This window comes from Agromyces sp. NPDC055520 (genome assembly GCF_053619715.1).
Genome location: NZ_JBSHJY010000003.1, coordinates 56,271 through 112,152, shown reverse-complemented (window position 1 = coordinate 112,152; position 55,882 = coordinate 56,271). Strand labels below are relative to the sequence as shown.

Genomic DNA, 55,882 nt, shown 5'->3' with positions numbered 1-55,882 from the left:
CCGGCGCGAAGAACCAGCGGTGGTCGTCGGAATTGTCGCGGATCTCGTAGCCCGACAGGTCGAGGTCGTGCGTGCCCGGGTTGATCAGCTCGATCCAGTCGGCCGGGCCCGAGTCGATCTCGTTGAGCAGCACGCTGCCCGGCTGCGCAGGCGCGGAGCACACATTGGCCGCGCCCAGCGTCACCTCGGTGGCGTGGGCCCACTCGCCGCCGTCGGCGCAGCGCGACCAGTCGCTGAGCGGTGCGGTCGCCTCGTACGCGAAACTGTCGACGAGTGTGCCGGCGGCGTCGAGGAGCGTCACCGCGTCGCCCTTGCCGAGTCCGAACGGGAACCCGAGCGGCGAGGCGTCCTTCGCGAGCACGAGGTATCCGCCCGGTGCGATCGTCGTGCCGCCGGGGATGGTGCCGGTCTCGGTGCGCTTGTCGTCTTGCACCTGCCAGCCCGAGACGTCGACGGATGCCGCGGACGCGTTGTAGAGCTCGATGGCGTCGGCGGGCGATCCGTCGTACCAGATCTCGTTGACGACGACGCCGGGCTCGGCGCCGAGGGCGATGGTGGGAGTCGCGGCGATCGCGATTCCAGAGGCGGCGACCGCGAGCGTCGCGAGGATCGCGGCGCTTCGGCGGGCGGGACGGGGCAACGACATTCGGGCGCTCCTGTCAGGCTGAACGGGGGTCGCTCGTATTCGACCGTTCGCCGGTGGCCGGAATGCGTCCACGTCATGAACGCACGGCGTCGTTCACACGGCCGGACATCGCGCGCCTTCGACCGCCTACCTGCCGCGCATCAACTCCTCGCCTTCGGATGAGACGCTCAGCGCGGCAACGGGTTCGGCCCGGTTGCGGTCACCAGCCGCTGCGGCACCCAGCCGTCGACATGGTGGATGCCATCGAACGCCCCGCCCTGCAATTCGATCACCTCGCGCAGCGAGCGGCGATGGAACTTCACGTGGGTGAAGTCCTCGAACAGGATGTAGTACGGCTCGTTCCACTCGTTCTGGAACTGCTGCCCGGTCAGCACCTCCCGATGCCGACGGGAGAACGCATCGACCTCCTCCCCGACGACCACCCCGATGTGCTCCATGCCCATCTTGTACACGCGCTGGTGCACGGGCGGAATGAGCTCGATGAGCGGGATCACCTTGCCGTCGAGCACGCGGAGCGGCTCAGCGAGCAGGATCATGGACATCGGCCGCCCGTTCCAGACACCCTCCACGTTCGCGACAGCGTGACGTTCGAGCAGCGTCCGCACGTGGACGTACTGCTCCCACTCCGGCACCCGGAAGGCGAGGTGGCCCAGCTCGTACGGTGCGATGTCGATCCCACGCGCGAGGAGGCGGTCGCGCTGCTGAGCAGCGAACGCCTGGTAGTTCCCGATGATGTCGGCGACCTGGTCGCGGTTCATCTTGTCAATACTGGCCCGGCGGCTCGGCCGCCGCCAGCGGCAGCGAAACGATCGCGAGCGGCATGGATGTCACGATCGACTCGCCGCCCGAAGCATCCACCTTCACGCGCTCGCCGTCAGTCCCAGTATCGCGGGTTCGAGAAGTCCCACCGATGTTCCGAGCGCGCCCCCTTCTCGGTCAGGAACCGGTGCTCGACCGTCGTGCCGCGCAGCACGACGTGCCCGAGGTTGTGCTCGCCGAGGTAGCCGGAGTTGTGCTCGTCGTTGATGCGCTGCCGGAACAGGCTGACGGGCCGCACCTCCTGCGGCGTCCGGACGACCTGAGCGACATGCCCGGGGTCGGTGTCGTCGAAGTCGATCAACACGAACAACCCGTCGCGATAACGCCCCGCCACCGTGGTGCCGTCCTCGGTCAGGATGGTAGCCGGTTGCGTGCGACTGAGCCAGGCCGGAATGCGGGTCCAGGCGCCGCCCGCATAGTTGTTGATCGCGCTGCTGCAGAGCTGCACGAACTGCGCGGTGGAGGTCGGACGGTACGAAGCTCCCGCCGAACTCGGGGTGGCGGGCAGGCCGCCGGTCGGCGTCGTTCGTGCACCTCTGGCCCGCGACCTGCCGGCGTCGAACTCGATGTACTTCACGGTCGAGGAGAACCCGTAGTGCACGTCGCCAGACAGCACCACGACGTTGCGCCCGGCGAGGCGGTGCAGGAACTCCGTGAAGTGGGCCTCGTTCGCAGCCCAGTTCTCGTAGTCGTACTTGTACGCGCCGACGAAGAACGTCAGAAATCCCTGCAGCGCCTCGACCCAGCGAAAGCCGAACACCGGTGCGGGCGAGACGAGCACCAGCGGGAGTGACGGTTCCTGGCTGCGAAGGCACGCCTGGAGGCGGCGCATGGTGGCATCCCACGACGCGACCCGCTTCAGGAACGCGGGCGCCCCCCGCTTCATCCCGCCGCGGTCGTCGTCCTCGGCGCCGCGCTGGGTGCGCGTGTCGAGAAAATAGACGAGCGGCTCGGTGGGCGTGGCGAACTCCCACCGGTCGAAGCGCCAGAAGCGCTCGTCGGCCTGCGCGGCGCGTCGGCCGCGCTGCTCGATCAGGTCGGCGAACTCTCGCACTCCGGCATCGTCGCCGAACGCGTCCGGATCGTTCCCGTACCCCTGGCAGAGCCAGTAGGCCATGAGCGCGTTCGCCACGATCCGCCGACCGAGTGAAGCCGAGTACACGCTCGTCATCCAGTCGAGGTCGAGATTCCAGTCGTCGGTCACGTCGTGGTCGTCGAACATCATGTACGTCGGGACGTTGGCAAGCAACCGGCGCGCGTTCCGCAGGGTGCGCGTGAAGTGGTCGAGTTCGCGATGCGGGGCGTACCAGGTGCGCGGGTTCCACATCAGTCCATACAGGGCGAGGTACTCGCACAACGTCGCGACATGTCGATCGAGATCGTCCGAGGTGAACTTGGCCTTCTTCTTGAGCACGGTCTCGCGGCCGCGCGGCATGAGCCCCGGGGCATCCGGAAGCTGCTCGGGCGGGGTGGTCTCGAGCCGCTGGGCGAGGATGGTGATCTCGTCGCGGACGATCTCGTGCACGTCATCCGCGTAGATCTGGTCACCGCCGAGGCAGAGCAGGGCCGGTCGATCGGCGGGCTTCAGCCAGGTCCTCGCAACGAGCGCGTCGCCATCGGCCATGGTGTCGCGTTCGCCGCCATCGGTGTCGTGGATCTTGCGGCACGAGCCGTAGAGCACCTGCAGCGTGGATCGCCGTCTCGGGAGCACGAACGTGGGCAGCGGCGCATCGCCGTAGGCGAGCCCGTCCTCACGAACGATGCGCTCGAACGGTCCGTAGTCCCATCCACCTGCCCCCTCGACCGCGATCCCGTACGCCAGCACCGCCCCGGTCGGCAGCGGCTGCTCCGGCCGGATCCTCGCGAAGTGGAACGTCAAGGTCGGCGTCACCTGCACCGTCAGCGGCTCGTCGTCATGCGCGAGCCAGTCGGTCGTGCCATGCCGACGCACGGAGAACCGCAGACCGACCGGACGGTAGGTCGCGAGGCAGACGACCACGAGGTCGGGTGCGGCCCGCCGGAGCAGCGGCCCGATGAAGATGTCGGCGGCGATCACACCTGGCGTCCGGTCTTCGGGTCGTACTGCACCTCCACAGGGACCACCTGATCCGTCGGCAGGATCTCCAGCCATTGGTCGAAGATCTCGTAGTTGCCGGTGACGTTCGCCCGGAATCCGCCCGCGAGCGGGAAGAAGCCGTGCTCGTAGACCCGGTCGATCGGGGTGGCGGTGACGACGTTCTCTGCATCGACCAGCTGGGGGTCGTCGACCTCGCTCGCCTTCGGGAAAGTGCCCTGTTCGACGCCCTGGCGGTGCTTGCGCTGGATCTTGCGGGCGAGGTCGAGGATGACGTCGATCATCTTCTGCCCGTCCAGAGGCTGCCCGTTGATGTCCTTCTCATCCGGATTGTCGGTCTGGTACAGGTCGGCGTCGGTGATGCCGTTGAAGCCCTCGACGCCCTTCAGCCAGTTGATCGCGGCCTCCTCCTTCCCCGGCCGGATCGGGATCACGGCCTTGACCCACGGTGCGTTGAGGAACGCGTTGCGCATGTTGTCGCCATCGAGCTCCAGGAGCCATCCCAGCGACGACCCGAACTTCGCGGGCTTCGAGTCCTCGGTGATGTAGTAGTTGTCGCGAGCGGGGTCATCGATGCCACCCCAACCGATCGTGCTCCCCGCGAGCTTGTCCGCCGTCGCGGTTGCCGTGACGCCGAAGAGCTTGGAGAGCACGCCCTTGCCGATGACGTCGAGGTTGGCGACGAGATGCGCGGGGCCGCTCCGCGACGGCTCGAGCTGCTGCCGGTGGTCGCGCAGGCGCGGCCGCCACCACTCGGGAGCGACGAAGTAGAGCATCTTGTCGACATCGAAGATCGAGTTGATGAGTTCGGCCACGATGTGCCGGGTGCGATCATCGGGCATCGGGACGCCGTTGGTGAGCAGGTCCTGGATCAGCTTGCGGTACACGACGATACGCTCCTCCTCGCGGAGGTCTTCGCTGGGGCGCGTCTCGATCTGGTGCATGAGCTTGACCCGTTGGCGGGCGTTCTCGACGAACGCCTTCTGGTACTCGGCCGCCTCGCGCGCCTTGAACTGAGCGACGTTCTCCTTGTTCTTCTGGATGGCCTCGTCGTTGGCACCGGCCGCAGGCGACCAGTGCAGGGTGAGCTGCACCTGCACGCTGTTCTGCCCCTGGAAGTCGGCGCTGTCGAGGTGCAGCGTGAACGTCGAGCGGTTGTCGGAGTTGGCGATCGCCCCGGAGCGCGAGGCCGAGACCGGCTTGCCCATGCCGTCGAACTCGACGTTCTGCAGCACGTAGTCGCCGCGCGGACAGACGCACTCGATCGGGAAGTCGGCCTGGATCTTCTCGAGGTTGCCGAGGAACTCGGAGTCGTCGACCTCGACGCCGTGTTGATACACCTCGTTCTCGTTGTCGGCGTCGGTGCCCTCGATCGAGATGAACGGGATGGTGACGACCTTCTGCTCGGCGAACGGCTGAAGGAGCGGGATCTCCTCGGGTGCGTGCAGGCCGTCGAGTTCGGCGGGCTTGGCGATGTGCATGAGCTTGGCGACGCCGAGCGACTCGCCGGGGTCGTCCACGTACGTCTGCCAGCAGAGATAGCTTCCGATGTCCTGCACCTGCACCGCGACCTGTCGCATCTTGCGGCGCATCTCGTAGTTGATGAGCTCCTGCGTCGAGTTGGCGAGCACGTAGCGCTTGCTCGAGCTGTCCATGGTCTCGGTGATGGTCTTGAAGGTGCTCTTGAAGTTCTTGCGGATCTCGGACGAGAGCTTCTCGGTCTGCTGCCGCATGCGCTTGTGGGTCTCCTCGCGTGACTGCTGCTGGCTCGTGTTGTAGTCGAACGACGAGTTGGCGACGATCGAGGCGTACGAGGCTGTGACGCTCGCACCGAACTTGACGTCCTGCTTGTTGTCCTCCTTCACGGCCTCGCTGATCTCCTCCTGCTCCGTGGTTTCGGACTCCGCCTTGAGCGTGGTCTCGAGGGTCTGCTCGAGGGTCTTCTCGACGATCGTTCGACGCGTCTGCACCTCGATGAGTTCGACCGTGGAACCCGGTGACAGCCAGACATGCCCCACCGGCGTGCCGAGGAACGAGTCGAGCTCGAAGAAGTACTGCCGGAACAGGTGCACGACGCTGATCGGCGACAGGGCGACGCGCTGCAGCTGATCGCGCTCGCGCGGGTTGAGGTGCTCCAGGTCGAGGTAGCCCTCGATGGGGTCGGGCGCTGCCAGGGCGGCGAGCACGATCTGCGCCTGCTCGGTGTTGTCCTTCGCACTGTAGAACACCTGACGCAGCGTGTCGTACTGCTTCGTCTCGGCGAGGTGCAGCAGGGCCCCGCCGAGTGCGGACTCGTACCGCAACTGCGACTCGAACGCAGTGCGGGCCGTCGCGCGGTTCAAGCGCCCGACGTCTGCGCGGGCGAGCATCGCCGGCATCCGGTTGAAGGAGTCGTCTTTCAGTTGGGTGCGCTGGAACTCGATGTAGCGGGGGCCGACGACCTGGTCGAAGAGCGTCTGGATCTCGCCTGGGTTGATGACTCCAAGCCAGTCGTCGTGCGTGACCTCCGCCGCGGTCGTCGGCAGTTTGCGCCCGAGTTCCTCGATGAGCACGCTGTCGGCGGGCTTCTGGGCTCGGGCGTCGAGCACCCCGGGCCGGATGCGGACGTCGCCGAGCACGTCGCCGTCGTACTGCAACTCGACGAGGCCCGAGAACTCCCGCTTGAGCCGGTCGATCAGCTGCCGCTTGTCCTTCTCGAATCCGCTGCCGAACCGCTCCTCCATCCGACGGGACTTCCAGCCCAGCAGCGGCTGGTAGATGCCGAACATCTCGCTGGCGTACGGCAGGATCGCGGTGTAGTCGATCAGGTCGGTCAGTCGCTTGGCAGCACTCATCGGAAGTTCCCCCCAACTCCTCCGATCAGAGGGTACGACCGCGTTCGCTTCGACGCTGCGCCGGAGTGCCGAATGTCCGCCCGGACGGAGGGGGAAACCAGTGATGGCCCGGATGCCGCCGGCCATCGACGTTCCTAGCATCACGACTGGCCCGACCTCTCAGCACGGAGGCTCTCATGAGCACGAACGATCCCGTTGATCCTTGGCGCCATCCGATCGCCGAATGCGATGTCGTCATGAAGGGCGGCATCACCTCTGGCGTGATCTATCCCCGAGCCCTCGCCGAGTTCGCGAAGACCTACCGGCTCCGCAGTCTCGGCGGAGCCTCGGCGGGTGCGATCGGCGCTGCGTTCGGCGCCGCCGCCGAACTCGGTCGTTCGAGCGGAGGGTTCGCCGCGCTCGACGCCATCCCCGCGACGCTGGCCGACGGCGGGCTCCTCGACCTGTTCCAGCCCACGCCGAAGACGAAGCCGCTCTTCCGGGCGCTCGTCGCCGCCTCGACGAAGCGCGTCGGGCCCGTGATCGGCGCACTTCTCCGAGGCTTCTGGCTTCCCGCGTCGATCGGCGGCGCACTCGGCATCGTGTTCATCGCGATCGGAGTCGCCCTCTGGTCGGCCGCCGGCTGGCTGCTCGTCGTCGCCGGGGCTCTGCTCGCGCTGATCGGAGTGATCGTCGGCGTGCTGGTCGGGGCGGTTCGTTCGCTCGCGGTCGACGTACCGGCGAATTCGCTCGGCCTCTGCACCGGCCTCAGCGAGCATCAAGACGGCTCGGCGTTCACCGAGTGGCTCGCCCGCCACCTCGATGAGCTCGCGGGGCGGCCGGCCACCGGTTCGCCGCTCACGTTCGGTGATCTCTGGGGCGGCGGCGCAGATCTTCCGGTCGCTTCGCGCCAGATCGACCTGCGAATGATCGGCACCTGCCTCAGCCGGTCGCGCCCCTACGAGCTGCCGTTCGAGACGCACAACCTCTTCTACTCGGATGCCGAGTGGGGCCGGCTCTTCCCGCGACGGGTGCTCGACCACCTGCATGCGGCATCGGATCGTGCCGCGGCATCCGCTGACCTGAACACGCGTCGAGAAGACGAGTGGGCGGCGGGGCACGAGCCGCGGCTGCGGCGGCTGCCGGATGGCGGCGAGCTGCCGGTGATCGTGGCCACGCGTCTCTCGCTGAGCTTTCCGCTGCTGATCTCGGCCGTGCCACTGTGGGCGGTCGATCGATCGGCCGGAGCAGCGCGCACCGCCATGGAATCGGACGAGCCCGAGGCTCACCCGCCGTTCCAGCGCCTGTGGTTCACCGACGGCGGCCTCTGCAGCAACTTCCCGCTGCACCTGTTCGACGCGCCGCTCCCGACGCGCCCGACGTTCGCCATCAACCTCGGACCGTTCCATCCGAAGGCGACGGTGCACACCGAGTTCGATGAGCAGTGGCGCAACGTCTGGTTCGCGAAGACCAACAAGGGCGGCCTGATGCCGGACTATCACGACATCCCGGGCCGCGGACTCCCAGCGCTCATGGGGTTCGCCAAAGCCGCGGTGCTGACGGCACGCACGTGGACCGACAGTTCCCACCTCGACGTGCTCGGGTATCGCGACCGAATCCTGCGCATCAATCACACGGGCGCGGAAGGCGGCCTCAATCTCGCGATGGACGGTCCGGCGATCGATCTGCTCGCGGAACGCGGCCGTGCGGGGGCGGAACGCATGGTCGACCAGTACACCCAGCTGCACTATCCCGAGAAGGGGCCGAAGACGGCCACGGGATGGGACAACCACCGCTGGGTTCGCTATCGCTCGCTGGTCGCCGCGCTGCCCGAGTTTCTCGAGGCATACAATCGCGGCCATGAGGCGCTGCGCCTCGAGGCATCCGAAGCACCGAGCTTCAGGCTGACGGGCGCGAGCCTCGCGCTCGCCGACGAGCTCATTCGCCAACTCGATGCCACCGCAGCGGTCGCGGCGGCGGCTGAGCCGAAACCGCTTCAGGCGCTCACGGACGAACCCAAGCGTCGCGGACGGATCCGCCGCGTTCCCCAGATGTGATGCACGCGAACGCCCGGCCCTCACAAGGAGGGCCGGGCGTTCGGAGTTCGACAGGTTACCGTCGCTGCTTCACACGGTTACGTGCGACGCGGCAAGGCGGTTACGCCGCCAGCGGCACCGTCACGGTCGCACGGGGCATGGATGTCACGACGAACTCGCCGCCCGAGGCATCCACCTTCACGCCCTCGCCGTCGCCGAGCGCACCGCTCACGAACAGGTCGCTGATGCGGTCGTCGATCTCGCGCTGGATGACGCGGCGCAGGGGCCGGGCACCGTACTCGGGCTCGTAGCCGCGTTCGGCCAGCAGCGCCACCGCGGCATCCGTCACCTCGAAGGCGACCTCGCGCGCGGCGAGCCGCGACGCGGTGGCGCCGAGCATGAGGCGCACGATCCGCGCGAGCTGCGGCTCGTCGAGCTTCTGGAACAGCACGATCTCGTCGATGCGGTTCAGGAACTCGGGGCGCATGGCCTCGCGCACCTTGCCCATGACGCGGTTGCGCACGTCATCCTGCGACGAGAAGCCCGAGCCATCCGTCGACGCGACGAAGCCGAGCGCTCCCGAACGCGACGCGAGGAACTCCGAACCGAGGTTCGAGGTCATCACGATCACCGTGTTGCGGAAGTCGACCGTGCGGCCCTGGCCGTCGGTCAGGCGTCCGTCGTCGAGCACCTGCAGCAGCAGGTTGAACACGTCGGGGTGCGCCTTCTCGATCTCGTCGAACAGCACGATCGAGTACGGGTTGCGCCGCACGCGCTCGGTGAGCTGCCCGGCCTCGTCGTACCCGACATAGCCGGGAGGGGCGCCGACGAGCCGCGACACGGTGTGCCGCTCGCCGAACTCGCTCATGTCGAAGCGCACGACGTTCTCGTTCCCTGAGCCCGTCGAAGGGAAGAGGCTCGCAGCGAGCGCCTTCGCCAGCTCGGTCTTGCCGACACCCGTCGGCCCGAGGAACAGGAACGACCCGACCGGGCGCTTGGAATCGCCCATGCCGGTGCGGCTGCGGCGCACGGCCTTGGCGACCGCGGTGACCGCGTCGTCTTGGCCGATGACGCGCGCGTGCAGCTCGCCCTCGAGGTCGCCGAGGCGCTCGCGCTCGCTCTCGGTGAGGCGGTTCACCGGAATGCCGGTGGCCCGCGAGATCACCGCGGCGATCTCGGCCTCGTCGATCACATTTCGGTGGTCGAGTAGGCCGCTCGCGGCCGTATCGAGACCAGGTGACGAGGTCTCGATACGCTCCTGCGTCGCTCCTCGACCAGCGGATGTCGCGGCATCCAGTCGAGCCTGCACCTTCGAGATCTCGTCGCGAATGCGCGAGGCCTCCTCATAGTGCTCGGCGCTCACGGCGGCGTTCTTGTCGGCCTCGAGGTCGGCGAGTCGCGCGATGAGCGCGGAGACATCCGTCTTCATGCCGAGCTTCAGGCGCAGACGCGCGCCTGCCTGGTCGATGAGGTCGATGGCCTTGTCGGGCAGCACGCGGTCGGTGAGATAGCGGGCGCTCAGCTCGACGGAGGCGCGCAGCGCGGCATCCGTGTACTGCACGCCGTGGTGCTCCTCGTAGGCGGGCTTCAGCCCGTGGAGGATCAGCACGGCGTCTTCGATCGAAGGCTCCCCCACGCGCACCGGCTGGAACCGGCGCTCGAGGGCGGGGTCCTTCTCGATGCTGCGGTACTCCTTGAGCGTCGTCGCACCCACGAGGTGCAGCTCGCCGCGCGCGAGGCGCGGCTTCAAGATGTTGCCCGCGTCGGTGCCACCATCGCCCGAGCCGCCGGCCCCGACCACGGTGTGGATCTCATCGATGAAGATGATGAGCTCGCCCTTGTTCGCGGCGATCTCCTCCATGGTCTTGGTGAGGCGCTCCTCGAAGTCGCCGCGGTATCGGGTGCCCGCGAGCATGCCGGGCAGGTCGAGCGAGATGACGCGCTTGTCGAGCAGGGCCTCGGGCACCGACTCCTCGACGATCGCGCGGGCGAGGCCCTCGACGATCGCGGTCTTGCCGACGCCGGCCTCGCCGATCAGCACCGGGTTGTTCTTGGTGCGACGGCTGAGGATCTCGATGGTCTGCTCGATCTCGTCGGCACGGCCGATCACGGGGTCGAGCTCGCCGTTCGCGGCCAGCTCGGTGAGGTCGGTGCCGAACTTGTCGAGCATCGGCGTTTCGGATGTCGCATCCGCTCCCTGAGCCTGTCGAAGGGAGTCCTCGTCGGCACCCGGCATGCCCGCTTCGACCGTCTCGCGCATGCCCTGCGTGAGGGCCTCGGCGGTGACGCCGGCGCGCGCGAGCACCTGCCCGGCAGGGGCATCCTGCCCCAGCACGAGCGCGAAGAAGAGGTGCTCGGGGTCGATGTAGGTCGAGCCGGCCGAGCGCGCCACCTGGTAGCTGTGGAACAGCGCGCGGGAGGCGCTCGGGGTGATGCTTGCTGCTCCCTGAGCCTGTCGAAGGGTGTCCTCATCGAGATCAATGGCAGCGGGCAGGCGCGCCTCGGTCGCGGTGATGAGCCGCTCGGGGGCGACCCCGATGCGGGCGATCGCCTGCTTGACGCTCTCGTCTTCGACGATCACGCGCAGGATGTGCAGGGCGTCGAGCTCGGTCTGGCCGCGCTCGAGCGCGAAGCGTCCTGCTTGACGCAGGATGCCTTGAGTACGGGCGGTCAGGAACCGGCTGAGGTCGATCGACCGAGCCTGACGCGCCTGCTCACCCGCGAGATAGCGGGCGAGAAACTCGTCGAACGAGCTCGCGCCGGCTTCGGGGTTGAAGTCTTCGGGCACCAATCCTCCTGGAAGTTGAGTGGGGTACGCTCAAGTTCAACGCTGAGAGGACGCGGGTATTCCCACGGCTTTGACTGTCTCGGCTACTACATGCGTCGATCTGTCTTCCCGCCAGCCTGGGTCCTCGGCGTTCAAGCGGTGCAGCGGTCACTCAGTTGACCGACCAGTCTCAATTCGGCGATCCTTATGGCTCCAGACGTGCTCGACGGAGCGCCCTCGATCGACGCATCAGGCTTTGTCGATGCGCGTCGCTCGGGTGAGCTGTCTGTGTCGCACACATTTGGCTGATCACATCCTCGAGGTGAATCACGGTCCGAACTGCGTTATTGACCCACTCTCGAACATTCGCCGGATACTCTTCTTCGGTTATGGCTTGGTCCGGCCCGATGAAGGGCGAGGTGTGTCCCGCGGCACCGCGCTTCGCCCCCAGCGTCGTGAGTGCAGATATTTCAACACCCGGCGCATCATCGATGGCTGCCCATTCGATGCCTACAAGCTTGGCGAGGTCCTGGATGTTATTGCGCTTGAGGCCATGGTTGTTCTGGATCACGCTCTTGACATGAGCCTCCGCGACCGAAGACGACATGTAGCCGCGCCAGGTTCGTTTGGCATACGTCGGAGGGTCAATGCCAGCCCATTCCAGTGCGGCGGAGTAGAACGGCAGTAGGCCTGCGGGGATTGCTGATCCCGAATCGATCACCGCTCGCGCATTGAAGAAATGGGCGAGAAAGATGTTCTCGATCCGCTCCTCGAGCACTGCATGCGTGACCAGAAGGTACGCTCGTGTCATCGTGCGCTCGTCCGACCTCAACCGATCTGGCGGGATTGTTGTGACCGACGTCAGAAGCGTCGTGTCTATCTCCTCCACCTCAGCGAGCAGCGGGTGATTAGCCACGACGGAGAGCACCGGGCAAGTCATATGAAACGCCAGTTGCCTGCTGCACGACTGTCTGCCACGCCCGATGCCGAGTAATGAATGCGTCGGCAGTCTTGGTCGTCGCGCTTATTGATCGAACAAAGGCATCATCGGTAACGCAGAGGTGTTGATAGGAGCTCAGCACCTGATCGGGATGTGCAGCGATCGCCTCACGGACCGTGGGAATGCTCAACGAGTACGCCTGGACATCAAACACGGCTCGGTTGAGGGCTCGCTCCCAGCGCCCGTTCGATGGACTGGTGCCTGAGCCGGTCCATTTGCGACAGAACCGGGGGCCGAACAGTTGCTCCCCGCACTCCAATCCTGCACTGAAGTCGTCGTAAGCGTCGTTCAGGCGGAATTGCTCCAACGCCCAGGCACCCGTCAAGGTGCGTGAGGTGTCGTCGAGGAATGATTTCAAGTTGCCTCGGTAGGGCAACGGAGAAACGCTAAAGGCGATGTGCCGCAGCAGGAGTTCGGCATCGACCATTCTCCGGTCCGGGTGATCGATCCCGAGGAGCTTACGAAGGGATTCTGATGATCCGGACGTCTGGTCAATCCACTGCATGAAGTCGCCGGGAATAAGCGCTTGGCGCAGCTCCTGAGGAGACAAGGCGACGCTTCCAGTATTGAGTCGCAAGAAGAGGGAAAGGAGAAGTGACTCTGAGTTCCAGTTGCTCAACACGACCGTCCGGATGGTGGCGTTTTCGAGCGCGCTGTAGGAATCCGGGCGATTTTCCTCCAGCTCATTCACATCACTCCGGTTGAGTTCACTCAGAACCTCCAGACCCGTCAAGGCCAGCGGCTCGAAGGCTGAGTCACGTTGCTCGCTCGGGTCGGCAAAGTACTGGCGGAGCGCAAGCAGCCGTTGCTTGCCATCGAGCACGAAGTATTGGCCCCGCTGCCCCGGCTTCTCGGCGAGCACAATCTGAGGAATGGGGAAGCCAAGAATGATCGATTCGATGAGTTTGCTTTTTCGGTTGGCAAGCCAAGCGTTCCGTCGCTGAAACGCCGGATCTAGGTCGATGCGACCCTTTCTCATCTGATTGACGAGCGTCTCAACCGTCCAGTCCGTCCCACTCACCGAAGCGCTGAAGCCTTCGATGGGCGGCGGTGCGTCTGCCTCGGACTCCCCCTGGTTTGGAATCAGAACAACCTCGTCCTGATCGTCCACGAATTCCTGCTCAACCTGATCAACTGTCACGGCGCCATCATCGCAGGAAGCCTCCCGTTTGTGCCACGGCCCCACCAAACTCGCGCCAGTTAGGACACGCGCGCTCGCAGCAACCTATGCCGTACGCGGAGGCTGGCACCGACGTAGCGTGCCGACGCATTTGATCCGCGACCAATCATGATGCGTTCGACTCTCCCTCGCGGCCTGCGGGTTCCCTTGCCTCCGCGGCATCCGTGTCGTGGCGCGAGTTCCAGAACGTGACAAACACGAGGCGCAATGCGAACCACCACAAGTAGACGGTGGTAACACTCGATGCGGCCGCGTCGCTCAGGAGCCCGTGTGCAAGTTCGTTTCGTAGATTCGGACCAAGCGGACCGCAGAGGAGCGCGCGGAGTTCGAAGCAGAGATCAGCGCCGAAGATGTCCACTACGCCGTCTCGCTCCATGAGGGTGCTCAAACCGACTTCGTGTTCGACACCGTTCTCCATTCTTGTTGTCGCGATGCCTGCGTTCCCGAGGTGGACCCGAACCAGGTTCTCCAGCTGAGGCACAAGGAGATGTGCCGCCGTTGCGAAATCGGACGTGTAGCCGAGATAGAGACCTCGAGCGAACTGCCCGACTCGGTCGTCGGGCACGATCGCGGATCCTCGAACAATCGTTTCAAATACGTTCGGCGGCAGCCGGTGATCATTGCTTAGCTGCACATACGCCGGCCAGATCATGCCTTGCACGAGGAACCCAATTCGCCATACGTAGCTCTGCACCATCTGGCGCCAGGTAGCTGGGTCGACACCGTAGATCGGCGTCCCACCCTGACCGCTGTCTCGGTGAACGACTCGACCATCGCTCGTGTAGGTGATGTGCGAAAAGAAGCGTGACAGGGGGTGCTTGTTGATCAGCTCCTCTGCGCTGGACTTCTCCTTCGCAAAATCGACCAATGGATGAAGTGCTGCGAACTGCAAAAGAGCCTCCGGTGCAGGCCGGTCGGCGACAGACTCTGCAGCTTCGTTGGCGACATCGGCCAGATCAATGGACTTGGAGGAGAACGACTGCATTGTCTCCAGCTGAGCCGCACCAAGTTCGCGGATTCGCCTCGCCAAATGTGCGGGCAATTTCGAGACGCCCTCCCGTTCACGGACTGCACGCGGAAGGGTGCGCACTCGCTGGAGCGCGAGCTCGAACAGATGCGATGCGCGAGCTCCGCCGCTCGCGTCGCCAGATCGCGCAATCTCTTCTGCTTCTCCGACGAGGCTGTTGACCACGAGCACGATCTGCTCATCAGCGGCAACGGCATCGCCCCTTGCTCGGAACCACCCTGCCGCGCTCTCTCGATACGCACGAGCGCGCTGGCGTTCCCTCGAGCTATCCGCGATCGCAACCAGACGAGTAGCTATCGACTGCGAGTGTTCAGCGCTTCGCCGGAGATGCCAAAGCAACTCAGCTGCCCTCAACGCGGCGAAGCCGGTTTGCTCCACTTCGATTACGTCCCGGAGCCGATGCTCCAATAGGGCCAACTGAGTCGCGGTCGCCTTGCTGAGGCGGCGAGCGACGAGAATAGCACGCTCCCACGCGCCGATCTCAAGGGCCCAGGCCTCCTCTGAAATGCCCGAATCGAGCACGGCTTCAATATGAGATTTCGCGTGGTCTACGCGCTGTGCCCCGCTCGCGTGCAGAAACAGAACGTCGTGAACGCGACCTCGGAGCAGCGGATGCTCAATGTCATCCACAACACTCCGCAGTCTCGCCAGATCGTTTGCAGAAAGATCGTTGGGTATCTGAGTGCGACGCCCTGCCAACGAAACCGCGGGTCCGAATGGTTCAACCCAATCGCCTGGCCGAAGCCAGTAGTCCGCAATCTGTGCAAGCAGTGCGAGGATCCCGTCTTGGCCTCCCTGCAGCTCGGCCGCTAGTAGGGTGAGGCGCCCGCTCAGCCCGATGAGGCCACCATCGCCCCCAACGAACACCGCGCGTTCGTTAGCAATTGCCAGGACTTCGGCGTCTCTGTGCAGTGCGTTCGAATCGCTTTCGGGCATGAGAAGACCGTACTGTCGCTCGCCGACATCTGGCCCGACTTCGCGGTCGCTCACGTCACCGTAGCCGGCGCTAACTGGAGCTGACGTCGAGTGGCATCCATCGGACGCCTTCTGGTCGTGGTGTTGCATTTGATGTGGTGCGGTGCGACCGATCACCAAGCTACGACGAGGTCCCAGCGCAAGCCGCTCCAAGCCGGCCCCTGTAGAGCTCGACCGGTAACGCGTGGATCACGTCGTAAGTGGAGACACCATAAACTCGCGGACTGACCCAACACCCCTGCACCGCGATCACCGGTGCCACCGGATTTGTCGGACGCCACCTGGCCGGGCGGCTCGGGCCCGAGGCATTCGTCATCATGCTGAGCTTCCTGCGGGCGCGGCCCGACTGCGGCTCGCCGTACCACGAGTCGAAATGGGCGGCCGAAGAGCTGACCCGCTCCTCGGGCCTCGACTACACGATCCTCAAGGCCGGCATGATCTACGGCCGCGGCGACCACCTCAGCCACACCGACGAAGGTTTCGTTGACACGGTGGAATGTTCTCGACACGTCCGGATCCGGCATGCTAGCTTGCACAGACCAAGGCGGGGACCCGTCTGCTAAACGAGTCCCCGCCCCTCAGGTCACCTCAGCGTCACTTCCCGGACTTCTTGGTGACCGTCGTCTTGTACGTAGTCGTCGGACGGGCCTTCGCGGTGCTTGCACTCACGAACTGCCCGTTCGACGCGCTCTTGAAAACGGTTTGCTTCTTAGCGGCCAATTCACTCACCTCCTTTCATAGAGATCCCGGGTGTGCGCTGCGCACATCCGGCACCTCGAAAATACGTTCGACTACCCCTATATCTAGTGTTGTGGACGGCGTGTCGCCGGATATCTAGTGGTCCGAGATGAAAGTCCTAGGCACTGCCACCGCCCTCCCAGGCAAATTCACCAGTGGCACCGGATTCGTTGGACGCCACCTGACCGAACGACTCGGGCCCGGGGCATCCGTCGTTGTCTCGCGCCGCACGCGCGTCGACGCCAGTGCCGTCGACGCACTGACGCGGGCATTCGAGGGGTGCGTGGTGGTCGCGCACTGCGCAGGTATCAACCGCATCATCGGCGACCAGACGTACGAGGGCGTGCACATCGAGGGCACCGCGAACGTGATCGGGGCGGCCAAGCGCGCCGGCGTGCGAGAAGGTAGTCATGCTGAGCTTCCCGGGGATTTGGCACTGTGCCGCAACCTGCATGAAAGCCACGAACGGCCCGAGGAGTCAGAATGGTTGCCGGGGAGACGCCGGCATTCCGTAGCCTTTCGGGTCCAGTTGCATCTCAAGTTCACCCGCGTAAGTCTCATGAATCTCGCGGAGCCTCACTCCCAGGCTCGTGACCCGCTGGTGAAGAGTCTCGTCCAACGAGCACTCGTCCCGCAGCCAAGCTGACGCGAGGTCGAATCCGATGTGTGCGGCGCGCTCCACTGTGTGGCGGAGACTCCAACCGTCTTTGAGGGCATAGGCGCCGTCTACCCCGTTGGCCGCCAACGTTAACGCTTCCCGAAACTCGTGCGAAGGCAGCAGCGCGATTTCACGATCAAGGGATATACGTTTACCTTTCCACCACTCGGGGAAGTCTTCGTTGAAGTCCGTGCCAGGTTCATCGTCCTCGATCCTGGCGAGGCGCACAACAGTGGCGAATAGCTCTTGCACTCGGCCAACCGCAGGTAGCGAGATCTGCCATAGCTCAGCACGACGGTCTTCTGCGCGGGCCGAAAGGAGGGCGTCCGCCGCCTGTTTGGCTCGCTTCTGATGCCCAATCTCGCTCAACCAAACGCCCGCGAGCGCGAACAGTGCTCCAAAGACACCGCCAATGACGCCCAACCATGCGCCCGCCAACTGATCGTTCATTTTTCGCCCACACCGACCCCCGAACAATACGCCGACACTAGCGGCAGTCGAGTAGACGCACCTTGGGCGGGCTCACACGCATACTACGGTCTCAGTCATGACCCAACACCCCCGCACCGCGATCACCGGCGGCACCGGCTTCGTCGGACGCCACCTGGCCGAATGGCTCGGGCCCGAGGCATCCGTCGTCATTTCTCGCCGCGCCGGCGTCGACACTGGTGACGTCGACGCGCTGACGCGAGCGTTCGAGGGGTGCGAGGTCGTCGCGCACTGCGCGGGCATCAACCGCGAGATCGACGACCAGACCTACCAGCGCGTGCACATCGAGGGCACCGCGAACGTGATCGAGGCGGCCAAGCGCGCCGGGGTGCGCAAGATCATCATGCTGAGCTTCCTGCGAGCGCGACCCGACTGCGGCTCCCCGTACCACGAGTCGAAATGGGCGGCCGAAGAGCTGATCCGCGACTCGGGCCTCGACTACACGATCCTCAAGGCCGGCATGATCTACGGCCGCGGCGACCACCTCATCGACCACCTCAGCCACACCGTGCAGACCCTGCCGGTGTTCGCGACCGTCGGCTTCCGCGAGAAGCCCATCCGGCCCATCCCGATCGACGACCTCACCGACATCCTCGTCGCCGCGATCGACGGGCGGATGCCGCGTGAGACCGTCGCCGTCGTCGGCGCCGAGCAGCTCCTGCTGTCGAAGGCCGTGCGGCGCGTGGCATCCGTTCTCGAACGCCGCGTCGTCGTGGTGCCGTGGCCGGTGTGGGCGCAGTACGCACTCGCGCAGGCGACCGAGTGGACCATGAAGGTGCCGCTCGTCGCGAAAGCCCAGGTGCGCATGCTCGCCGAGGGCGTGACGGATGCCGCGCAGCCCGCGGCATCCGTACCCGACGACCTTCGCCCGCGGCGCATGTTCACGGCCGAGCGGATTCGGGCGAGTCTGCCCGCCGATGGCGGCGGGTTCGGGTGGAAGGACCTGCGGGTCAGTCACTGACGATCAAACGACGACCGTCGTGAGATCGTTGGGGCGTGATTGTGCTTCAGGCGGTGAATCCGGCGTGGCTCTCGGGGGCCGCTGATCAGTGCGCGCACGGCGAGGTGCAGTTGCGAGTCGGGGACAAAGACCTGGTCAGCTCTGATGATGGTGAGCTGACATTGACGGCGGCCGGTCTGTTTCTCTTGCGCACGCTCGAGGCGAACTACGAGCCGGGCGGGGAGCTTGCGGACCAAAATCAGCTGCTTCCGCACTGCGGATTCTTCGTCTATCCCGACGGCGACCGGTGCAGCATCAGCGGCTGCACGCAGGGAGTCGATCTGGCGGTCGTCACAGTTGGCGACTTCGTCACGCTTCGTCGGGGGGAGGTCACTGCGGTCACGACGCGTGCGCAGTGACGTGATGCGGTACTCAGCTTCGCGTGTCAGGTCGAAGCATTCCACGAGCGATCTCCGAGCAGGGAGACCGTCGCCGACCCGTTCGAACGAGAGGGCTGGCAGATGTTCTGGCAGGAGTGGCATCGGAGCGTGCAAACAGCAGTTGCTCTCGCGGCGGCCGAGGGAAAGAGTCAGTGAGCGAACCTGGATGGCGCAGTACGCGCTCGCGCAAGTGACCGAGTGGACCATGAAGGTGCCGCTCGTCGCGAAGTCCCAGGTGCGCATGCTCGCCGAGGGCGTGACGGATGCCGCGCCGCCCGCGGCATCCGTGCCCGACGACTTGCGGCCGCGGCGCAGGCTCACGGCCGAGCAGATTCGGGCGAGTCTGCCCGAGGCCGGGCGGTTCGGGTGGCGGGACTTGCGGGTCAGCCGCTGACGACGTTCGTGCCCCCAGTTCGGGGGCGAGTGCCGCCTGGCGATGCGAAGTCGACATCGGAACCGCCATCATGGGCGTCGAGCCGTTGAGGAAGACAGCCCGAAACAGCCAGCCCTGCCCCGCACAAGAGAGACCCGACGTCATGTCCACGACCCCGCCCGAAATGCCCCCTGTCGCTGTGACAGACCTCGCGCCCATCGAGGCCATCACACTGGAAGCGGAGGTCACCGACGAGGTCGCCACGCGCGACATCACGAAGGCGGTCAGCGCTCGTCACTCGATCGCTCGCAAGTATGTTGTGCGACTCCGCCGCCGGCGTCCAGACGCGACGCCCGCCGAGGTGATCCGGATGCTTGAACGAAACTACGCCACCGCGATCACGACCGCGGGTGCGGTCATCGCGGCAGGCGCGATCGCGGCCGATGTCGCGATTGCGATGATTCCCATCGCTGGGCCCGCCACAGCCGGTGTCAAGAGCGCAGGCCAACAGGCGGCGAAGAAGGCGAGCAAGGAGGCTGCGAAGTCGGCCGTGAAAGTGGCCGCGAAAGGCATGGCACTGGGTGCCGCGAAGAATGGCGCTCAGCAGATCGCAGGACTCTTGCCTGCGGGCGATGAACAGCTGCAGTTCGAGATCACCGCGATCTTCGGCCTCGCAATCGCCGACATCCACGGAATGGATCTCGACCAGGCTCAGGCCCACGCCCTCGTTTACGGTTTGACGAACGAACGCGTCAGCCAGCAGCAGATCGCGATGATGGCAACGGACATCGCAACCGTGTCTGCAGGAGGCGTCGTCGATGTCGGACACCGTGTCGCTGCTGGCCGCACCGATTGGTCGCACTGGGCGAACACGCTCGCCGACACGCTGCCAGGAGGCGCGGCGCAGAGCCTCGTCCGAACCATCCAGACAGGTCAGCTGGATGCCGTGCGCGAGAATCTGAGCGGGAAGCAGCAGGCAACGATCGAGTACGGGGTCGCCGCCCTGGCAGGCGGCGTCACACGCTTCGCGTTCGGTCGCGACGTCATCAATGCCGCCCGGGTCGCGTTCGCGGATGCCCCGGAGGAGTTCCCAGCCCACCTCACCAGTGCCGTCAAGGCAACGTCCGCCACCAGCGACATGGAAGCCGAGCCCAACCGCGCTCTCGCAGCTCTGGAGGACGCCGCGACGGCGACGGGAAGCTGGATCGCCGACACTGCCGGCACTGTGGGAGGCGGCGTCGCGAGCGCCGCCGGCTCGGTCACGCGCCCGTTCCGGAGCGTCGACCTCGACGGGGATGGGATCCCGGACGAGCCACGAGCCCTCACCACCGTCAAGAACGTGAGCGGGAGCGTCGCGGGTCTGTTCAAGCCGAAGAAGCGCGACATGCAACCGGCAGGGGCACCTGCGTCCGACGAGGAAGCGGCCGGACAGTAGCCCGAGGACCAATCGTGAAGCATCCCACCGCCATCATCGCCACTCTAGCCGTCGCCTCGGTCTACCTCCTGGCCGGATGCTCGAGCAGCGACGAGGGCATCGACAACTACGAACAAACCGAGCTCGAGCCAGTCGAGGTCGCCCCCGAGCCGCCCGTCGAGTACGTCGAACCAGCTGTCGAGCGGTGGGAATGCTACTGGGACCCGACCATGAACGACGACTGGCACGACGACTACATGTGCACCAACGGCAGCGCGTACGACCGCCCCTACCTGATCCCCGATGACTCGTTCGTCGAACAGTGGGAGATCGACGAAGCTGCATCCGCATACGAAGCCGAGCTGAACCTCTAACAGACGGATCTGCGGGTCGCCGCCATTCGTAGGCCCTTCGCTACCGTTCGCACACCTCGGCCGCTGCATACCCGACGACGACCCCAGCCTGTTCGTGAGTCACCTTGACCTCGCTCACCAACAGCTTGCTCGCCTCGGCAGAGTCGTCGTTGACGTTCTCCAGAAGCAGGCAGACGGTCAATGCCAAGTCGTTCAGTGATTCGTCTGACTGACCAGGAAAAGCCCCTCGCATGTCGTCGAATGATGGTGCGGAGGTGCACCCGGCGAGCGCAACGATCACCAGGGCGGCGACGGGCAGGGCGACTGATCTCACGGAACGAGCATGGCACGGCTCGACATTGAGGGCCTTCTGGCTCAGTCTTCCGGCAACGGTCCATGAGCTTCGCTATGCGGAGGCCCTCAGCGGCTCGAGGGCGGCGAGGATGAGGTCGAGGCCGAACATGAACTCCTCCGCCGGGTCGTAACCGGCGGCGACGAGCCCCGCGGCGGACTCATTGAGGTACGGGAACTCGTCAGGAGGAAGCAGGGGCAGGTAGACGTCCTCGGTCATGTCCGCGAGTTCGTCGGCGGTGTCGAACGGCAGGCTGGCTGCCTGCAGGGCGTAACCGTAGACATAGCTGTTGAGCAACCAGTTGGCGTGCGTCGCCGTCAGGACCGAGAAGCCGGCCCTTCGCAGGCAGGCGGTGACCGCTTCGCGGTGGCGGAGGTTCGCAGGCCCCGGCGATGTCCGCGACTCCATCAGGCTGATCGCCCACGGGTGGCGTGCGAGAACCTGCCGGGCGGAGAGCGCCTCCCGTCGCATCGCTGACTGCCAGTCGGTATCTTCGGGCGGGAGTTCGATCTCCTCGAACACGATGTCGATCATGGCGTCCAGCAACTCCTCCTTGCTCGCCACGTAGCGGTAGAGCGTCATCGCCCCCGCGTCGAGCTCGCCGGCCAGCCGGCGCATACTCAGCCCGTCGACACCGTCGCGGTCAGCGAGCCGGACCGCCTCGACCGCCACTCGTTGCTTGCTCAGTCCCGCGTCTGACGCGACCTGGCGTTGTTCCATCGCAGACACGGGTCTCCTCGTTCTCTCGACCGACTTGACAAGCGTACAGCGTACGCGCCATAGTACATCGTACGCGTACACCGTACGCGTACGATGCACGCAGCCAAACCCGCCGCCACTCCGGCGGACGGACCGCTCTCGTGAAGGAAGAACCGATGACCAACCGAACGAACACCCCGAACCTGCTCGACAACTCGCCGGTCCCGGTGCGGGCCAAGATCGCCGCCGCGTGGGCCAGCTTCATGTTCCTCTACGTCTACGTCGACGTCCTCAACTTCTACAAGCCCGGCGTCGTCGACGGCATCCTCAACGGCCTCGTCTGGAGGTTCGACGTCAGCCCGACGTTGTTGACCGTCATGCTCGCGTCCGTGGCGATCCCCGCCCTGATGGTGATGCTCTCCATGACGCTGCCCGCCCGCGTGAACCGCACCACGAACCTCATCGTGGCATCGCTCTACATCCCCTACTCGGTCTTCAACGCGGCAGGGGCGACCTGGGAGTGGGCATTCTTCTACGGCATCTCCATCGGACTCGAGGTGCTGCTGCTGGCCTTCATCCTGCGCTCCGCCTGGACGTGGCCTCGACGATGAGGGGATGATTTCTGACGACGGCGGGTGAAGACTGGAGCTGCGCATCGCTCGCCGTTCAACAGGATTGCGCGTCGCGCCTCTCATGAAGAAAGGCAATGACATGGCCCAGATCATCGAGCCCGAGCCTCCCTACAAGGTCGGGTACTTCGTCGGCAGTCTCGCTGAATCATCGATCAATCGAACCCTGTCGAAGGCGCTGATCCGCCTGGCGCCGGCCGGGCTCGAGTTCTCCGAGATCCCGATCCGCGACCTGCCGCTCTACAGCTACGACTACGACGGCGACTTCCCGCCGGTCGCACGCGCGTTCAAGCAGGCCGTGAAGGCGTCCGACGCCGTCTTGTTCGTGACCCCCGAGTACAACCGTTCGATCCCCGGGGGGCTGAAGAACGCCATCGACTGGGCAAGCCGTCCGTGGGGGCAGAACTCGCTCACCCGCAAGCCCTCAGCCGTGATCGGCGCGTCGACCGGCCACCTCGGCACTGCGGTAGCCCAGCAGAACCTGAGGAGCGTGCTTTCGTTCTGCGACTCACCGCAGATGAACGCGCCAGAGGCGTACATCCAGATGACGCCGGGTCTCATCACCGACGACGGGGAGGTGACGAACGACGGCACCGCCGCCTTCCTGCGCAACTTCATGGACGAGTTCTACATGTTCATCGAGCGGGTGCTGACGGTGGTGCCGAGACCGGAGCACTGAGCGGATCCGCACGTCCTCGGTGTGACGCGTCATCGGAGTAAAGCGGTGCGACGACGTTATCGGAGTCACGGGTTGCCATGCGAAATGCCGCCGGACGCGGCATCCACTCACCCGCCGTCACTCGGTGAGCGGCATCCCGATGGCCTCCGCGAGCGCGTCGGCGATGTAGACCGCCGGATCCGAGCATGGGCCGGTGGTGCGCCCTCCGGGCGTGGTCGGGGCGCCATCCGGGCACTCCCCCGACTTGATGTCGCTGTCGACCATGACGATGAGGGTGGTGCCCGACTCGGGGTGGTGCTGCACGACGGTGTTGTAGCCGGGCAGCTCGCCGGTGTGGCCGTACCAGCCGAGCGCCAAGCCGAGGCCGAGGCCGTAGGCGCGGGCCGCTGACTGCGCGCCATCAGAACCGTCGGGAAGGTACACCGGCACGTCGAAGTCGAACGAGTCGAGGCGCTTGGCCTGCCACTCGGGCGAGAGCAGTCCCTCGCCCGTGACCAGCGCCTCACCCCAGACCAGCAGGTCATCGAGGTCGGAGATCATGGCGCCGGCCGACCAACCCCACGAAGGATTCCAGTCGGTGGCCTCGACCGGCACGCCGTCGTCGGTTCCCTGGGTCGTGTAGCCGCTGGCGTGCGGCTCGGGGAACGCGGCATCCGTCGGGAACTCGGTGGCGGCCAGACCCAGGGGCTCGATGATCTGCTCTCGCATGACGTCTTGGATCGGCTTGCCGGTGACCTGCTCGATGACCATGCCGAGCAGCACGGTGTTCGTGTTGGAGTAGAAGGTCTTGGCGCCCGGGGCGTACATCGGCTCAACGCCCTTCACGAGGTCGACGAGGGCCTGCGGCGTCCAGACGTGGTTCGGGTCGCTGAACAGCGTGTCTTGGAACGACTCGTTGAACGTGTACGAAGGGATGCCGCTGCGCATCGCGGCGAGTTCGTAGAGCGTCGCATCGCCGTTCGGCATGCCGGGCACGTACATCTCGATCGGATCGTCGAGCGAGATGTCGCCTCGTTCGGCGAGCTGCATCAGCGCCGTGACCGTGAACGTCTTGGTGACGCTGCCGACGCGCTGGTTGACGTCGGCGGTCATCGGCACCGTCTCATCCCAGTCCTGGAAGCCGATCGTGGCGGCCCACGTGCCCTCGGACGTGCGGATCGCCATGACGGCGCCCGGCGCGCTGACGCCGCCGAACGCATCGGTCGCGGCCGCGCCGAGTTGTTCGGTGGTGGCCGCGTCGAGCCCGTCTTCGACGACGGTGAGGCTGCCGTCAGAACCGTCGCCGGCGGTGGATGTCGCGGATGGCGAGCTGCTGCCCGGTCCGATGCTGCAGGCACTCAAAGCGGCGATGACGATCGCGCCGAGCGCGAGTGTCAAGAACCGTGTGCGGCTGGCGTTGCTCGACATTCAAATCCCCCGTCGTTCGGCCCCCGGCTGTGCTCACTCTATGAGAGAGTCGGCCAGGCTGCGAGGAGATGCGCTCAGCCGCACCGTGCACCGCGTCTACCGCACCAGCTGCGCCGCCTCGTCGAGATGCCCGAGCTTGTTGGGGTTCGCGATCGAGAAGATCCGCGTGATCTTGCCGCCCTCGACTTCGAAGCAGATCGCACCGGCGAGCTCGCCGTCGACCTCGCCGCGAATCGCGGGGTGTCCGTTCACCCACGTCGGCCTCGCCTCGAACGGCAGCCCGAGCTTCGCGAGACCGCCGAGCAGGTAGCGGGCGATCTTGTCGGCACCGTGGATCGGCCGGAGCGCGGCACCCTTCACGAGCCCGCCACCGTCGGCGACGGAGACCACGTCGGGTGCGAGGACGTCCATCAGACCTTGCAGGTCGCCCGAGTTGACCGCCGTGAGAAACCTCGCGACGACGGCTTCCTGCTCGGCACGCTCGACCGCGACCCGCGGGCGCCGGGCGGCGACGTGATCCTTCGCCCGGTGGGCGATCTGCCGCACGGCCGCCGGCGACTTGTCGACCGCCGCCGCGATCTCGTCGTATGGCACGTCGAAGACCTCCCGCAGCACGAACACCGCGCGCTCGGTCGGGCCGAGCGTCTCGAGCACCGTCAGCATCGCGATCGACACGCTCTCGGCGAGCTCGACGTCGTCCGCGACATCCGGACTCGTGAGCAGTGGTTCGGGCAGCCACTCCCCCACGTACGACTCGCGCCGCCGCGACATCGTGCGCAAGTGGTTCAGTGCCTGACGGGTCACGATGCGCACGAGGTAGGCGCGCGGGTCGCGCACCTCGTCGCGCGCGACATCCGCCCACCGCAGCCAGGACTCCTGCAGCACGTCTTCGGCGTCGGCCGCAGAGCCGAGCATCTCGTACGCGACTGTGAAGAGCAGGCCGCGGTGGGTGACGAACGGATCGTCGGTCATGATCACGAGCCTATGACGTCGGTCGCGACATCCGACCGACTGGCAAGCGGTGGCAGTTCGCACGCGTCCGCATACCCCTCGGAATGGATGCCGAGCGCCAGGTTCATGCGCGAGCTCATGTTCATGAACGCGACCTTGGCGGTGAGCTCGATGAGCGCGGCCGGGCCGAGCGCGTCGAGCAGCGCGGCCGACAGCTCATCGGTGACGGCGGGCGGGGTCTGGCTCATCGCCTCGGCGTATTCCATGACCTGTCGTTCGAGCGGCGTGAACACGGATGCCTCGCGCCAGACCGGCACCTGCCGCGCCTTCTGTTCGTCGAGGCCCTCGTTGTGCGCCTTGTAGTAGTTGAAGTCGAGGCACCAGCTGCAGCCGATGTACGCCGCCGTCGCCATCCCCGCGTAGCTCGCGAGGTTCGCGTCGAGTTCGTCGAGCGCCTCGATCTTGCGGCCGATGCCCATCGAGGCGCGCATGAGCGCGGGGTGGTGCGCGAGCACGCCCATCGAGTCGGGCACCCGGCCGATCATGCGACGGGCCGCGACCTTCACGATCGCGCCGAAGACTCCGGTGAGCTCGGTCGGCGGGATGCGGGTCTGGGTGGTCATCGTGTCCTCCTGCGGTATCGACGGCCAGGGGTTCGGTTCCCGGATGATCCGTCGACATGAAGACACCGGATGTCGCGTGGTTGTGACATCCCGGTGCGGAAGAGTTCGAGGTCACACCGCGGGCGCAGCGGCGACGTCGGCGGCGACGAGGTCGGCGTTCAGCGCACCGGCCACGAGCGACCCGAGCCCCAGCGAGACCGAGACGTTGGCGCGCACGTTCACGACGTTGCCGACCGCCCACACCCCGGGCACCGAGGTGCGCCCGTCGTCGTCGATCTCGACCCAGACGCCGAGGTCGCCCTCGGTCGTCGACGCCCCGAGCGAGCGCAGCAGCGCGTCACGCGGGCGCATCGTCGGCCCGGTGAAGACCACTCCCACGTCGACGATGCGCCCGTCGACCTCGACACCGGTCACGCGATCCGCTTCGATGCGAAGCGAGTCGACGACACCGGATTCGACCCGGATGCCACGGCGGACGAGGTGGTCGATTTCGGTGACGGATGCTTCGCCGACGACGTTCTCGAAGTACACGACGTGATCCGACCACTGGCGAAGCAACTGGGCCTGCCCGATGCTGCGCGGCGAAGTCGCCACGACGCCGATGACGTCGTCACGGTGCTCCCATCCGTCGCAGTACGGGCAGACGACGACGCCTCGCCCCCATTGCTCGCGGAATCCGGGGATATCGGGCAGCACGTCCTCGAGGCCGGTGGCGACCAGGAGCCGGCGCGTTCGCAGCGTGCCGTGTGCGGTGTCGACCTCGATGACGGCCCCATCGACGCGCGCGGACTCGACCTCGTCGTGGAGGATTCGCACTCCGTATCCGGCGGCCTCGGCACGCCCGCGCTCGAGCAGCTCGAGCGGCGACATCCCATCGTGGCCGAGCACCCCGTGCATGTGCGCTGCCGTCCGGTTCCTGGGCTCGCCGGAGTCGATGACCGTGACGCGTCGACGCGCGCGACCGAGTGAGAGCGCGGCGCTGAGGCCGGCCGGGCCACCGCCGACGATCACGACATCGGTGAGATCCGTTTGTTCCTGTGCACTGGCGACCATGCGCCTCATGCTGGCGCTCTGCGCTCCGAACGGCAATACTTGTTGCCGCATCAGCAACGAGGGGCACATGGAGCAACGCGACGAACTGGCCGGCATCGGCGAACGGCTGCGCGCGATTCGCGAGTCCCGCGGCCTGACCCTTCGGGCCGTCAGCGAAGCCAGCGGCATTTCGACGAGCACACTGTCGCGGCTCGAATCGGGTTCTCGGCGTGCGCAGCTCGACCTGCTCATGCCGCTCGCGCGGCTGTACCGCCTGCCGCTCGACGACCTCGTCGGCGCGCCGGCACTCGGCGATCCCCGCATTCACCCGCGGCCGCGGCTGAAGAACGGCGTCGTGACGGTGCCGCTCTCGGGCGGCTCGGGTTCATGGGAGGCGTTCAAGCAGGTGCATCCACCGGCGCCCGAGAAGCCCATCCCCCAGTACGTGCACCCCGGCTGGGACTGGATCTACGTGATCTCAGGGCGGATGCGGCTGCTCCTCGCCGACGACGACCTCATCATGGAGGCGGGCGAGGCCGCCGAGTTCGACACCCGCGTGCCGCACGGGTTCGGCAATCCCGGCCCCGACGTGCTCGAGGTGCTCTGCCTCTTCAACGCGCAGGGCGCCCGGGTCCACACCCGGGCCTCCGTGTGACCACGACAGGCGCGATCACCCGAACAAGATGTCAGATGGCGCGGCCGACTGAAACCTCGCGGATCGCGTCGAGCACTGCCTGCAGGGCCGGCGAGTCGGCCTGACTCCGCCGATGCACCGCCGAGACCCCACGCGTCGACGCGGGGCGCACGGTCGGGATCGCCACGAGATCGGGATGCATCGGCGGCCGCCCCATGCGCGGCACGAGCGCGACCCCGAGGCCCGCGCGCACGAGCTCGAGGTGGTTCTCGAACTCCATCGACTCGTGCACGATGCGCGGCGCATTCGAGACGCCGTCGAACAGCCGTCGCAGCCACTGCCGGCAGATCGTCGAGTCGAACGTCGCGATCCACTCTTCTCCGGCGAGGTCGACGGGCGTCAGTTCGACGGCCCCGGCGAGCGCGAGCGGGTGATCCCGCCGCAGGATGACGTCGGCGACATCGGTGAACAGCGGCGTCTCGACGAGGTGCTCGGGCATCGCGAGGGCCACCCCTCCCCATCGATGCACGATGCCGAGGTCGCGCTGCCCCGATGCGACGAGCGCGATGGTCTCCCACGGTTCGCTCTCGCGGAGCGGCACTCGCAGCTCGGGATGCTCGGCGCGCAGGCGCGGGAGCACCTCGGTGAGGATGCCGCGCACCGCGGTCGAGAAGGCACCGATGCGCACCTCGCCGGTGACCCGGCGCTCGGCGCCACACGTGCCGGTGCTGCCGCCTGCGAGGTGCAGGTCTGCCTCGATGCGCTCGAGGTCGGCGAGCACCGTCGCCGACGAGGTGACGAGCTGCCGCCCGGCATCCGTCAGCACGACACCGCGCCCCGCCCGCTCGAGCAGCGCGACGCGAGTGCCGCGCTCGAGCCGCTTGATCTGCTGCGACACCGCCGACGGAGTGAAGCCGAGCGCGGCGGCCGCCGCCGCGACGCTTCCGTTCGTGGCCACCGATCGCAGCGCGACCACGGCTTCGAGATCGATCATGCAGCGATGCTACCGAATCAAGCGCAGAAATGGTCGCTGGTGATTCCGGATGCCTCGGGCGAGAGTAGATCTCGTGACGAGACGAGACATGCTCCTGGCCGCCGCAGTGGCGACCGTGTGGGGCTTCAACTTCGTCGTGATCGACTGGGGCATGACCGGCATCCCGCCGCTGTTCTTCGTCGCCGTGCGCTTCGGCGTCGTGGCGCTCGCGGCGCTCGTCGTGCCGCGCCCGCTCGCGAGCTGGAAGACCGTCGTCGGGGTCGGGCTGTTCATGTGCCTCGGCCAGTTCGGCCTGCTGTACACCTCGATGGCCCTCGGGCTGCAGCCCGGCATCGCGGCCCTGCTGCTGCAGGCCCAGGTCGTGCTGACCGTCGTGGTGGCGGCACTCGCGCTCCGCGAACGCCCGAACCGCATGCAGACGATCGGCGTGCTGATCGGCACCGTCGGGCTCGGCGTCGTGGCGTTCGGCCGCGGCGGCGACGCACCGGCACTCGCGGTCGCGCTGTGCCTGCTGGCCGCACTCTCATGGGCGATCGGCAACGTCGTCTCGCGCCGGGCCGGCCCGGTCGCGCCGGCGAAGCGCTTCGGCGCACTGTCTCTGACGGTGTGGTCGTCGCTCGTCGTGCCGCTGCCGGCACTCGGCCTGTCGGCGCTCATCGAGGGGCCCGACGCCATCGCCGCCGGTATCGCGGTGTTCGGCTGGCGGCCGATCATCTCCACGCTCTACACGGCCGGCCTCTGCACCCTCGTCGGCTACGCGATCTTCAACGCGCTGCTCGCGCGAAACCGCTCGGCATCGGTGGTGCCGTGGGTGCTGCTCGCGCCCGTGGTTGCGATGGCGTCCGCGGCTCTGCTGCTCGGCCAGGTGCCGAACGCGTGGGAGACCGTCGGTGGCGTGGTGCTCGTCGCCGGTGTGCTCGTCGCGAATGCGCCGGTGCGTCAGGGCGTGAGGTCGAGGAGCGGCGGCGGTGCCGGCGGATCGGGCAACACTTCGGAGCGAGCGCTGACGAACGGCGGGGCGGCGTGAGCCGGCGGCATCCACTCTGTCGACGGTCGCGTTCGAGGCGTCCGCGACATCCGGCCCCTCGTAGGCTGGAAGCGTGCCCCGACTTCATGCCGAACCCGACCTCTCCAAGTGGGTGCCGATCACGGACTCCCTCGGGTTCCGCGGCCGCCGCCATCGCAAGGCGGCGATCAGGATGCTGCTCGCTCAGGTTCGAGGGCCGGGCGCCGCGCCGTCGGGCGCCGGCAGTGGCTTCAGCGCCTGGGCGATGAGTCAGGCGGTTCCGTTCCTGATGCGCAAGGCGGCGGGGCGGGTGCTCGTGTGGGTCTGGAAGGCGGAGCCCGAGCTGCTCGTCGTGATGGCACAGGTGCAGGAGGCGACGCCCCAGCTGCGGATGGCGCGGGCATCGATGCCGATCGAGTACGACGACACCGAAGAGTTCCGCGGCAACTACCTCGGCGTCGGCGAGAAGCTCGCGATGCCGTTGCCCGAGGGCGGTCGCCCGCCGTTCGCCACCTACACCTGGGATCTCGGCACGCACGTCGTGAGCGTGACCGCCGTATGCAGCGATCGCGAACGGTTCGGCACCGTCATCGGAGCCGTCGACGAACTCGCACGCGGCCTCCGCGTCGTCGACGACCTCACCGTCGGAGAGTCGGCCACGGTGCTGCGCATCGATCCGGCCTGAGGGCGGCGCGGCACCGGCACGGACGGGCCGCTCGACGGTCGACGCTCACTGAAAGTGCCGCGGCTCAGCCCCGGCGCGGGGTCAACCGGATCACCGGGATCTCGCGATCGGTGATGCGCTCGTACCGCGCGAAGCCCGGCGCCAGGGTCGTGATCTTCTGCCAGGCCGCATCGCGATCGGCACCGTGCAGCTGCTCCGCCGTGACCTCGATGCGTCTGCCGGCGTATTCGATGCGCACCCGGTCGGGATGGGCCGCGACGTTGTAGTACCAGGCCGGGTTGCGGGGGGCGCCGTTCGCCGAGGCGGCGATCAGTCGAGTTCCCCCATCGCCTGCGAACCATCGCACCGGGGTCATCCGCTCTTGACCGGTCTTCTTTCCGATCGTCACGAGCACCAGCTTGTTGCCGCTCCGATCGCCCTTGCGACGCAGCCGCTGAGCCATTCGCAGGTTCGCCCACCGTTCGATACGGTTGCGTCCGGGCTGGCGTGCTCCGCGGGTTCCGTTCGCCGTGTCGAATGCCATGACGTTCGCCTCCCTGAGGTGCGATGCGTACCTCAATCATCCCGCGAACAGGCGCCCGCGAACCAGCACCCACGTCCCGAATCCCGGCGGGTCCTCTGCACTCGTGAGCGTTGACGCGCCGCGCGCACGGGCGTAGACCTGAGACATCCGTGAAGGAGGTGCCACATGGCGAAAGATCTCTTGGTCACCCTCGAAGACCAGCCCGGCGAGGGGGCTCGACTCGGCGAGGCGCTCGGCAATGCGGGCGTCAACATCGAGGGCCTCTGCGCGATCATGGAGGGCGGCCGGGGCGCCGTCCACCTGCTCATCGACGATGTCGCGGGCGCCACGGCGGCGCTCGAGCGTGCGGGCATCTCGGTCGACGCCGTGACCGACGTCATCGTCAGCCCGGCGCTGCCCGACCCCGACCTCGACACGCCGGGCGTGTTCGGCGGCATGGCGCGCGCGCTGGCCGACGCGGGCATCAACATCTCGCTTGTCTACGTCGCCTCCAGAAACCGCGTCGTGCTCGCGACGAGCGACAACCAGCGGGCGACGCAGCTGCTGCAGTCGATGATGTAGCGGCGCGGCGCGGCGTGGCGTGGCGCCGCAGTGCGGCGCCGGCGCGGCGCGGCGCGGCGCGCTATGGTCGCGCGTCGATGATCTGCTCGAGCACTCGCTCGTAGGCGCCCGGGCCGATCGAGATCGCGCCGGCGAACGGGCGATCCGTGTCTGCCGTGACGAAGATGACGAGGCCGATGAACACCGCGAGCAGGCCCGCCATGAGCAGGTGAAGGCGCCGGTTCGTCACGTGGATGAACGCGATGAGCACCGCGTTGACGGCGGCGCCCACCCAGATCACCACCCAGAAGAGGGGCGGCAGGGCGAGCGCGGTGGCGTCGATCCGCGCCCGGCGCGCCTCGATGAAATCGTCGAAGATGGCGAGCGCCTGCTCGAACTCGGCCTGATCACCACGGGTTTCGGCCTCGACGGTGTGCAGGAGCCGCTGGAGGTCGTCGACCTGCACGTCGCTCGCCTGGGGGAGATTCCCCATCGCCTGCTCGGGGAAGTCGACCTCGATGACCGAGTGCATGTATGCGTCGAGTACTTGCTGCATCTCGTCGCCGTGCTCGTCGGGCAGCCCGCTGGACGCCCGATAGAGCGCGCCGACCAGACCCGCCTCCTCGATCGTCGCCTGGCGGGTGGAGGCGAAGTTCTCATAGACCGAGACCGCGACGAGCGCGAGCAGGATTCCGAAGAACACGCCGAACGTGCCGATGACGTGCCCGAGGGCGTGGTCCCACTCCTTCGTGTCGGTGACGAGCCGGTTCACGACCGGACGGAGTGCGATGACGATCAGGCAGGAGGCCGCGACGAATCCGCCCACGAACAGTGGCAGCGTGATCAGGATGCTCGTGCTGTAGAACCAGTCGACCATGCGCGCTCCCCCACCCCGGCGCGAGACGGGCGGCTTCGCCCGTCGGTGTCGCTCAGCCTACGGAAGGCACGCGGTCGCCCGCCATCCCCAATCCGCGATCCGACTTCACGATCGATGTCGAATCGAGACGGCACCGTTCGTGGCAATGGTGAGAGGCTGACCACGAGGGTCGGCGCGACCGGGCCGATGAGGGTCGGCTCGAGAGGACACGATCATGAAACTGGTCACCAACACCCAGATCACCGTCGACGGCGTGATGCAGGCCAACGGCGGCAACAACGCCGAACTCGACCCCGGGTTCGACCGCGGCGGCTGGGCGCTGCCGCTCGGGGATGAGGAGTCGCTCGCCTACATCGGCGACTTCTACCTGCGCGCCGACGCGTTTCTCTTCGGCCGCCGCACCTACGAGCTCTTCGCGGGCTACTGGGGGGTGCAAGACGATTTCGACAACCCGTTCGTGAGTTCGCTGAACTCGCGCCCGAAGTTCGTCGCGTCGAACACGATCACCGACCCGCAGTGGGCGGGCACGACCGTGCTCCCCGGCGCGCGGGAGACCGGCGGCGAGGCCGGCGGCGAGGCCGGCGACCTCGAGGCCGCCGTGCGCGAACTGAAGGCCGCGCCGGGCGGCGAGCTGCAGGTGCACGGCAGCGGTCAGCTCATCCGCTGGTTGCTCGAACGCGAGCTCGTCGACGAGATGACGCTGATCGTGTGCCCCGTGATCGTCGGTGCGGGCACGCGGTTGTTCCCCGAGAACGGAAGAGACTTCGCACTCGAACTGGTGGAGTCGCGCACCTTCCCGAAGGGGATCCAAGCGCAGACCTTTCGGCCCGTCGGCCGGCCGCAGTATGCGTAGGCGCCCCGGCGGCGCCCCGACCGGCGCTGCAGCCGGCGGCTCGCGCGAGAATGTCCCTGAACCCCACGTGGAGGTGTGAGATGCAATACCTGGTTTCCGTGATCGACAGCACGACCAACTCGGGCACCGCCGAGGAGGCGCTCGCGATCGACGACTTCAACGACCGATTGCGCGCCGGCGGGCACTGGGTGTTCGCAGCCGGTCTCGCGGCGCCGAGCGCCTCGACCGTGATCGACGGCCGGGGCGAGCAGCCGGTCTTCAGCGACGGCCCCTTCATCGAGTCGAAAGAGCACATGGCGGGCTTCTGGATCATCGACGCCCCCGACCTCGACGTCGCGCTCTCGCTCATGGCCGACGGCTCGAAGGCGTGCAACCGGCGCCTCGAGGTGCGACCGATGCTGTTCGAGTGAGCACTGCCGCCGAGCCCGCGCGCGCCGCACTCACCCGAGCGCACCACGAGGAGTGGGCACGGGTGGTCGCCTCGCTCGCGAAGCGCTTCGGCGACCTCGACCTCGCCGAGGAGGCGGCGGCCGAGGCCTTCGCGATCGCCGTCGAACGATGGCCGGCCGACGGCGTGCCGCCCAACCCCGGCGGGTGGCTCACCACGACCGCGAACCGCAAGGCGATCGACAGGATCCGCCGCGAGGCAAGGCGCGGCGAACTGCACCGAGAGGCACTGATGCTGACGGATGACGCGGGGCCCGAGCCGCTCGGAGTGATCAACGACGACCGCCTCAGGCTCGTCTTCGTCTGCTGCCATCCGGCCCTCGCGATGGAGGCGCGGGTGGCGCTGACACTGCGCCTCGTCGGCGGACTGACGGTGCCCGAGATCGCCCGAGCGTTCCTCGTGCGCGAAGCCGCGATGTGGCAGCGCATCACGCGTGCGAAGGGCAAGATCGCGGCAGCCGGCATCCCGTATCGCGTGCCGTCGGCGCACGATCTGCCGGCGCGCGTGACCGGCGTGCTCGCCGTGCTGTATCTCGTGTTCAACGAGGGCTACCTCGCGACCGGCGCCGACACCGACCCGGTGCGCGCAGAGCTGACCGCCGAGGCGATCCGGCTGACGCGGCTCATCCGTTCACTGCTGCCCGACGACGGCGAGGTGGCCGGACTGCTCGCGCTGATGCTGCTCACCGAGGCCCGCCGCCCCGCCCGGGTCTCGGCCGATGGCGAGCTCGTGCCCCTCGGCGAGCAGACCCGCGCGACGTGGAGTCGAGCGCTGATCGACGAGGGCCACCGGCTCGTGCGTGAGCGCCTGGCATCCGGAATCGCGCCCGGTCGCTACCAGCTGCTCGCCGCCATCAATGCCGTGCACACCGACGCGCGAGACGCGCGCGACTCCGACTGGTCGCAGATCGTCGAACTCTACGACCAGCTGCTGCGCCTCGACCCCTCGCCGATCGTCGCCCTCAATCGCGCCATCGCGGTCGCAGAACTCGAGGGGCCGGATGCCGCGTGGCCGATCTTCGATCGTCTCGCCGACGTGCTCGACGGCTACCACGCCTTCCACGCCGCTCGCGCCGAACTCCTTCGCAGACAGCAGCGCTTCGCCGAGTCCCGCGCGGCGTACGACCGGGCGATCGCCCTCGCCGGCAACACCGCCGAGACCGCCTTCCTCGCGCGTCGCCGCGACGAACTCGACCCGTAAGTGCATTCGAGCACCGAGCAGATCGCTGGAATTCGAGCCGACGTCAGAGGTGGCGAGTAGCTTCTCGGCTGAACCACCAGCATTCGATGAACGGAGTGACGATGTCAGAGGTACTGCTCTTCCACCACGCGCTCGGCCCCACCGAAGGGCTGTACGCCTTCGCGAACGAGTTGCGCGACGCGGGTCATGTCGTGCACACGCCCGATCTGTTCGACGGGCGCACCTTCGGCTCGATCGACGAGGGCGTCGCCTATGCCCGCGAGGTCGGCTGGGACGAGATCATGGCGCGCGGCGAGCGCGCCGCAGATGTACTGCCGAATGAACTCGTCTATGCGGGCTTCTCGCTCGGCGTCGTGCCCGCACAGAAGCTCGCCCAGACCCGCCCGGGTGCGCGCGGGGCGCTGTTCTTCTACTCGTGCCTGCCCGTCTCGGAGTTCGGAGCGTGGCCGGCCGGTGTCCCGGTGCAGATCCACGGAGCCGATGCCGACCCGATCTTCATGGACGAGGGCGACGTCGATGCTGCCCGCGAACTCGTCGCAACGGCCGATGACGCCGAGCTCTTCCTCTACCCGAGCGACCAGCACTACTTCGCCGACTCGAGCCTGCCGAGCTACGACACGGCCGCGGCCGCGCTGCTCACGCAGCGCGTGCTGGAATTGCTCGCGCGCGTCTGACGCGGCCGTGGGGTCGAGACGTGCCCCGCGACGAACCAGATGCAGGATGAGACGAAAGCCGGCCCTCTGTGAGCAAGTCGCCGGCGTCTCATCCTGTACGCACTTCCCGGCGGCAGCGAGCGGATGCCTCCATCGGGGATCGGGTTCTTCTCGATCGCGGGGGCGTCGCCTCAGCGCGACCCGGTGCCTACGCCCACCCCAACTCGCCGAGCCGCTTGTCGTCGAGCCCGAAGTAGTGCCCGATCTCGTGCACGAGCGTGATGCGCACGCGCGCACGCAGCGACTCGAGATCGACACTGTGCTCGGCCATGTTGTTCTTGAACAGGGTGATGCGGTCGGGCAGCTCGCCGTAGCCGTAGAACCCGCGCGTCTTCAGCGGGCGCCCGCTGTAGAGGCCGAACAGTCGCGGCCGCTCCCCGGGCGGCTGGTTCGCCACGAGGATCGCGACGTTCTCGAGCCCCCTGACCATGTCATCGGGCAACGCGTCGAACACCTCGCCGACCAGGCGCTCGAAGTCGTCGTCTGAGATTTCGACCATGTCCCCATTGTGCGCCGCCCCATTGTGCGCCTGCCGAGAGACGATGGATGCCGCGTGGCGCGGCTCGCCCGTCGGGCGTAGCGTGTGTTCGTGGCCGGGCGCGAGCGACACCTGCAGGGCGGGCCGTCGTGAGCGCCGAGGCATCCACCGGTCTCATGGCGACCGACCGCGACCCCTCGCGTGCCCACTGGATGGAACTGTTCTTCGACCTCATCTTCGTGGCGCTCGTCGGCCAGCTCGCCCATCCGCTGCACGCGCATCCCTCGATCGCGGGCCTCGTGCTGTTCACCGCGCTGTTCGCCTCGGTGTGGTGGTCGTGGGTCAACCTGACGTTCACGGTGAACATCATGCCGTCGCTCAGCCGGCGCCAGCTCGCGCTCGTGATGCTCGCCGCGATGTTCGCGGTCGGGGCCATCGCCGTCGCAGCGCCCGAGGCGACCGGCGAGCGGGCGTGGTTGTTCGCCGCGGGCAATGCCGCGCTGCGGCTCGTGCTGCTCGGCCTCTGGATCGCGCAGTCGTGGGGCGCCGGCACGGCGCCGCGCGTCCGTCTGCTCGTGTACAACGGCGTCACGGCGGTGCTCTGGTTCGCCTCGATCTGGCTGCCGAGCCCGTGGATCTTCGTGCTGTGGGGCGTCATCATCGTCGTCGAGGTCACGCTCCTCGTCACCTCGACGAGCAGTTGGGCGGCCCGGGTGCTGCCGCGCATGAATACCGAGCACCTCTCGGAGCGGTTCGGGCTGCTCGTGGTCATCGTGCTCGGCGAATCGGTGCTCTCGACCGTCGGCGCCCTCGACAAGAGCTGGAACGCCGCCGCCGGGTTCGTGGCGGCACTCGGCCTCGGCGTGATTTCACTGCTCGCCTGGTCGTTCTTCATGTACGGCACCGACGCGATGCGCGTCGGGCTCGACGAGCTTCGCGAGGCGGGCGACTACCGGGCGATCCGGGACACCGTCGCCTTTCTGCCGTTCCTCATCGTGGTCGGCGTGACGGCGATCTCGGGCGCGCTCGACGGCGCGATCCAGCACCCCGGCGACCCGCTGCCCCAGGCATCGGTCGTCGCGCTCAGCGGGGGCATCGCCGTCTTCTACGCCACGAACGCGATCATCTCGCTGCGCTTCGGCCGGCCGCTGCGCGCCGTGCTCGGCTGGGCGATCCCGGCGCTGCTGCTGACGATCGCGCTCGGATTCGCGGCATCCGTGCTCGATGCCGCGCTCGCGATCGCCGGCGCGCTTCTCGTGCTCGTGGTCATCGTCGCGACCTCCGAGATCGGCAACCGGCGCAAACGGCGCGTCAGCGCACCGCGGTGAGCGGCAGCGCGTCGCCGAGCACCGGCGCGAGCGCGAACCGCGCGGGCCCGAGGTAGCGGCTGAGCTCGGGGCGGCCGTAGCGGATCGGCACCGAAGCCGTGCCCTTCGCGGGGTACATCTCGTACTCGTCGCGCAGCGTGCCGAGGAAGTGAGGGCCGAGCGACGGGGCCGCGCCGGCGATCACGATCTCTTGCGGGTCGATCATCGCCGCGATGATGCGCAGGGCGCGTGAGAGCGCTCGCGCCCCGAAGCCCATGCGCTCACGGGCCTCGGGCGTCGACGCGAGCAGGCTCGTGTCGTGCTCGTCGAGCTCGTCGGTGTACGCGTCGCCGAGCATCGCGCTCATCGAGGTGGCCGATTCGAGGCATCCCGACAGGCCGCACCGGCAGGTCGTGCGTTCGCCCTCGAAGACGACCCGCACATGGCCGATCTCGCCGGCCCGACCGGTCGCGCCCGTCATGAGCGTCGCGCCGTTCGTGACGGCGGCGCCGACGCCCTCGCCGAGGTGGAGCACGAGACGGATCGCGCCGTCTTCGGCGTCGACGGCCTCGGTGAGCGCCTCGGCGTCGACGTCGTTCACGACGGCCGTGGGTGCGCCGATCGCAGCCTCCATCAGCCCGGCGAGCGGTACGCCATACCAGCCGAGCTGCACGCTGTCGACGACGACGCCGTCGGCCGTGACGCCGGGCACCTGCACGCAGGCGCCGAGGATACGCGGTTCGAGACCGTCGGCGAGCTCGCGGATCGCGTCGATGACGACCGAGACCTGCATACCGCCCGGCACCTCGAGTCGACGGCTGACGACCGTGCGCCCCGCGAGGTCGATGAGCGCGGTGTCGACGGCTCGCGTGCGCACGACCGCGACCAGGATGAGGTAGGCGTCGCCCGCGACCTCGAGGCGCGTCGCGCGCTTGCCGCCGGTGCTCTCGGCCGGGCCGGTCTCGGCGACGAGGCCCAGCTCGATCAGTTCGGCGACGAGCGACGACGCCGTGGCCGAGGTGAGTCCGGTGCGTCGCGCGATGACCGCCCGCGTGACGGGGGCGGGCTCGCGGGCGATCAGACCGAGAGCGGTGAGCAGGTGGCCGCGGCGGATCGCCGCTTGCGCGTCGATCGGGCCCGTGCGCGCGAATCGGTGCAGCAGCTCGTGCTTGCGCGTTGCTGCGGACTCGCGCGGCGGGCCGTCGGTGGTGCTCGCGCTACTCACGCTCATCGTCTCCTCGATCGTGCCGGGCCGACTCGGATACTCCGCCTGCACGAAGACATCTTGCCCCTTGACGCCCGGACTTGTGTGCACCTAGGTTCGAGTTACTTAGTTTACTAAGTCAACAAAGTACCACTGAGTCGTATCTCGGAAGACCAAGAACCAGTTGGAGGCAATGATGCAGTCCATTCGCAAGACGTTGGCCACGGTGGGTGTCACCGCCGTCGCCCTGGCCGGGGTGCTCGTGCCCATATCGGCCGCCGCAGCACCGCCGACCGGCGAGCTGCCGACCGTGAGCCCGACACCGCAGTCGTTCACCCGCGCCGGCGGCGACCTCAACGTGCCGGGTCGCGTCGAGGTCGTCGTCGATGACGCCACGGATGCCGCGGCGCTCGCCGAACTGCGCGAGAGCCTGAGCGCGCACGGCGTCGACCGCATCGACGAACGCGCGAAGGCGAGCGGCACCGCGCCGCTCACGATCAAGCTCGGCGCCGCGTCGCGTGCCGACATCGATGCCGCGCTCGGCGACACCGAGGCGCCGCAGCACGCAGAGGGCTACGCGCTCCTCGCCGACGCCTCCGCCGGGCCGCTCGGCACCGTCGCGCTCGGCGGCGTCGACGCCGCCGGGCAGTACTACGCGGTCAAGACCCTCGACCAGCTGTTCGTGCCGAAAGACGACGGCTACCGCATCGCGGGCGCCTCGATCAGCGACTCCCCCTCGATGCCGCTGCGCGGCACGATCGAGGGCTTCTACGGCGAACCGTGGTCGCACGCCGAGCGACTCGACCAGCTCGAGTTCTACGGCGACGTCAAGGCCAACACCTACATCTACGCGCCGAAAGACGACCCGTACCACCGTGACCGCTGGCGGGAGCCCTACCCCGCCGACCAGCTCGGCGACCTCGGCGAACTCGTGACGACGGCGACGGCGAACCACGTGCGCTTCACGTTCGCCCTCTCGCCCGGCAACACGGTCTGCTACTCGAGCGACGGCGACTACCAGGCCCTCACCGCCAAGCTGCAGCAGATGTACGACCTCGGGGTGCGCGCGTTCAACATCCCGCTCGACGACATCGACTACGGCCGTTGGCACTGCGACGGCGACCGCACGACGTTCGGCGCGCCGAGCGCACGCACCGCCGGTGTCGCGCAGGCCGCATTCCTCGACCGCGTGCAGAAGGAGTTCATCGAGACGCACGACGGCGCGTACCCGCTGCAGATGGTGCCGACGGAGTACTCGAACACGGCCGACTCGGGCTACAAGACCGCGCTGCGCACCATGGACGAGGACGTCGTCGTGATGTGGACCGGCGAGGGCGTCGTTCCGCAGTCGGTCACCGTCGAGCAGGCGAAGAAGGCCGCGACGGTCTTCGGCGGCCCGACCTTCCTCTGGGACAACTACCCGGTCAACGACTACGGCAACACCGCCGGTCGCCTGCTGCTCGCGCCGTACGACAAGCGCGAGGCCGGCCTCGGCGAGTACCTCGCCGGCATCGTCTCGAACCCGATGAACCAGGCCGCGGCCAGCAAGATCGCGATCTTCGGCGTCGCCGACTTCACCTGGAACGACGAGGCGTACGACGCCGGGCACAACTGGTCGCAGGCGCTTCGATACATTGCGAACGAGGATGCCGCGACGACCGCTGCGCTGCGTGTCTTCGCCGACCTCAACCACCTCGCGCCGAGCTTCGGTGCGCCGTGGCAGCCGCAGTCGCCCGAACTGAACGCGCAGATCACGGCGTTCTGGGCGAGCTGGGATGCCGGCGACCGGGCCGCGGCCGTCACCGGACTCCGCGGCTACGCGCAGTCGATCGCCGACGCTCCCGAGGCGATCCGCACGGGCCCGACCGACCCGGCCTTCGTGTCGGACGCGAGCCCGTGGCTCGACGCGACCGCCCTCTGGGGTCAGTCGACCGTCGAGCTGCTCGACGCGGTGCAGGCCCGCATCGACGGCGACACCGAGGCATCCGATGCCCTCGCCGCCTCGGCCAAGGCCACCGCGGCCCAGGCCTCTGCCGTCGTCGTCGACCCCGTCGACAACGCGTGGGGCAAGGCCAAGGTGAAGATCGCCGACGGCGTGCTCGACGTGTTCCAGGGCCGCCTCGGGTTCACGCTCGCCATGTGGGACGCGGGTGACGTCGAGAACGTCGCACCGGCCGGCACGGCGACCGCCTCGAGCACCGAGGTGCCGCAGTTCGGCGCCAAGAACGTCAACGACGGCAACGCGTCGACGCGCTGGGCCTCGGGCTACAACGACGACTCGTGGGTGCAGGTGAAGCTCGCCGAGCCCACCGTCGTGCGCGGCATCACGCTCAGCTGGGAGTCGGCGTGCGCGAACGCCTACGAACTGCAGACCTCGAACGACGGCGTGACGTGGAAGACGATCCGCACCGTCGACGACTCGACGTGCGCGTTCGACCTCTACACCTTCCCCGAGGACGAGCCGGTGCAGTACGTGCGCATGCAGGGCATCGACCGCAAGACCACGTGGGGGTACTCGATCTACGAGCTCGGCATCTACGCCGCTCGCTGATCACCACTCGCTGATCGCTGATCACCGAGCGAACGACACTGGTGCCCTCCCGCTCGCACCGAGCGGGAGGGCACCCTCGCGTCCGTCATGACCGCCTCGCGTCGACGGTCGGCCGTCACTCACCGCCGAGGCGAACCCGCGCCTCGAGCCCGAGGAACTCGCCGTAGCGTGCCGCGGCATCCTGAATCGCCGCGACCTCTCGCTTCGACAGCGTGCGGTGCGGATGCACGGCGAACGTGACCGCCTTCGCCGTCATCGTGCGCTTCATGCCCGCAACGAGCTGGGCGTCGACGAGCGCCATGCCGACCGCGCTCTCTCGCACCCGCGGCACCACGCCGTCGGCGTCGAGCACCCAGCGCGAGTCCTGGTAGCCGCGGTACATCTCGTCGAGCACCTGCAGCAGGTGGCCCGCGGGTGCCGCCGACGCCGGGGCTGCGCCCGGCCGGTGCCAGAACGTGCGGCCGTCGTGCTCGAACGAGTCGAGCCGATCGCCGGCCGCGGCGATGCCGCGACGCACGTCGGTCACGGTGAGCGTCGCCCAATAGGCGAGGTCTCGATCGGTGGCCGGGCCGTGCGAGGTGAAGTACCGCAGGGCGAGTTCGGCGAGCGCCTCGTCGCGGTCGAGACGTCTCGGGTCGGGCACGCGATCGACGAAACGCGCATAGGTGTGCTCGCCGTCGCGCGGCACGCCGCTGCACACGAGACTCCGCACCTCGAGCAGGCCGAGCAGCAGCATGAGCTGCTGGCCCGTGAGCTGCTCGCCCCGTTCTGCCAGGGCATCGGCGATGTCGCCGCGGGTGCGGTCGGGCGTCTCGGCGAGCATCGCCTCGATCGTGTCGCCGATCGACGCCACGCGATCCGCGATCGGCTGCAGTTGCTGCTCGAAGATCGGTATGACCCTCGGGGCGGTGAGCTCCTGCAGCCAGAGCGCGTCGTCGGCGTGCACGTAGTGCCACGTCGAACGCAGCACGTGGATGCGGAGCACGCGCCCCTCGGCGAGCGCGGCGGCCAGATCCCCCTGCCGCGGCGACGAGGTGCGCGTCGCGACGGCCCACGCCGACTGCGACGCGTTCTCGGCCTGCACGGCGGTGAGGGTGCGCACGACCGCTTCGGCGGTCGCAGCGGGCGAAGCGAGCAGCTGCGAGTGCAGCCGCCACCGGGCGAGGTCTCGATCGGTGATCACCATTGCAGCGTATGCGGCGCGAACCGAACCTGCGACGATCGAGGAATGACCAGCCCTGACCTGATCGACCTCGCCACCTGGCCGCGGCGCGAGACCTTCGCGCACTACCGCGACCGCGTTCCCTGCACCTACGCCATCACCGTCGAGCTCGACGTGACGGCATTCGTCGCGGCACTGCGCGCGTCGTCGCGCAAGACCTACATCGCGCAGATCTGGGCGATCGCCACGGTGGTGAACCGGTATCGCGAGTTCCGCATGGCGGTGACCGACGCCGGGGAGCCGGCGAGCTGGCCCGTCGTGCACCCCGCATTCACGGTGATCAATTCCGAGCGCGAGACGTTCGCGGCGGTCTGGGCGCCGTACGACCCCGACTTCGACCGCTTCCACGAGCGTGCCGCCGCACTGCTCGCCGCGTCGGCGAGCGCGACCACGATGTTCCCGCAGGGTGAGCTGCCGCCGAACGTGTTCGACGTGTCGAGCCTGCCGTGGGCGAGCTTCACCGGGTTCACGCTGCAGATCGACGGCGGCACGAGTCACCTGCTGCCGATCTTCACGCTCGGCAGGTACGTCGACCGCGACGGCCGCACCCTGCTGCCGGTCGCCGTGCAGATCCACCACGCGGCCGCCGACGGGTTCCACACGGCTCGCCTGTTGGGCGATCTCGAGCAGCTCATGGCCGAGACGAGCTGGGTGGGCGCGTGACATCCGGGGTGTAGCGTCGATCACATGGTGCTCGGCGTAGCGCGAGAAGGGCAGCTCAGGCGCGCGCATCCTCCAGGTGCGGTGCACCGTGGCTCAGCACCTTCACCACGAGGTTGTGCCGGGCGAGGGTGCGGATCGTACGAGTGACCTCGTCGCGGTCACGGCCGAGTGCTCGCTCGTTCGCCACGACCAGCACGTCGCCGGCGCGCAACGTGTCGAACAGACGGGCGAGCCGCTGCTCCCACGTTTCGGGCGCCTCCGCCGCTGGATGCTTGAAGTCGAGGATCGCGACGCCGAAGTCGGCGAGGTCGTTTCGCTGTTCGACGACCGAGGGCATGTCGTCGCGCGCGACGACGAGGCCGACGAGCCGGGCCCCCTCGGGCCGCGCCTTCCACCAGTCCTGATTGCGCTGCAGCTCCTCGAAGCATTCGGGGCAGCCGAGGGCGTGGTGACCCGGGCCGTGCGACGACGCGGGCCCCGCGGCATCCGTCGTCTGATCTGTGCTCTGCTCACTCATGCCGTGCCCCTTTGTGCGTCGCCCTCCATTCTCGCATTCCCACGCCGATCGCCGACGAGCCGATCGCCGACGAGTGCGACCCGCACGCCCGGCTCAGCACCAGCACGGATGCCGCGAAGCCCTGGCGGGGCTAGCGTGCGGCGCATGAGCGATCACGGATCATCGGCGGGTGGGCACGGCAGCGCCGCGCCCAATGCCCGTCGCAGCTACCTCTTCGTGCTCACCGACGCCGGCGGCACGGTCCCTCCCGAGGTCGGCGTCGCACGTCGGCTCGTCGACCGCGACCACCGCGTCACCGTGCTCGCCGACGATCCGCTCGAGGAGGCGACGCTCTCGGCCGGCGCGACGTTCCGACCGACGACGGGGCGCGTGACGCCACCGTTCGACGACTGGGCGATCCGCACCCCGCCGGGCATCGCCCGTGGGATGGCCGAGCACATGATCACCGGCCCCGCCCCCGTGCAGGCCGCCGACACCGCCAAGGCGATCGGCGAGCTCCGGCCCGACCTCGTCGTGGTCTCGTCATTCGCCGTCGGCGCCATGATCGCGGCAGCGTCGCGCGGCGTGCCGTTCGACCTGCTCATCCCGAACACCTACGCGCTGCCCGCGAAGGGCATGCCGCCGTTCGGCGTCGGGCTGAAACCCGGGCACGGTTCGATGGGGGCGCTGCGCGACCGGGCGTTCGGGGCGGCGGGCCGTCGACTCTTCGACCACTTCGCGCTCGCTCAGCTCAACACCGTGCGCACCGACTACGGACTCGAACCGGTCGCGACCATGTGGAATCAGATGCAGGATGCGCGCCGGCAGCTCGTGCTCACCTCCGCGGCGTTCGACTTCCCCGCCGAGCTGCCCGCCAATGCCCGCTACGTCGGGCCGATCCTCGACGACCCGAGCTGGGCCGCCGAGACATCCTGGACCCCTCCCGCCGGCGACGACCCGCTCGTGCTCGTCGCGATGTCGTCGACGTTCCAGAACCACGTGGAGTGCCTGCAGCGCATCACGGACGCGCTCGGCACCCTTCCGGTACGCGGGGTCGTGACGACCGGGCCGGCCGTCGAGCCGAGTGCTCTCCGCGCGCCCGTCAACGTGAGCGTGGTGGCATCCGCCCCGCATCGCCTCGTCATGCAGCACGCGAGCCTCGTCGTGACCCACGGCGGCCACGGCACCGTCATCAAGACGCTCGCCGCGGGGCTGCCGCTCGTGATCCTGCACCACGGCCGCGACCAGGCCGACAACGCCGTGCGCGTGACTGAGCGCGGGGCCGGGGTCGCGATCTCGCGTCGATCGTCGTCGCGGAGGATCGCGCGGGCGGTCGCCGAGGTGCTCGGCGACGACCGCTACCGGCAGGCTGCGGCGCGGCTGGGTCGAGTGGTGGTTCAAGATGCCGCGGGCACCGCGCTGCTCGATGAACTCGAGGGTGCCGCCCTCGTGCGAGACGAGACGCGCGGGTAGTGCGGGTCTCCCGAGCCCTTCAGTGCGCGCCACCCAGTGCGCACCACCAGTGCGCGCCGCTCAGCGCCCGCCTGCTGCCGCGTCGCCGGTGTCGTCCTTCAGGAACGCCAGCACCGCCGCGACCCGCCGGTGCACGCCCGTCTCGGGCAGCCGCAGCTTCGTGAAGATCGCGTTCACGTGCTTCTCGACCGTGGAGGTCGACAGGAAGAGCGCCTGCTCGATGCCCGCGTTCGTCTTGCCCGCGGCCATCTCGCGGAGTACCTCGAGCTCTCGCGGCGAGAGCGTCGCGAGGGGGCTCGACGCCCCCGCCGCACTTCGGCGTCGCACGAGCGTGTCGACGATCTGCGGGTCGATCACCGACCCGCCGACCCGCACCTCGTGCAGCGCGTGCACGAGGTCTTCGAGGTCGCCGATGCGATCTTTCAGCAGATAGCCGAGGCCCGCCGAGCCGTCGGCGAAGAGCGCGAGGGCGTAACTCTCGTCGGCGTGCTGCGAGAGCACGACCACGCCCGTCGACGGCGACGAAGCGCGAATGGCGTGCGCGGCCTCGATGCCCTCCATGTGGTGGCCGGGCGGCATGCGGATGTCGGTGAGCACCGCGTGCGGCGCGAGCCGGCGCACCGCGTCGAGCAGTTCGGTGCCGTTGCCGACCGAGGCGACGACATCGACCTCGCCCGAGTCCTCGAGCAGGCGCCGCACTCCCTCGCGCACGAGGTAGTTGTCTTCGGCGATCACGACGCGCAGCACTCCCGGGTCAGCCAACCGGCGCCTCCTCACGAGCGGATGCCGCGGGGCCGGCGCCGTCGAGCGGCAGCTCCACGAGCACGACCGTGCCCGACGGGTCGTTCGGCGAGACGCGCACCGTGCCCCGGAGCGCCGCCACCCGGTCGCGGATGTTCGCGAGTCCGCCGTGCGAGCCCGAGGCGGCCGGGTCGATGCCGCAGCCGTCGTCGCTGATCGCGATGCGGAGGCGCCCGTCGCTGCGCGCGAGCCCGACCGATGCGTGCGTCGCGTTCGCGTGCTTCGCAGTGTTCGCGAGCGCCTCGCGCACCACGTAGTAGGCGGTCGTCTCGACCTCGTCGGCGAATCGCTCGGCCCGCACCCGCTCGCTCGCCGCGACCGTGAGCGGGATGGGGAACCGCGCCACGCCCGATTCGACGGCGGCGACGAGCCCGTTGTCGCTCAGCACGGGCGGGTGGATCCCCCGGGCCAGCTCACGCAGGTCGGTGAGGGTCATGCGGGCCTGGTCCTGCAGCTCCTCGAGTTCCGCCGCGGTGAGCTCGCCGCGCTGGAGCCGATTGCGGGCGAGACGCAGCCCGGCGATCTGGGCCACGACGTCCTGCTGGATGCCGTCGTGCAGGTCGCGCTCGAGGCGCCGGCGCTCGTCGTCCTGCACGGCGACGAGGCGTTCGCGCGAGGCGGTCAGCTCGTCGAGTTGCTCGGCGAGCTGCGCGGTCAGCAGCACGTTGGCGACGGATGCCGCGGCCTGCCCTGCGACGGTGCGCAGCAACGTGCGCTCAGCGTCGGTGTACTCGCCGTGGTGCCGGGCCCCGAGCTCGATGCGCCCGAGCGCCACATCGCCGTGCAGCAGATCGCACGACTCGACGGGTGCGGACTCGCCGGCCGCGTCGCCGGCGACCCCCATGGGCACCGCGGCGAGCGCGCCATCCATCGAGGCGACGCGGATGCGCACCCACGAGGCGTCGAGCCCCTCGCGCACGGCCTCGGCGAGCCGGTTGAGCAGTTCACGCGGCTCGCCCGCGCGCTCGAGCTGCGCGCCGAGCTCGCGGAGCATGGTCAGCTGACGCTCCCGGTCGCCGAATACGGCCAAACGGATGCGCCGCTGCATCCACGCGCGCAGCGGCAGCAGGCCGACTGCGAGCAACGTCGTGATGAGCACCGCCGGCACGACCTGCAGCCGACCGGCGAGCAGGACCGCGGGGGTCGCGACACCCGCCGCGTAGACGACGGTGATCAACAGGTTCGACGAGCGTGCCACGAGGCGCCCGCGATCACCCGGTGCGATGTCGAACGCACCATAACGAAGGATGCCGTGGATCGCGGCGATCGGGAGGGCGATGAGCCCGACGTAGACGAGGAGCTGGGAGATCCAGGCCCCCGGCAGGAACGTCAACAGCACGAACGCCACCAGGGCGGCGCCGACGGTGATCGCCATGACGCGCGTGCGCGCACGCACGGCCGGCTCGCCGAAGATCGCTCGGGATGCGAGCACCCAGAGACCGAGGGCGACCGCCGGCCACGCCTGCTGCACGAGGTAGTGCACGCCGGGTGCTGCCCCCTCGAGCCAGGGCACCGCGTAGGGGTTGGGAATCGCGTCGCCGCTGATGCCGATGTACTGCGACATCACCACGTGCGGTGTGGTGAGCAGCGTGAGCGGGCCGACGAACACCGGCGCCCAGAGGAATGCGACCGCGATGCGCTGCCAGCGCCGCTCGGGCACCCCGTCGGGGAACGTGGCGAACACGATGAGGAACGCCGACGTCGCGACCCCGTCGGCCGTCAATCCGATCAGGTTGAAGAGCGGAAACCACGGCTCGGCCATGATCTCGATGTTGCGATGCACGAACGTCTCGTAGGCCGAGCCGACGAGCATCGCGGTCGAAGCGAGGGCGATGAGCACGGCGGTGCGCGACGCCGACACCGTGAGCAGCCACATGCCGAACACGAACATCGGCAGGCCGCCGAGCAGCGGCCATACGAGGGCCTCGTCGGCGTCGGCATCGATGAACCCGACGACCACGACGATGTACACCAGCGCCGCGACCCCGATCGGGCCGAGCGTCGCCAGGCACACCCACCTGCGGACCACGATTCCATCGTCCTCCTGTCGGGCCGTTCGCGGGAGAGGGTCCGCCTCGACCTCCCCTTAGCAGCAGACCCCGACCCGCTGTGCAGCAGGCCGCCATGCGGTGTCGGGTCACCCGCGTTCCGGCGGCGCTGCAGCACCGACAACGTGGGTGACGAGCGGATGCCGCGTCCGACGGCCCGCACGAACAGGGAGGCATATCATGCGCAGCTTCTACTCGGGACTGGCCTGGGCGATCGCCGCCGGCGTCGTCGTGCAGGCGGCGGCCATCGCGTTCGCGTTCGGCGGCGTGCTCAACCGCGTGTCGAACGGCGACGTCATCGACAAGGCGCTGGTCGAGAGCGGCGGGGCCGGCGGCACCGGCGAGCTCGGCTTCTGGATCCACGCGATCGGCGGCCTGACACTTCCGCTCGTGGCGATCGCGCTGCTGATCGTTTCGTTCTTCGTTCGCGCGAGGGGCGCGCGCCTCTGGGCGGCGATCGTGCTCGGCCTCCTCGTACTGCAGGTCGTGCTCGGATTCTCGCTGACCGACATGCCGTACCTCGGGCTCATCCACGGCGCGAACGCCCTCGCCATCGTGGCGGCCGCGGCCGTCGCGGCGATGCGGGTGCGCCGGATGCCGCCGGCATCTGTCGACCGCGACGCCGCCGCCGGCACCGCCGACACCGAGGAGGCGACCTCGAATGCCGTCTCGGCGTGAGCTCTTCCGGTGCGCCGTCGTCGGCGTCGCGGTCACGGCCGCGATCGGCGCCGGTGCGCTGGCCTGGAGCTCCACGCTGCTCGGGGAGTACTCGGTCATGACGATGGGCGGCGACGCCGGCAGCGAGGGCGGCCACGCCGGGCACGCGGGAAGCGGTTCGGGCGGGGCCGAGGCATCCGCTGGGGGCAGTACGGCGGAAGCGGTGAGCGTGACCTCGCTCGCCGCCGATCCCGACCGCCCGGCCGACGTGCACGTCGAACTCGTCGCCCGTGCCGGAACCGTGGAAGTGCCGGGCGGCCGGTCGATCGAGGGATATACCGTGAACGGCATGTCGCCCGGGCCCGAGATCCGCGCCCGGCAGGGCGACCTCGTCGAGGTCGAGTTCGTCAACGAGTCGGTGGCCGACGGCGCCACACTGCACTGGCACGGCATCGACGTGCCGAACGCGGCCGACGGCGTCGCCGGCATCACGCAGGACGCCGTGCCGGTCGGCGGCCGCCACACCTACCGGTTCGAGGCGACGGATGCCGGCACGTACTGGTACCACTCGCATCAGGTGTCGCATGTGCAGGTCGAACGCGGACTGCTCGGCGCGATCGTGATCGACCCTGCGGCGCCGTCCGGATCATCGGAGGCCGTCGCGGCGACGGAGTTCACCGCGCTGCTGCACGTCTACGGCGGCCAGCACACCCTCAACGGCCGGGTCGAGGATGCGCGAGTGGCGGCAGCGCCCGGCTCGATCGTGCGGGTTCGCGTGATCAACACCGATCAGGGCACGGCGGCCGTCTGGTCGGCGACGCCGTTCCGCGTCGTCGCGATCGACGGCCACGAGGTGAACCGGCCGACGGACGTCGAGGGTCGCCGCGTGCTCATCCCCGCCGGCGGGCGAGCGGATGTCGCAGTGCAGGCGCCTGCCGAGGGCGCAGCCGTACGGCTCCGGGTCGGCGGTGCCCGCAGCATCGTGATCGGCGACCCCGCGGCATCCGTACCGCCCGACCCGCGCCAGCCCTCGACGACGCTCGACCTGCTCGCCTACGGCGCCCCGATGCCGCTCTCGTTCGATGCATCGGATCCCGACCGCTCGTACGACTACGTCATCGCCCGCCGCTTCGGCATCATCGACGGCCGCCCGGGCAACTTCTGGACGATCAACGGGCGCATGTTCCCCGACGTTCCGATGTTCGCGGTGACTGAGGGCGACGTCGTCGTGATGCACCTGCGCAACGACTCGGGCGACGTGCACCCCATGCACCTGCACGGCCATCACGTCGTCGTGCTCTCACGCGACGACGTCGCAGCGTCGGGCAGCCCGTGGGTCGTCGACTCGCTCGACGTGCACCCCGGCGAGTCGTACGACGTCGCGTTCGTCGCCGACAACCCGGGCATCTGGAGCGACCACTGCCACACGCTCCCCCACGCGGTCGACGGACTCGTCGCGCACGTCATGTACGAGGGCGTCACGACGCCGTTCACGATCAACGGCGACGCGGGCAACCGGCCGGAGTGACCCGCGGCGAACTCGTCGACCCCTTGCGCGGCACCGGCCGCATCGGCGTAGCGTGTGCCGTGACGAGCCAGACCGACACCCGAGGAACCGATGATGAGCACGCCCGTCGTCTACGAGACCACGCACCGCATCGCCTTCTCGGAGCTCGATCCGTTCCAGCACGTGAGCACCGGGAACTACGCCAGGTACTTCACCGATCACCGCATGGAAGGTCTCGCGCGGTACGCCGGCTGGACGCTGCCGACGCTCGGAACGCTGGGCTTCATGACCTGGGTGCGGCGCATGGAGATCGATTTCCACCGACCGGTGAGCGCCGACCAGCAGGTCACGATCACCTCGTTCGTGCGCGAATTCCAGGGGCCCGACGCGATGATCGAGTGCACGATGACGGATGCCGCGGGCACGACGGTCTCGACATGCCTGATGATCGTGGCCCACGTCGACGCGCAGACGCGCAGGGCGACCGACTGGCCCGACGAGCACCGGGCGCTCTTCTTCGAACCCGCGGAGTGACGCTCGGTCAGCGCCCGGCGACGAGGTCGGCGACGCGGGCGATCGGCGCCGTGGTCGCCCGACCGCGCAGCTCGGCGCGGTCGGCGGCATGGTACGCCCCGTAGATCGCCTGCACCGCGAGCCAGCGCAACGGCTCGACCTCCCACCTGCGCGCGCGGCTCGAGGCATCCTGAACCGCGGAGCCGGCGGGCTCAAGTGTACGGCCGCCCCTCATCGAGCAGATCAGAGAACTGTGGGTTGCCGGCCATGAACGCGGCGACCACCGGGCAGCGCACGGTGACGCGCCGTCCGTGATCGCGGATGTCGTCGAGTGCGTTCGCGATGAGTTCGTCGGCGATGCCGCGGCCTCGGAACTCGGGGAGCACCGTCATCGTGAGCACCACGGTGCGGTCGTCGACCTCGTCGTAGCGGAGGCTCGCCAGCTCGCGCCCGCCGATCGTGGCCGAGTAGACGTGCTCGTCGTCGATGCGGTGCACCTCGATGTCGAGTTCGGCGTCGGTCGACGGTCGATCGACCTCTCGAACGGCGGCCATCGTCACCTCGTCGACGAGCGCCACGGTGCCCTCGTCGAGAAAGCCCGCGCCGTCGGGATATCCGGCCGAATCGAGATACTCGACCGCCGTGAACCCATCTCCTGCGCTCATCGCGCCCCTCCTTCTGATCGTGCTGCTCGTGACAGGACGGCTCGGCGACGGGCGGGTCCAGTCGTGGTCTGCTTGGCGCAACCCGGGGAGGCCGCCTGAAACCCAGTACTCCCGCTCTTACCTCACGACTCGACCGAGCCTGTCATGAGCGAAGACCGGATACGCGCCGAGGTTGTGACAACCGATGCCGGAGGACAACCGGTGCCGGAGGATTCGGAACGAATTCCTCGAACACGGTCACAATCGTGAGGGGCGTCCGGTCACAGTTGACGGAGACGACTGCGCTCCGCTCCGCCGACCGACGGGAGAACGACATGGATGCGAACCTCGACGACGCGGTCGCCGTCTTCCAGGGTGTGCGCGGGCGTCTCTTCGGCATCGCCTACCGGATGCTGGGCAGCGCCGGCGAGGCCGAAGACATCGTGCAGGACGTGTGGTTGCGCTGGCAGGGCACCGACCGCTCGGTCGTGCACGACCCGCCGGCCTTTCTCGCCACGGCCACGACCCGTCTCGCGATCAATGCCCTGCAGTCGGCACGGGCACGTCGCGAGACCTACATCGGCCCATGGCTTCCCGAACCGGTCGACACGAGCGCCGACCCGACGCTCGGCGCCGAGCGCGCTGAGGCGCTCGGCTTCGCGGTGCTCGTCATGCTCGAGCGGCTCACCCCGACCGAGCGCGCCGCGTATGTGCTGCATGAGGCGTTCGCCTACCCGTACGACCAGATCTGCGAGATCGTGCAGGTGTCAGAACCCGCCGCCCGCCAGCTCGTCAGCCGCGCACGCAAGCACCTCAACGGCGAGCGCCGGCGCGAGGTGCCGCGATCAGAGCAGCGCCGACTGCTCACCGCGTTTCTGGCCGCCGCGAAGACCGGCGACCTCGTCGAGCTCGAGCGCCTGTTCGCCGAAGACGTCGTGTCGTACACCGACGGCGGCGGGCGTGTGCGCGCCTCGAAGTTCCCGGTGGTCGGTCGCGTGCGGGTTGCGAAGTTCGTGCGCGCCTTCCACACCCACTTCTGGAACGGCGTGCAGATCACCGATGCCGAGACCAACGGCCAGCCCTCGGTGCTGCTCTCGAAGGAGGGCACGACGGTCGCGGTGATCACCGTGATCTCCGGCCCGGAGGGCATCGACCAGGTGCTCTGGATGATGAACCCCGACAAGCTCGGCGCCGTGACCTCCCGTGCGGCGTCATGACCTCGCCGCTCGCCTGCTCGCCGCACTCGACCAGGGTGATGAGTTCGCGCTGGCGAGCGCACTGCACCGCGACGTGTGCCTGATCGTCGACTCCGGCGACGAGAGCGGCGGCGAAGTGCTCGGGCGCGCACCCGTCATCAGCGCACTCCATGGGCAATTGGCGAGGCATCCGGATGCCTCGTTGCAGACGGTGCACGTGAACGGCCGGCCCGGGCTCGCGCTCCACCGCCTGAACGGCGAGGTGGTCGGCGTGCTCAGCCTCGACGGCACGGCGTCGATCGAGACGCTGTGGCTCTCGACCGCACCCCTGAAGCTCGCCCGCTGGAATCGCCGGCGCCCCGAGACCGACTGACGAGTTTCGCCAGACCGACTGACGAGTTTCGCCAGACCGTCACAGAGTTTCGCCAGACCGTCACAGAACGGGCCGTGACCCGGTCTGAGCTTCATGACGGCAGCGGAATCACCGCGGCCCCGACGGAAGGCACCAGTCATGAAGATCGTCGTCATCGGAGGCACCGGCCTCATCGGCTCCAGGGTCGTCGAGCATCTCGCCGAGCACGGCCACGAGGCCGTCGCCGCCTCGCCGAACTCGGGCGTGAACACCATCACCGGCGAAGGGCTCGCCGAGGTGCTCGTCGGCGCGAACGTCGTGGTGGATGTCTCGAACTCGCCGTCGTTCGCCGACGACGACGTGCTCGCGTTCTTCACGACCTCGACCACGAACCTGCTCGCCACCGAGCGCGAGGCCGGTGTCACCCACCACGTCGCGCTCTCCATCGTCGGCGCGGAACTCCTGCCCGACAGCGGGTACCTGCGCGCGAAGGTCGCCCAGGAGCAGCTCATCGAGGGGTCGGGCCTGCCGTACTCGATCGTTCGCGCGACCCAGTTCTACGAGTTCGCCGGAAGCATCGCCGACGCGGCGACGGTCGACGGCACCGTGCGTCTCAGCACCGGCCTCATGCAGCCGATCGCGGCAGCGGATGTCTCGGCCGCCGTCGCCCGTGTCGCCGCCGGTGACCCGATCAACGGCACCCTCGAGATCGGCGGGCCGGAGCGCCTCGGCCAGGACGAGTTCGTTCGCACCGGGCTGGCGGCGAAGGGCGACCCCCGCACCGTCATCGGCGACCCCGAAGCGCTGTACTTCGGCACGAAGCTCACCGGCACCGAACTCGTGCCGCTGAGCCCCGATGCGCAGTTGTCGACGACGACGTTCGCAGACTGGCTCGCCGCCCAGTCGGCGCCGGCCGCCTCGGCGAAGTAGCCCGCCATGCGCATCTCGGTCATCGGCGGCACCGGCCTCATCGGCACACGACTCGTGGCACGGCTGCAGGCCGAAGGCCACGATGTGGTCGTCGCATCACGCGCGACGGGCGTCAACTCCTACACCGGCGAGGGGCTCGCGGAGGCCCTCGCCGGTGCGGAGGCGCTCGTCGACGTCTCGAACTCGGACTACCTCGACGAGGCCGGGGCGAACGAGTTCTTCTACGGCTCGACCCTCAACCTGCTCACCTACGGCGCCGCGGCGGGGGTGCCGCACCACGTGGCGCTCTCGGTCGTCGGCACCGATCGACTCGCTCGCACCGAGGGCGGGTACTTCGCGGCGAAGGCTGCGCAGGAGCGTCTCATCGTGCAGTCGGGTCGTCCGTACTCGATCGTGCACGCCACCCAGTTCTTCGAGTTCATCGCGAACATCGCCGATGCCGGAACCAGCCGGAACGTCGTGCGGCTCTCGCGAGCGCTCTTCCAGCCGATGGCGGCCGACGACGTCGCCGCCGCGGTGGCCACGACCGCCGTCGGCGCACCCGTGAACCGGGTCGTCGAGTTCGCCGGGCCCGAGCGGTTCCGACTCGAAGAGCTCGTTCGTCGTCAGCTGCGCGCTCGCAACGACCTGCGCGACGTGAAGGTCGACCCGCTCGCCCGGTACTTCGGCACCGATCTCGACGAGCGCGAGCTGCTGCCCGGGCCGGACGCGACGATCGCGCCGACCGGTACGAGGAGTGGCTCGCAGCGGGCGGCCGGCCCAACGTCGACCTCGAAGGGGTCTCCTGACGCGGGACGGGCGACCAGTCGTGCGGTCGACGCCGGCCCGCGGCGTCAGACCGGCGCTGAGCCCGGCCCCGGCCTCTTGCCGGCCCCGGCCGCACGGTTGGCGTGGTCGGTGACCGACCTCAGTACGGCGAGCGCGTCGATCGCCCGCTCGGTCGTGAACCCGAAGATCTCGCAGATCGCCGCGTAGATGCCCGGCGCGTGCACACGCAGCGCCTCGCCGTCGGCCGCGAGTGCCACGACCACCGTGCGTTCGTCGCGCGCGCTGCGGGTGCGACTCACGAGCCCGCGCGCCTCCATGCGCTTGAGCAGCGGGGTCATCGTGCCGTACTCGAGCTGCAGGCGCTGCGAGAGCTCACCCACCGAGAGGTCGCCGTACTCCCACAGGGTCGCGAGCACCAGGTACTGGGGGTAGGTCACGTCGAGCGGCTCGAGCAGCGGGCGGTAGGCCGCCGAGACCGCACGCGACGCCGCGTAGAGGTTGAAGCACACCATGTCGTTGAGGTGCGTCACGTCGTCGGTGACGGGCTCGATCGCTCGACTGTTCATACATGAATCCTAGCAGGCAATTTCCACTCGCTCGATTTTCACGTGTACTTAATTTCTCTTGCACTATTGACTTGTGCACGAGGTAATCGCACACTGGAAGTCACGAACGGCCGCGAGGAGACGTGACGATGAACCCATCAGAGACAGCTACGACAGCCCCGCTCGATCAGGCGGTGGCCGACTTCCTCGCGGTGCGCCAGCGCCTGTTCGGCATCGCCTACCGCATCGTCGGCAACGCCCCGGGCGCCGAAGACGTGGTGCAAGAGGTGTGGATCCGATGGCAGACGTCCGATCGCGCGAGCGTGCGACGCCCGGAGGCCTACCTCGCCGCGACGACCGAACACCTCGCCATCAACGAGATCCATTCGGCGCACGCGAGACGCGACACCGCGCTCGATCCGTCGATGGCGGCTCCCGTCGACGAGACCACCGATCCCGAGCTCGGCGCCGAGCGCTCCGAGGCGGTCGAGGCGGCGATGACGATCCTGGTCGAGCGACTCACGCCGAGAGAGCGCGCCGCATACGTGCTGAGGGAGGCGTTCGGCTACTCGTACGGGCGCATCGCCGACATCGTGCGCGCCACCGAACCCACCGCGCGCCAACTCGTGAGCCGTGCCCGCCACCACCTCACCGGGGCCGAGCGCGCCGCCGCGAACGACGCCGAGCGCCGCCGGCTCGTGGCCGCGTTCCGCGCGGCCTCGATGTCGGGCGACGTCGCCACGCTCGAAGGCCTCTTCCGGGCACGGCGTCGCCGCGACATCCGCTCGGCCGATGTCACAACGACGGCACCTGCGCTGTCTTCGCTTGCAGGCCCGAATGCACCGTCGTCTCCGACTCACCGGTGACGAACGAATCACGACCGAAGGGAGTCACCATGACTCAGCACGTTCTCGAGACGTCGGCACAGGGCATCGCGGAT

55 protein-coding genes and 2 pseudogenes (2 of these 57 only partly in view) are annotated in these 55,882 nt (G+C 68.3%); 30 read left to right on the top strand and 27 right to left on the bottom strand.

Annotated elements, in window-relative coordinates; genetic code table 11:
• The 4 genes from ACWGST_RS03095 to ACWGST_RS03080 form a co-directional block, all read right to left on the bottom strand.
• Positions 1–646, bottom strand: partial view of a lamin tail domain-containing protein gene (locus ACWGST_RS03095; RefSeq protein ID WP_452045174.1) — the 5' portion only. 1,880 nt of this gene lie to the left of the window's left edge; only the first 646 of its 2,526 coding nucleotides appear in the window; the start codon lies at positions 644–646; its stop codon lies off the left edge, out of view.
• Positions 647–813: 167 nt separating this feature from the next.
• Positions 814–1,404, bottom strand: a complete 591-nt coding sequence (locus tag ACWGST_RS03090) for a VOC family protein (protein ID WP_452045173.1) — start codon at positions 1,402–1,404, stop codon at positions 814–816.
• Between the two features lie 116 nt (positions 1,405–1,520).
• Positions 1,521–3,521 (bottom strand): hypothetical protein, encoded by a 2,001-nt coding sequence (locus ACWGST_RS03085; protein ID WP_452045172.1) that lies wholly within the window; start codon positions 3,519–3,521, stop codon positions 1,521–1,523.
• The gene (locus tag ACWGST_RS03080) at positions 3,518–6,373 is read right to left on the bottom strand and encodes a hypothetical protein (protein ID WP_452045171.1); all 2,856 of its coding nucleotides are present in this window, start codon (positions 6,371–6,373) and stop codon (positions 3,518–3,520) included. The genes ACWGST_RS03085 and ACWGST_RS03080 overlap by 4 nt, the downstream gene beginning before the upstream one ends.
• Positions 6,374–6,549: 176 nt before the next feature.
• On the opposite strand from ACWGST_RS03080, the gene ACWGST_RS03075 reads away from it, so the two are divergent.
• Positions 6,550–8,409 carry a hypothetical protein gene (locus tag ACWGST_RS03075; RefSeq protein ID WP_452045170.1) on the top strand — a complete coding sequence of 620 codons (1,860 nt, stop codon included), beginning with the start codon at positions 6,550–6,552 and terminating at the stop codon, positions 8,407–8,409.
• Positions 8,410–8,509: 100 nt separating this feature from the next.
• Here the strand turns inward: ACWGST_RS03075 and ACWGST_RS03070 are convergent, their stop codons facing one another.
• The 4 genes from ACWGST_RS03070 to ACWGST_RS03055 form a co-directional block, all read right to left on the bottom strand.
• On the bottom strand, positions 8,510–11,176 hold the full coding sequence (locus ACWGST_RS03070) for an ATP-dependent Clp protease ATP-binding subunit (RefSeq protein ID WP_452045169.1): 2,667 nt from the start codon (positions 11,174–11,176) through the stop codon (positions 8,510–8,512).
• 184 nt (positions 11,177–11,360) lie between these two features.
• The gene (locus ACWGST_RS03065) at positions 11,361–12,083 is read right to left on the bottom strand and encodes a hypothetical protein (RefSeq protein ID WP_452045168.1); all 723 of its coding nucleotides are present in this window, start codon (positions 12,081–12,083) and stop codon (positions 11,361–11,363) included.
• The gene (locus tag ACWGST_RS03060) at positions 12,064–13,296 is read right to left on the bottom strand and encodes a DUF262 domain-containing protein (RefSeq protein ID WP_452045167.1); all 1,233 of its coding nucleotides are present in this window, start codon (positions 13,294–13,296) and stop codon (positions 12,064–12,066) included. Before ACWGST_RS03060 ends, ACWGST_RS03065 begins: the two co-directional genes overlap by 20 nt.
• A 145-nt stretch (positions 13,297–13,441) precedes the next feature.
• A complete protein-coding gene (locus tag ACWGST_RS03055; protein ID WP_452045166.1) occupies positions 13,442–15,298 on the bottom strand; it encodes a DUF4209 domain-containing protein in 1,857 nt (618 codons plus the stop codon).
• Between the two features lie 886 nt (positions 15,299–16,184).
• Between ACWGST_RS03055 and ACWGST_RS03050 the strand changes: the two are divergent.
• A pseudogene (locus tag ACWGST_RS03050) lies at positions 16,185–16,415 on the top strand (hypothetical protein); the annotation flags it as partial.
• A 138-nt stretch (positions 16,416–16,553) separates the two neighbouring features.
• Here ACWGST_RS03050 and ACWGST_RS03045 read toward each other — a convergent pair.
• Complete coding sequence (locus ACWGST_RS03045) at positions 16,554–17,183, bottom strand: hypothetical protein (protein ID WP_452045229.1); 630 nt, start codon at positions 17,181–17,183, stop codon at positions 16,554–16,556.
• A 97-nt stretch (positions 17,184–17,280) separates the two neighbouring features.
• Between ACWGST_RS03045 and ACWGST_RS03040 the strand changes: the two genes are divergently transcribed.
• The 5 genes from ACWGST_RS03040 (at position 17,281) to ACWGST_RS03020 (ending at position 20,763) form a co-directional block, all read left to right on the top strand.
• Positions 17,281–18,183, top strand: coding sequence for an SDR family oxidoreductase (locus ACWGST_RS03040; protein ID WP_452045165.1), 903 nt, complete (start codon positions 17,281–17,283; stop codon positions 18,181–18,183).
• Between the two features lie 35 nt (positions 18,184–18,218).
• Entirely contained in the window at positions 18,219–18,581 is a 363-nt protein-coding gene (locus ACWGST_RS03035; RefSeq protein ID WP_452045164.1) for a hypothetical protein, read from the top strand.
• A gap of 187 nt (positions 18,582–18,768) precedes the next feature.
• The gene (locus ACWGST_RS03030; protein WP_452045163.1) at positions 18,769–18,996 is read left to right on the top strand and encodes a hypothetical protein; all 228 of its coding nucleotides are present in this window, start codon (positions 18,769–18,771) and stop codon (positions 18,994–18,996) included.
• Between the two features lie 142 nt (positions 18,997–19,138).
• On the top strand, positions 19,139–20,410 hold the full coding sequence (locus tag ACWGST_RS03025; protein WP_452045162.1) for a hypothetical protein: 1,272 nt from the start codon (positions 19,139–19,141) through the stop codon (positions 20,408–20,410).
• Positions 20,411–20,424: 14 nt separating this feature from the next.
• Positions 20,425–20,763, top strand: a complete 339-nt coding sequence (locus ACWGST_RS03020; RefSeq protein ID WP_452045161.1) for a hypothetical protein — start codon at positions 20,425–20,427, stop codon at positions 20,761–20,763.
• A 40-nt stretch (positions 20,764–20,803) separates the two neighbouring features.
• Here ACWGST_RS03020 and ACWGST_RS03015 read toward each other — a convergent pair whose 3' ends face one another.
• Both ACWGST_RS03015 and ACWGST_RS03010 read right to left on the bottom strand, forming a co-directional pair.
• Positions 20,804–21,076, bottom strand: coding sequence for a hypothetical protein (locus ACWGST_RS03015; RefSeq protein ID WP_452045160.1), 273 nt, complete (start codon positions 21,074–21,076; stop codon positions 20,804–20,806).
• Between the two features lie 72 nt (positions 21,077–21,148).
• Positions 21,149–21,814, bottom strand: a complete 666-nt coding sequence (locus ACWGST_RS03010) for a TetR/AcrR family transcriptional regulator (protein WP_452045228.1) — start codon at positions 21,812–21,814, stop codon at positions 21,149–21,151.
• A gap of 155 nt (positions 21,815–21,969) precedes the next feature.
• On the opposite strand from ACWGST_RS03010, the gene ACWGST_RS03005 reads away from it, so the two are divergent.
• Positions 21,970–22,404 carry a DUF6326 family protein gene (locus ACWGST_RS03005; protein WP_452045159.1) on the top strand — a complete coding sequence of 145 codons (435 nt, stop codon included), beginning with the start codon at positions 21,970–21,972 and terminating at the stop codon, positions 22,402–22,404.
• Between the two features lie 100 nt (positions 22,405–22,504).
• Positions 22,505–23,101, top strand: a complete 597-nt coding sequence (locus tag ACWGST_RS03000; protein WP_452045158.1) for an NADPH-dependent FMN reductase — start codon at positions 22,505–22,507, stop codon at positions 23,099–23,101.
• A gap of 117 nt (positions 23,102–23,218) precedes the next feature.
• Here ACWGST_RS03000 and ACWGST_RS02995 read toward each other — a convergent pair whose 3' ends face one another.
• The 4 genes from ACWGST_RS02995 to ACWGST_RS02980 all read right to left on the bottom strand — a co-directional run bounded on the left by ACWGST_RS02995 (position 23,219) and on the right by ACWGST_RS02980 (position 27,135).
• Positions 23,219–24,508 carry a serine hydrolase domain-containing protein gene (locus tag ACWGST_RS02995; protein ID WP_452045157.1) on the bottom strand — a complete coding sequence of 430 codons (1,290 nt, stop codon included), beginning with the start codon at positions 24,506–24,508 and terminating at the stop codon, positions 23,219–23,221.
• A gap of 96 nt (positions 24,509–24,604) precedes the next feature.
• On the bottom strand, positions 24,605–25,480 hold the full coding sequence (locus ACWGST_RS02990; RefSeq protein WP_452045156.1) for an RNA polymerase sigma-70 factor: 876 nt from the start codon (positions 25,478–25,480) through the stop codon (positions 24,605–24,607).
• Between the two features lie 2 nt (positions 25,481–25,482).
• Complete coding sequence (locus ACWGST_RS02985) at positions 25,483–26,082, bottom strand: carboxymuconolactone decarboxylase family protein (RefSeq protein ID WP_452045155.1); 600 nt, start codon at positions 26,080–26,082, stop codon at positions 25,483–25,485.
• Between the two features lie 111 nt (positions 26,083–26,193).
• A complete protein-coding gene (locus ACWGST_RS02980; protein WP_452045154.1) occupies positions 26,194–27,135 on the bottom strand; it encodes an NAD(P)/FAD-dependent oxidoreductase in 942 nt (313 codons plus the stop codon).
• Between the two features lie 67 nt (positions 27,136–27,202).
• Here ACWGST_RS02980 and ACWGST_RS02975 point away from each other — a divergent pair, with 67 nt between their 5' ends.
• On the top strand, positions 27,203–27,769 hold the full coding sequence (locus ACWGST_RS02975) for an XRE family transcriptional regulator (RefSeq protein ID WP_452045153.1): 567 nt from the start codon (positions 27,203–27,205) through the stop codon (positions 27,767–27,769).
• A 31-nt stretch (positions 27,770–27,800) separates the two neighbouring features.
• Here the strand turns inward: ACWGST_RS02975 and ACWGST_RS02970 are convergent, their stop codons facing one another.
• A complete protein-coding gene (locus tag ACWGST_RS02970) occupies positions 27,801–28,742 on the bottom strand; it encodes a LysR family transcriptional regulator (protein WP_452045152.1) in 942 nt (313 codons plus the stop codon).
• Positions 28,743–28,815: 73 nt separating this feature from the next.
• Between ACWGST_RS02970 and ACWGST_RS02965 the strand changes: the two genes are divergently transcribed.
• Together ACWGST_RS02965 and ACWGST_RS02960 are read left to right on the top strand one after the other, a co-directional pair.
• Entirely contained in the window at positions 28,816–29,769 is a 954-nt protein-coding gene (locus ACWGST_RS02965; protein ID WP_452045151.1) for an EamA family transporter, read from the top strand.
• A gap of 73 nt (positions 29,770–29,842) precedes the next feature.
• Positions 29,843–30,433: a hypothetical protein gene (locus tag ACWGST_RS02960; RefSeq protein ID WP_452045150.1), complete on the top strand. Its 591-nt coding sequence runs from the start codon at positions 29,843–29,845 to the stop codon at positions 30,431–30,433.
• A 64-nt stretch (positions 30,434–30,497) separates the two neighbouring features.
• On the opposite strand, the gene ACWGST_RS02955 is transcribed toward ACWGST_RS02960, so the two are convergent.
• Complete coding sequence (locus ACWGST_RS02955) at positions 30,498–30,956, bottom strand: nitroreductase/quinone reductase family protein (protein WP_452045149.1); 459 nt, start codon at positions 30,954–30,956, stop codon at positions 30,498–30,500.
• A gap of 165 nt (positions 30,957–31,121) precedes the next feature.
• Between ACWGST_RS02955 and ACWGST_RS02950 the strand changes: the two genes are divergently transcribed.
• Positions 31,122–31,517: a hypothetical protein gene (locus ACWGST_RS02950; protein WP_452045148.1), complete on the top strand. Its 396-nt coding sequence runs from the start codon at positions 31,122–31,124 to the stop codon at positions 31,515–31,517.
• 61 nt (positions 31,518–31,578) lie between these two features.
• Here the strand turns inward: ACWGST_RS02950 and ACWGST_RS02945 are convergent, their stop codons facing one another.
• Positions 31,579–32,373 carry a bestrophin-like domain gene (locus ACWGST_RS02945; protein WP_452045147.1) on the bottom strand — a complete coding sequence of 265 codons (795 nt, stop codon included), beginning with the start codon at positions 32,371–32,373 and terminating at the stop codon, positions 31,579–31,581.
• Positions 32,374–32,587: 214 nt separating this feature from the next.
• Between ACWGST_RS02945 and ACWGST_RS02940 the strand changes: the two genes are divergently transcribed.
• From ACWGST_RS02940 to ACWGST_RS02925, 4 genes are all read left to right on the top strand, one after another.
• Entirely contained in the window at positions 32,588–33,226 is a 639-nt protein-coding gene (locus ACWGST_RS02940) for a dihydrofolate reductase family protein (RefSeq protein ID WP_452045146.1), read from the top strand.
• An 80-nt stretch (positions 33,227–33,306) separates the two neighbouring features.
• Positions 33,307–33,636, top strand: coding sequence for a YciI family protein (locus ACWGST_RS02935; RefSeq protein WP_452045145.1), 330 nt, complete (start codon positions 33,307–33,309; stop codon positions 33,634–33,636).
• Positions 33,633–34,874 carry an RNA polymerase sigma factor gene (locus tag ACWGST_RS02930; protein WP_452045144.1) on the top strand — a complete coding sequence of 414 codons (1,242 nt, stop codon included), beginning with the start codon at positions 33,633–33,635 and terminating at the stop codon, positions 34,872–34,874. Before ACWGST_RS02935 ends, ACWGST_RS02930 begins: the two co-directional genes overlap by 4 nt.
• Before the next feature lie 101 nt (positions 34,875–34,975).
• Complete coding sequence (locus ACWGST_RS02925) at positions 34,976–35,548, top strand: dienelactone hydrolase family protein (protein WP_452045143.1); 573 nt, start codon at positions 34,976–34,978, stop codon at positions 35,546–35,548.
• A gap of 187 nt (positions 35,549–35,735) precedes the next feature.
• Here ACWGST_RS02925 and ACWGST_RS02920 read toward each other — a convergent pair whose 3' ends face one another.
• On the bottom strand, positions 35,736–36,086 hold the full coding sequence (locus ACWGST_RS02920; protein WP_452045142.1) for a metallopeptidase family protein: 351 nt from the start codon (positions 36,084–36,086) through the stop codon (positions 35,736–35,738).
• Positions 36,087–36,214: 128 nt separating this feature from the next.
• Between ACWGST_RS02920 and ACWGST_RS02915 the strand changes: the two genes are divergently transcribed.
• The gene (locus tag ACWGST_RS02915; protein ID WP_452045141.1) at positions 36,215–37,393 is read left to right on the top strand and encodes a low temperature requirement protein A; all 1,179 of its coding nucleotides are present in this window, start codon (positions 36,215–36,217) and stop codon (positions 37,391–37,393) included.
• Here ACWGST_RS02915 and ACWGST_RS02910 read toward each other — a convergent pair.
• A complete protein-coding gene (locus ACWGST_RS02910; protein WP_452045140.1) occupies positions 37,377–38,597 on the bottom strand; it encodes an ROK family transcriptional regulator in 1,221 nt (406 codons plus the stop codon). The two genes, ACWGST_RS02915 and ACWGST_RS02910, sit on opposite strands and share 17 nt — an antisense overlap.
• A 175-nt stretch (positions 38,598–38,772) precedes the next feature.
• On the opposite strand from ACWGST_RS02910, the gene ACWGST_RS02905 reads away from it, so the two are divergent.
• The gene (locus tag ACWGST_RS02905; RefSeq protein ID WP_452045139.1) at positions 38,773–41,127 is read left to right on the top strand and encodes a beta-N-acetylglucosaminidase domain-containing protein; all 2,355 of its coding nucleotides are present in this window, start codon (positions 38,773–38,775) and stop codon (positions 41,125–41,127) included.
• Between the two features lie 115 nt (positions 41,128–41,242).
• Here the strand turns inward: ACWGST_RS02905 and ACWGST_RS02900 are convergent, their stop codons facing one another.
• On the bottom strand, positions 41,243–42,310 hold the full coding sequence (locus tag ACWGST_RS02900) for a winged helix DNA-binding domain-containing protein (protein WP_452045138.1): 1,068 nt from the start codon (positions 42,308–42,310) through the stop codon (positions 41,243–41,245).
• Between the two features lie 45 nt (positions 42,311–42,355).
• Here ACWGST_RS02900 and ACWGST_RS02895 point away from each other — a divergent pair, with 45 nt between their 5' ends.
• Complete coding sequence (locus tag ACWGST_RS02895) at positions 42,356–43,012, top strand: CatA-like O-acetyltransferase (protein ID WP_452045137.1); 657 nt, start codon at positions 42,356–42,358, stop codon at positions 43,010–43,012.
• 55 nt (positions 43,013–43,067) lie between these two features.
• On the opposite strand, the gene ACWGST_RS02890 is transcribed toward ACWGST_RS02895, so the two are convergent.
• On the bottom strand, positions 43,068–43,529 hold the full coding sequence (locus ACWGST_RS02890; RefSeq protein ID WP_452045136.1) for a dehydrogenase: 462 nt from the start codon (positions 43,527–43,529) through the stop codon (positions 43,068–43,070).
• A gap of 144 nt (positions 43,530–43,673) precedes the next feature.
• On the opposite strand from ACWGST_RS02890, the gene ACWGST_RS02885 reads away from it, so the two are divergent.
• Positions 43,674–44,981 carry a glycosyltransferase gene (locus ACWGST_RS02885; protein WP_452045135.1) on the top strand — a complete coding sequence of 436 codons (1,308 nt, stop codon included), beginning with the start codon at positions 43,674–43,676 and terminating at the stop codon, positions 44,979–44,981.
• 60 nt (positions 44,982–45,041) lie between these two features.
• On the opposite strand, the gene ACWGST_RS02880 is transcribed toward ACWGST_RS02885, so the two are convergent.
• Both ACWGST_RS02880 and ACWGST_RS02875 read right to left on the bottom strand, forming a co-directional pair.
• Positions 45,042–45,743 carry a response regulator transcription factor gene (locus ACWGST_RS02880; RefSeq protein ID WP_452045134.1) on the bottom strand — a complete coding sequence of 234 codons (702 nt, stop codon included), beginning with the start codon at positions 45,741–45,743 and terminating at the stop codon, positions 45,042–45,044.
• A complete protein-coding gene (locus ACWGST_RS02875) occupies positions 45,736–47,811 on the bottom strand; it encodes an ATP-binding protein (protein WP_452045133.1) in 2,076 nt (691 codons plus the stop codon). The genes ACWGST_RS02880 and ACWGST_RS02875 overlap by 8 nt, the downstream gene beginning before the upstream one ends.
• Before the next feature lie 199 nt (positions 47,812–48,010).
• Between ACWGST_RS02875 and ACWGST_RS02870 the strand changes: the two genes are divergently transcribed.
• From ACWGST_RS02870 to ACWGST_RS02860, 3 genes are all read left to right on the top strand, one after another.
• Entirely contained in the window at positions 48,011–48,508 is a 498-nt protein-coding gene (locus tag ACWGST_RS02870; RefSeq protein ID WP_452045132.1) for a hypothetical protein, read from the top strand.
• Positions 48,492–50,015 carry a multicopper oxidase family protein gene (locus tag ACWGST_RS02865; protein ID WP_452045131.1) on the top strand — a complete coding sequence of 508 codons (1,524 nt, stop codon included), beginning with the start codon at positions 48,492–48,494 and terminating at the stop codon, positions 50,013–50,015. Before ACWGST_RS02870 ends, ACWGST_RS02865 begins: the two co-directional genes overlap by 17 nt.
• 93 nt (positions 50,016–50,108) lie before the next feature.
• Positions 50,109–50,528, top strand: coding sequence for an acyl-CoA thioesterase (locus ACWGST_RS02860; protein WP_452045130.1), 420 nt, complete (start codon positions 50,109–50,111; stop codon positions 50,526–50,528).
• A 7-nt stretch (positions 50,529–50,535) separates the two neighbouring features.
• On the opposite strand, the gene ACWGST_RS02855 is transcribed toward ACWGST_RS02860, so the two are convergent.
• Together ACWGST_RS02855 and ACWGST_RS02850 are read right to left on the bottom strand one after the other, a co-directional pair.
• A complete protein-coding gene (locus ACWGST_RS02855; RefSeq protein WP_452045129.1) occupies positions 50,536–50,742 on the bottom strand; it encodes a hypothetical protein in 207 nt (68 codons plus the stop codon).
• Positions 50,720–51,172, bottom strand: coding sequence for a GNAT family N-acetyltransferase (locus ACWGST_RS02850; protein WP_452045128.1), 453 nt, complete (start codon positions 51,170–51,172; stop codon positions 50,720–50,722). Before ACWGST_RS02850 ends, ACWGST_RS02855 begins: the two co-directional genes overlap by 23 nt.
• A gap of 314 nt (positions 51,173–51,486) precedes the next feature.
• Here ACWGST_RS02850 and ACWGST_RS02845 point away from each other — a divergent pair, with 314 nt between their 5' ends.
• The 4 genes and pseudogenes from ACWGST_RS02845 to ACWGST_RS02830 form a co-directional block, all read left to right on the top strand.
• Positions 51,487–52,368: an RNA polymerase sigma-70 factor gene (locus ACWGST_RS02845; protein ID WP_452045127.1), complete on the top strand. Its 882-nt coding sequence runs from the start codon at positions 51,487–51,489 to the stop codon at positions 52,366–52,368.
• Positions 52,355–52,720, top strand: a complete 366-nt coding sequence (locus tag ACWGST_RS02840) for a hypothetical protein (protein ID WP_452045126.1) — start codon at positions 52,355–52,357, stop codon at positions 52,718–52,720. Before ACWGST_RS02845 ends, ACWGST_RS02840 begins: the two co-directional genes overlap by 14 nt.
• A 138-nt stretch (positions 52,721–52,858) precedes the next feature.
• The gene (locus ACWGST_RS02835; RefSeq protein ID WP_452045125.1) at positions 52,859–53,629 is read left to right on the top strand and encodes an SDR family oxidoreductase; all 771 of its coding nucleotides are present in this window, start codon (positions 52,859–52,861) and stop codon (positions 53,627–53,629) included.
• Between the two features lie 6 nt (positions 53,630–53,635).
• Positions 53,636–53,698 (top strand): annotated as a pseudogene (locus ACWGST_RS02830) (hypothetical protein); the annotation flags it as partial.
• A gap of 764 nt (positions 53,699–54,462) precedes the next feature.
• Here ACWGST_RS02830 and ACWGST_RS02825 read toward each other — a convergent pair.
• The gene (locus ACWGST_RS02825; protein WP_452045124.1) at positions 54,463–54,963 is read right to left on the bottom strand and encodes a MarR family winged helix-turn-helix transcriptional regulator; all 501 of its coding nucleotides are present in this window, start codon (positions 54,961–54,963) and stop codon (positions 54,463–54,465) included.
• A gap of 128 nt (positions 54,964–55,091) precedes the next feature.
• On the opposite strand from ACWGST_RS02825, the gene ACWGST_RS02820 reads away from it, so the two are divergent.
• Positions 55,092–55,808: a sigma-70 family RNA polymerase sigma factor gene (locus tag ACWGST_RS02820; RefSeq protein WP_452045123.1), complete on the top strand. Its 717-nt coding sequence runs from the start codon at positions 55,092–55,094 to the stop codon at positions 55,806–55,808.
• Between the two features lie 29 nt (positions 55,809–55,837).
• On the top strand, positions 55,838–55,882 hold the beginning of the coding sequence (locus ACWGST_RS02815) for an alpha/beta hydrolase (RefSeq protein ID WP_452045122.1). The gene runs 921 nt beyond the window's last position; only the first 45 of its 966 coding nucleotides appear in the window; its start codon is at positions 55,838–55,840; its stop codon lies beyond the right edge, outside the window.

Bases quoted from the DNA above. Each gene is read 5' to 3' on its own strand.
- ACWGST_RS02955 (WP_452045149.1), bottom strand. From the start codon at position 30,956: ATGGCATTCGACACGGCGAACGGAACCCGCGGAGCACGCCAGCCCGGA.
- ACWGST_RS02860 (WP_452045130.1), top strand. From the start codon at position 50,109: ATGAGCACGCCCGTCGTCTACGAGACCACGCACCGCATCGCCTTCTCG.
- ACWGST_RS02985 (WP_452045155.1), bottom strand. From the start codon at position 26,082: ATGACCACCCAGACCCGCATCCCGCCGACCGAGCTCACCGGAGTCTTC.
- ACWGST_RS02870 (WP_452045132.1), top strand. From the start codon at position 48,011: ATGCGCAGCTTCTACTCGGGACTGGCCTGGGCGATCGCCGCCGGCGTC.
- ACWGST_RS02950 (WP_452045148.1), top strand. From the start codon at position 31,122: ATGGCGAAAGATCTCTTGGTCACCCTCGAAGACCAGCCCGGCGAGGGG.
- ACWGST_RS02905 (WP_452045139.1), top strand. From the start codon at position 38,773: ATGCAGTCCATTCGCAAGACGTTGGCCACGGTGGGTGTCACCGCCGTC.
- ACWGST_RS02835 (WP_452045125.1), top strand. From the start codon at position 52,859: ATGAAGATCGTCGTCATCGGAGGCACCGGCCTCATCGGCTCCAGGGTC.
- ACWGST_RS02850 (WP_452045128.1), bottom strand. From the start codon at position 51,172: ATGAGCGCAGGAGATGGGTTCACGGCGGTCGAGTATCTCGATTCGGCC.
- ACWGST_RS03000 (WP_452045158.1), top strand. From the start codon at position 22,505: ATGGCCCAGATCATCGAGCCCGAGCCTCCCTACAAGGTCGGGTACTTC.
- ACWGST_RS02825 (WP_452045124.1), bottom strand. From the start codon at position 54,963: ATGAACAGTCGAGCGATCGAGCCCGTCACCGACGACGTGACGCACCTC.
- ACWGST_RS02970 (WP_452045152.1), bottom strand. From the start codon at position 28,742: ATGATCGATCTCGAAGCCGTGGTCGCGCTGCGATCGGTGGCCACGAAC.
- ACWGST_RS02845 (WP_452045127.1), top strand. From the start codon at position 51,487: ATGGATGCGAACCTCGACGACGCGGTCGCCGTCTTCCAGGGTGTGCGC.
- ACWGST_RS02925 (WP_452045143.1), top strand. From the start codon at position 34,976: ATGTCAGAGGTACTGCTCTTCCACCACGCGCTCGGCCCCACCGAAGGG.
- ACWGST_RS02820 (WP_452045123.1), top strand. From the start codon at position 55,092: ATGAACCCATCAGAGACAGCTACGACAGCCCCGCTCGATCAGGCGGTG.
- ACWGST_RS02980 (WP_452045154.1), bottom strand. From the start codon at position 27,135: ATGGTCGCCAGTGCACAGGAACAAACGGATCTCACCGATGTCGTGATC.
- ACWGST_RS03080 (WP_452045171.1), bottom strand. From the start codon at position 6,373: ATGAGTGCTGCCAAGCGACTGACCGACCTGATCGACTACACCGCGATC.
- ACWGST_RS03055 (WP_452045166.1), bottom strand. From the start codon at position 15,298: ATGCCCGAAAGCGATTCGAACGCACTGCACAGAGACGCCGAAGTCCTG.
- ACWGST_RS02890 (WP_452045136.1), bottom strand. From the start codon at position 43,529: ATGAGTGAGCAGAGCACAGATCAGACGACGGATGCCGCGGGGCCCGCG.
- ACWGST_RS03090 (WP_452045173.1), bottom strand. From the start codon at position 1,404: ATGAACCGCGACCAGGTCGCCGACATCATCGGGAACTACCAGGCGTTC.
- ACWGST_RS03045 (WP_452045229.1), bottom strand. From the start codon at position 17,183: ATGAACGATCAGTTGGCGGGCGCATGGTTGGGCGTCATTGGCGGTGTC.
- ACWGST_RS02920 (WP_452045142.1), bottom strand. From the start codon at position 36,086: ATGGTCGAAATCTCAGACGACGACTTCGAGCGCCTGGTCGGCGAGGTG.
- ACWGST_RS02935 (WP_452045145.1), top strand. From the start codon at position 33,307: ATGCAATACCTGGTTTCCGTGATCGACAGCACGACCAACTCGGGCACC.
- ACWGST_RS03040 (WP_452045165.1), top strand. From the start codon at position 17,281: ATGACCCAACACCCCCGCACCGCGATCACCGGCGGCACCGGCTTCGTC.
- ACWGST_RS02945 (WP_452045147.1), bottom strand. From the start codon at position 32,373: ATGGTCGACTGGTTCTACAGCACGAGCATCCTGATCACGCTGCCACTG.
- ACWGST_RS03075 (WP_452045170.1), top strand. From the start codon at position 6,550: ATGAGCACGAACGATCCCGTTGATCCTTGGCGCCATCCGATCGCCGAA.
- ACWGST_RS03005 (WP_452045159.1), top strand. From the start codon at position 21,970: ATGACCAACCGAACGAACACCCCGAACCTGCTCGACAACTCGCCGGTC.
- ACWGST_RS02940 (WP_452045146.1), top strand. From the start codon at position 32,588: ATGAAACTGGTCACCAACACCCAGATCACCGTCGACGGCGTGATGCAG.
- ACWGST_RS03025 (WP_452045162.1), top strand. From the start codon at position 19,139: ATGTCCACGACCCCGCCCGAAATGCCCCCTGTCGCTGTGACAGACCTC.
- ACWGST_RS02855 (WP_452045129.1), bottom strand. From the start codon at position 50,742: ATGAGGGGCGGCCGTACACTTGAGCCCGCCGGCTCCGCGGTTCAGGAT.
- ACWGST_RS03030 (WP_452045163.1), top strand. From the start codon at position 18,769: ATGGCGCAGTACGCGCTCGCGCAAGTGACCGAGTGGACCATGAAGGTG.
- ACWGST_RS02975 (WP_452045153.1), top strand. From the start codon at position 27,203: ATGGAGCAACGCGACGAACTGGCCGGCATCGGCGAACGGCTGCGCGCG.
- ACWGST_RS02885 (WP_452045135.1), top strand. From the start codon at position 43,674: ATGAGCGATCACGGATCATCGGCGGGTGGGCACGGCAGCGCCGCGCCC.
- ACWGST_RS02995 (WP_452045157.1), bottom strand. From the start codon at position 24,508: ATGTCGAGCAACGCCAGCCGCACACGGTTCTTGACACTCGCGCTCGGC.
- ACWGST_RS03010 (WP_452045228.1), bottom strand. From the start codon at position 21,814: ATGGAACAACGCCAGGTCGCGTCAGACGCGGGACTGAGCAAGCAACGA.
- ACWGST_RS02865 (WP_452045131.1), top strand. From the start codon at position 48,492: ATGCCGTCTCGGCGTGAGCTCTTCCGGTGCGCCGTCGTCGGCGTCGCG.
- ACWGST_RS02990 (WP_452045156.1), bottom strand. From the start codon at position 25,480: ATGACCGACGATCCGTTCGTCACCCACCGCGGCCTGCTCTTCACAGTC.
- ACWGST_RS02895 (WP_452045137.1), top strand. From the start codon at position 42,356: ATGACCAGCCCTGACCTGATCGACCTCGCCACCTGGCCGCGGCGCGAG.